Genomic DNA, 57,671 nt, shown 5'->3' on the forward strand with positions numbered 1-57,671 from the left:
CGGACGGGCTCGGCGCGGGCCACCTGGGTGGGCGCCGGCGTCGGAGCCGGGGTCTCCACGGGCGTCGCGGCGACCGGAGCCGGCATCGGCGCCGGGGGCGCGGTGGCCGGCAGCGGCGTGGCCTCGGCCACCTGGGCGGGCGGCGCGTCGGTGGTCGGGGTCTGGGCCGGTTGGCCCATCAGGCCCCAGGCCAGACCGCCTGCCGCGATGGCCAGCACCGGCAGGCCGATCAGCAGCGGCAGGTTCGACTTGCCCGAAGACTTGCTGGTGTTGGCGCGAGCATAGACCGGCGCGCTGGGAAACAGAGCCGAGGAATCGGCGCCGGCGGCGGGGGCGACATAAGGTTCAGCGTCGCTGAGGTTCAGAACAGCCATGATTTCCTCCATTGCGATAGTCGCATTCGGAGGAGTCAATGGTCTGGCTCGACGCCGGTTCCGCTCGGCGCGAAATGGTCCCGGTCCTGACAAGAAGTGGCCGTTTTTGGGGATTGCGAAAATCCACCGTTTCAGCGCCGTCTATCAAGGCGTCCCTCCCCCTTGTGGGGAGGGTGGCGGCGAAGCCGACGGGTGGGGCTTACGGCCTATGACAGTGAAACGAGCCAGGGCCTTTCGAAAGGTCATGAGCGTCCAGGAAGTTCGCCTTTGGGTCCGGCTGCGTCGCCTTAGGCCTTTGGGCTTCCATTTCCGACGACAAGCGCCCTTTCGCGCCTACATCCTCGATTTCGTCTGCTTTGATCGGCCTGTGGTGATCGAAGTGGATGGGCCTCACCACGAGGAGTATGAACAGGCCCTTCGCGACGATTTTCGCGACGAGGTTCTTCGCTACGAAGGCTTCCAAACCTTGCGCTTTTCGACCCGCAAGGTGCATGAGGAGATCGACGCCGTCATGGACGTGATTTGCCACGTCCTGGAGGCCGCAAGCCCCACCCGGCCGCTACGCGGCCACCCTCCCCATAAAGGGGAGGGACGACAACCTTCGCTTCACGGCGAAGGAGGAACCGAGACATGACCGAAACCGCCTCTTCCAAAGTGATCAAGGGTCGCACCGGCGACTGGGAAATCGTTCTGGGCCTGGAGGTCCACGCCCAGGTGGCCAGCGTGTCCAAGCTGTTCTCCGGCGCGGCCGTCGGCTTCGGCGCGGGTCCGAACCAGCAGGTCAGCCTGGTGGACGCGGCCATGCCCGGCATGCTGCCGGTGCTGAACGAATATTGCGTCGAGCAGGCGGTGAAGACGGGTCTCGGCCTGAAGGCCCAGATCAATCTGAAGAGCCGTTTCGACCGCAAGAACTACTTCTATCCCGACCTGCCGCAGGGCTATCAGATCAGCCAGTTCGACCAGCCGATCGTCGGCGAGGGCGTGGTGACCGTCGAGCGTGACGACGGCACGACCTTCGACGTGCGCATCGAGCGGCTGCACCTGGAACAGGACGCGGGCAAGTCGCTGCACGACCAGGACCCGAACGCCACCTATGTGGACCTGAACCGTGCGGGTACGGCGCTGATGGAGATCGTCTCCAAGCCCGACATGCGTACGTCCGAAGAGGCCGCCGCCTACGTCAAGAAGCTGCGCACGATCCTGGTCTATCTGGGCACCTGCGACGGAGACATGGACAAGGGCAACCTGCGCGCCGACGTCAACGTGTCGGTCTGCCGTCCGGGCGACTACGAGAAGTTCCGCGAGACCGGCAGCTTCAAGCATCTGGGCACGCGCTGCGAGATCAAGAACGTCAACAGCTACCGCTACATCCAGCAGGCCATCGAGTACGAGGCCCGTCGCCAGATCGAGATCCTGGAAGACGGCGGCAAGATCGACCAGGAGACCCGTCTGTTCGACCCGAACAAGCTGGAAACCCGCTCGATGCGGTCGAAGGAAGAGGCGCACGACTATCGCTACTTCCCCGATCCGGACCTGCTGCCGCTGGTCCTGGACCCGGCCTGGGTGAAGCAGATCGAAGACACCCTGCCGGAACTGCCGGACGCCAAGAAGGCCCGCCTGCAGAGCCAGTACGGCCTGTCGGCCTATGACGCCGGTGTGCTGATCATCGAGGCCGACCGCGCCGACTACTTCGAGGCCGCCGCCAAGGGCCGCGACGCCAAGCTGGTGTCCAACTGGGTGACCAACGAGCTGCTGTCGAAGCTGTCGTCGGGCGGCCACGAGATCGCCGCCTCGCCGCTGCCGGCTTCGGACATCGCCCAGCTGGTCGAGCTGATCGAGAACGGCACCATCTCGTCGAAGATCGCCAAGGAGGTCTTCGAGCACATGTGGGCCGGCGAAGGTCGTCCCGCCGAGATCGTCGAGAAGCGCGGCCTGGTGCAGATCAACGACACCGGGGCCATCGAAGCGGCCATCGACAAGCTGATCGCGGCCAATCCCGACAAGGCCGAGGCGGTGAAGGAAAAGCCCCAGGCCATCGGCTGGTTCGTGGGCCAGGTGATGAAGGAAACCGGCGGCAAGGCCAACCCGGCCACCGTCAACGAACTGCTGAAGAGCAAGCTGGGAATCTGAGGCCCGACGACGCCCCCTCCGTCGGCTTCGCCGACACCTCCCCCGTTGCACGGGGGAGGAGAGACGGGCGCCGCTCCTTCTCCTCACCCGCGAAGCGGGGGAGGTGGCGCGATGCGAAGCATCGTGACGGAGGAGGCGTCCTGTTCCGCACAACGACAAAGGGCCCGTCGCTCGCGCGACGGGCCCTTTTCACGTTCGGAGCGCGACGTTCCTACTTGGGCGTGTCCGAGCTGGTCTCCGGAGCAGGGGCGTCGGCGCCGGCCGGCTTCTTGTGCTTCTTGGTCTTCTTCTCGGGCTTGGCGTCGGCGGCCGGGGCGGCCGTGTCGCCCGCAGCCGGATCGGCGGCGGTGGCCGAGCTGGGCGTGCCGCTGGTGGTGGCGCTGTCTGCGGCGGGCGGGGTGGTGGTCGCGGGATCGGAGGCCGGCGGCAGCGTCGTCGAGGTCGTAGGAGCTTGCTGAGTGGTTTGCGCGGTCGGGTCGGTGGCCGGCGCGGTCTGCTGGGCCAGGGCCGATCCGGCGTAGCCGGCGGCGGTCAGGGCGAGGACGGCGGCCGAAATGCGGAGATTGATCATCGGAGCGTCTTGTTGCTGTCGCGTCGGAAAGTGACACGACCGGGACGCTGGCCCGTGAATGCGGTGGCAATAACCCCGCAATCAGGCGATGTCGCCGCATGAACGGCGCGGATAGGGCGAATGGCGACGCTTCCCCAATGTTCGGAAAGCGCCGCCAAGTCTTCGCGATTTACGCCATCTAGTTGTTGATGATGTCGAAGATCAGCCCGGTGGCGATGGCCGCCAGGACATAGTCGTTACCGGCCCGGTACCAGTAGTAGCCACGGGGCGGCGGACGCAGGCGGTAATAGCCGTAGTCGTGGATCACGTAGCCGTTGCCGCGATAGTAAGGCGGCAGGTAGCCGCCGCGACGCCAGGCGTTGTAGCCGGGGCGATAGCCCGGACGGCCGTAATAGGCCGGCGGGGGCGCGCCGTAGCTCCAGCGGTTGTTGTAGTAATAGCCGTTGTGACGGCCGCCATCCCAGCGGTTGTCGCCGCGATCCCAGCCGTTGTGGCGGCCGTTGTCATGGCGGCCGTCGTAGCCGCCTCGACCGCCGCGACCATCGCGGTCCCAGCCGCGGCCGTCATGGCGATCCCCGCCACGACCACCTCGGTCACCCCGGTCGCCGCCGCGATGATCCCAGCCGCCGCGATCCTGGGCGGACGCCTCGCTCGCGGCGACGGCCATCGGTCCGGCGACGGCGGCCACGGCGGCGATGGTGAGCAGAATACGCTTCATATCCGACGTCTCCTTACTTCGGTCCGGGGACCCGAAGATCCCCTAATCCCTCGACCTTGCAGGCAGTTTCCGCCCGCGTGGCTGAACCTGATCTGAACGGCGCCGTCAGGCTGGAGCGGAACGGCCTTGGCGGCCGGGTGCGACGCCACCATGTTGAGGCCAAGCAAAGAACGCCTTTGAACGCCTTTTGGGGGGAGCCTCGCCGATGAGCGGACCGATCGAACTCTACTATTGGCCCACCCCCAACGGTTGGAAGGTCTCCATCGCCCTGGAGGAGATGGGGCTGCCCTACGCGATGATCCCGGTGAACATCGGGGCGGGCGAGCAGTTCAAGCCCGACTTCCTGGCCATCAGCCCCAACAACCGCATGCCGGCCATCGTCGATCCCGACGGCCCGGACGGCCAGCCGATCTCGGTGTTCGAGTCCGGGGCCATCCTGCAGTACCTGGGCCGCAAGAGCGGCAAGTTTTATGGAACCAACGAGCGCGAGCGGGTCGAGATCGACCAGTGGGTGATGTGGCAGATGGGCGGCCTTGGTCCCATGGCCGGCCAGACCCACCATTTCCGCCAGTACGCCGGCTCGATCATCTCCGATCAGCGCCAGATCGCCTATGGCGCCATCCGCTACACAAACGAGACCCACCGCCTCTACGGGGTGCTGAACAAGCAGCTGGAGGGGAAGGATTTCATCTGCGGCCAATTGTCCATCGCCGACTTCATGAGCTGGCCGTGGGTTGTGCCGTGGAAAAATCAGGGCATCGTTCTGGAAGAATTTCCGCACCTGAAGGCGTGGTTCGAGCGCATGGCGGCCCGCGAGGGCGTCGATCGCGGCTTCAAGGTGGGGGCCGAATTGCGCCGTCCGGCCTTGCAAACCCCCGGAAAAGCGCAGGAAGAGGCCCGAAAGGTGCTGTTTGGCCAGCGCGCCCGTTAACCCGCTGTATACGGCGGTTTACATGCAGTAACAGGTGTTAGTGCGACGTAATGTCTCTAAAGACTTTGTGTATTCATTGCTTAGATTCATGATGTCATCGCCATTAACTGTATGTTCAGCGGCGGTGGACTTTCCTGTTCTCAGAGCCAAGCGGAGCCAGAACGGCGACCGAGGGCTGGGAAGGGAATTGAAGCCATGATGATGAGTATCGAACCGCCGGCCGCCATCCACGGGATTCCGCTGCCGACCGCCGACGCCTCGGGCGACGAACTGTTCCGCATGGGCATGCTGTACTCGACCGGTCAGGGCGGCGCGCCGCTGGACTACGTCTCGGCCCACATGCTGTTCAACCTGGCCGCCATGCGCGGTTCGGTCGAAGCCAAGGTCTATCGCAAGGAAATCTCGCAGGAGATGGCCAGCGAAGACGTCGCCGAAGCCCAGCGCCAGGCGCGCGAATGGCTGGCCCACGGCTGAACTTACGGGTTCAGCCGTCGACCTTCCTTGTAAGGGGCGACGGCTTCAGTTTCCGCTGAAGCCGTTGATCGCGTAGCTGAAATTGATCGGCAGCAGGTCGCGGAAGTACTGCTGCATGAACAGCCCCGCTTCGGACACCCCGCTGCGCGGCACATAGACCACGTCGAACCGGCGAAGCGGCACCAGATCCGTCCGCCCGTTGGTCATCCCCGTCAGCAGGTCGACCGTGCGCAGCATGGCCCGCCCGTTGGGGCCGCGACGAATGATCACCACCGACGTGCGCTTGGCCGAGGTCTTGAACCCGCCGGCCTGGATGATGGCCCGCAGCGCGTCGCTGTCGCCCGCCATGTCGTAGGCGCCGGGCGTGCCGACCTCTCCCCCCACGAACACCTTCAGAGGCGCGGTCGACTTGATCGACACCTGTGCCTGCGGTCGCAGCAGCTGGGTCGAATAGGCCTGGGTGATCGAGGCTTCCAGTTCGCCGATCGTACGGTCGGCGGCCATGACCGGACCGATCAGCGGCAAAGCGACGCGGCCGTCCGGTTGGACGATCGCGGTCTTGTTCAATTCGACCGCCGAGGGCACGGTGACCTCGACCTCGTCGCCCGGGAAGAACCGGTAGTCCGGCTCCTGATCGCTCCAGTCGGCATAGCCGATATTGGCGAAATTGGCCGTCGGACGGGCCGTGGGCGTGACCGGTTCGCGATCCACGTGGCCGCAGGCCGAAAGGCCCCCGGCCGCGAAGGGCAGGGCGAAGACCGCCGAGAGGATGGTGCGCCTGTGCATGCGACAAGTCTTAACAGGAATGGGTAACGACTCCTTAAGCGCGGTTCGCCCAGGGTGAGATCGAGATTGAACCCATCGGATTCGCATGTCGACGACGAGCGCCTGGACCAGCGTGCCGCACGACCCGCCGTCGCGTAGCGACTGGGCGGCGCGCGCCCGCTATGCGCCGACCGACTTCGTCACTTTGCTGTGGCGCGAGCGCTGGCTGATGCTGGTGGTCTTCCTGGTGCTGTTCGGCCTGGGCCTGGCCTTCTCGACCACGATGAAGAAGACCTACACCGCCAGCTCCAGCCTGTTCGTGCGCCTGGGCCAGGAATACGTCTATGAGCCCCGGGCCGGCGACGCCGCGCGGGGCGCGGTGCCGGACGTCGACCAGGTGATCCAGTCGGAATCCGAGATCCTGGGCAGCGGCGAGCTGCGCGAGCGGGTGATCCGCAAGGTCGGCTTCGGCAAGGTGTTCCCCGCCGCCGCCCACAAGTACGCGGTCGGCTCGCCCGAGCAGAAACGCAAGCTGATGGCCGAGGGGCGCGACAGTTTGGCGCGCAACCTGAAGATCGAGACCGCCCCGGACAACTCGATCATCCGTCTTTCGTATTCCAACGAGGATCCGGAAGTCGCCGAGAAGGTGCTCAACACCCTGCTCGAGGAGTACCTGATCTATCGCCGCAGCCTGCTGATCGGCGCCAGCGACAATGGGCTGGAGCGCCAGCGCGAACTGTTCACCCAGAAGCTGGCCCAGACCGACGCGGACTATCAGGCCTTCCTGTCGGGCAACGACATCGGCGACTTCACCGCCCAGAAGACCGCCTTGACCCAGCTGCAGGCCCAGGCCGAGTCCCAGAAGTACGCCACCGAGGCCCAGCTGCAGGACCGCATGGGCCGTCTGGCCGCCGTCCAGGCCGAGCTGGCCCGCACGCCGGCCGACATGGTGCTGTACCGCGACACCGACATGTCGGCCTCGACCAAGCTGGCCCAGCTGAAGCTGGATCGCGAGACCCTGCTGGCGCGCTATCGACCCGACGCCCAACCGGTCCGCGACATCGAGGCGCAGATCGCCCAGCTAGAGCAGGGCGTGGCGTCGGGTCGCACTAACGGCGAGGGCGCGCGCCGCAGCGGTCCCAACCCGATCTGGCAGACCCTGTCCTCGACCCGCAACGACCTGACCGCCGAGGTCGCGGCCCTGCAGCAGTCGCTGACCGCCTACACCCAGCAGACCCAGGACGTGAACCAGCGCCTGCTGCGTCTGGCCGAGCTGGAGCCGACCTTCAACCAGCTGTCGCGCGACCGCGACGTCTTGTCGTCCAACGTCCGCGACTTCACGGTCAAGGAACAGCAGGACCAGGCCCAGCGCCAGATGTCGGCCGAGGGCAGCGACAATATCCGCATCGTCCAGCGCGCCGTGGCGCCGTCGACGGGCAAGAGCCTGAAGAAGCCGATCATGGTGCTGGCCTTCCTGTTCGCGGCCTTCACCGCCGCCTGCGCGGGGTTGGTGCGGATGCTGCTGCGCCCCGGCCTGCAGACCCCGGCCTCGGCCTCGCGCACCCTGGGCCTGCCGGTGCTGGCCACGGCCAGCTACAAGCGGGCGGCGTAGATCGCCAACCAAACCACCCGTCATCCTCGGACTTGTTCCGAGGACCCGTGTGTCCACCTCAGCTGTCGCTGAAAGCAAAGCCGGGATCTCAACGCTCAACCGATCATCTTTCTTCGCGGTTGAAACAGGGGTCCTCGGAACAAGTCCGAGGATGACGGGGTGTAAGTGGATAAGCGCTCGGCCCAGGCCCCTGGGCGCTTTCGTCGCCTTTCACGCGAACGCGTTTGGGCCTTAAGGTAAACGGTCTTCAACGCGCGGCGATTCGGCGAATGGTGGATTTGAACGTCGAGATGGCGGAGCTGTGGGGGAGCCTTGGCGCCCCCGCGCCCGGCCGTGCGCACGTCGTCCAGTTCGTTTCCGCGCGGCGCGGGGAGGGGACCTCGACGGCCGCCCGCGAGTTCGCCCGCTTCGCCGCCAAGCGCGCCGGCCGCAAGACCTGGCTGATCGATCTGGATCTGGTCACCTCGCCGCAATACCAGGCCATCGCCGCCGATCCCGAGCGCTACGGGACGCTGGGCGCCGGCGCGCCGGCCTCGCCCGACGGTTCGGCCTTCTTCACCGTCCAGCCGCCGGCCCCCAAGCCGGGCGGCGGGGTGTGGCCCGACGCCAAGTACCTGGCCGCCCACAGCGTCGGCGGTCCGCGCTTCTGGGTGACGCGCTTCAACCGCGAGGCCCTGCGCGGCCAGCAGAAGGTGCACATCCTGCCCGGCGTCGAATACTGGGCCGCCCTGCGCCGCCACGCCGAGATCATCGTCGTCGACAGCCCGTCGGCCGACCGTTCCCAGGCCGCCCTGACCCTGGCCCAGCACATGGATCAGACGGTGCTGGTGGTCAGCGCCCAGCAGCCCGACGTGCGGCCGCCCGGCCTGCTGCGCGACGCCCTGGCCTCGGCCGGCGGTCGCACCGCCGGGGTGTTCTTCAACCAGGCCTCGGTCCAGCCGCCGAAGTTCCTGAAGGCCATTCTCCCTTGACGACGCCGAGCTACGGGGTGGCGAGCGCCGCGCCGGAACGGCTGACCTTCGTCCAGATCGCGCTGTTCGTCCTGCCAGTCCTGGCCCTGCTGATCTACAGCGCCGGCTGGGAACTGCCGCTGGTTGGCGAGAACGCCACCCCGGACGGCTCGGCCATCCTGCGGGTCGGATACCTGCCGGCCTATGCCGCCGGCTTCGCCCTGATCGCCCTGCGGCCCGGCTCGACCTTCCGGGTCGTGATCCGCCAACCGTTCCTGATGGCCCTGTTGATGATCGTGGCCGCCTCGGTGTTCTGGTCGGTCAATCCGGACCAGACGGCGCGGCGCGGTTTCGGCCTGATCTGCACCACCCTGGGCGGGCTGGCCCTGGCCGCCCGGTTCCGCTGGCCGCAACTGGCCGAGGTGGTGGCGGCGGCCTTCGCGGTGCTGATCGTGGCCTGTTTCGTGGTGTGCCTGGCCGTGCCGCGCATCGGGATCATGACCGAGCTCTTCCCCGGCGCCTGGCGCGGCCTGTGGCGCGAGAAGAACGGCCTGGGCGGCAACATGGCCTTCGGCTTCTGCATCCTGTCGGCGGCGGCCCTGCTCAATCCGAAACGGGCCCGCCTGTGGTGGACCTTCGCCGGCCTGGCCCTGGTGCTGGTGCTGATGTCCACCTCCAAGACCTCGCTGGTGTCGCTGATGCTGGGCGTGGCGGCGATCGGCTTCGTCTGGATCGCCCGGCGCGGACCGGCCCTGGGCGCGGCCGCCACCTGGACCGGCGTGACGGGCGTCGTCCTGCTGGGAGCATTCATCCTGTTCGCCTCGGACGTCTTCTTCGCGATCCTGGGCAAGGACGCCACCCTGACCGGCCGCACCAAGATCTGGGCGGCGGTGATGCGCGAGATCGAGGATCGCCCCTGGCTGGGCTACGGCTACAGCGCCGTCTGGGGCGACACCAGCGGCTGGGGGCCGTTCGCCTGGATCAGCAAGAACGCCGGCTTCCAGGCCCAGCACGCCCACAACAGCTGGCTGGAGCAGTGGCTGGGCCTGGGTCTGGTGGGGCTGGTGGCCTGGGGGCTGTTCTATCTGCAGACCATGGCCCTGGCGGTGGTCGCGGTGTTCCGCGACCGGGGTGCGCTGCTCGCCTTCCCGTTCCTGGTCGTCTACAGCCTGGTGGCGCTGACCGAGAGCATCGCGGTGGTCTACAACGACTTCCGCTGGGTGCTGTTCGTGGCCTTCGCCGCCAAGCTGGCCTTCCCGGACCGCGAGGTCGAGCGCTAAGCGTTGCTTTAAGCGACGAACCAGGTCTCACTTCCTCCGTCGGAGGAAATTCCATGCTGCTGGCCGCCCAGATCGTCACCGGGATCGTCGCCCTGATCCACATCTACATCGTCCTTCTGGAGACGGTGCTGTTCGACATGCGGGGCAAGAAGGTCTTCGGCCTGACCGACGAGGCGGCGGCCATCGTCAAGCCGGCCATGTCGAATCAAGGCTGCTACAACGGCTTCCTGGTCGCGGCCCTGGCGCTGGGGCTGTTCTGGCCCGATCCCGTGACGGCCAAGGCCTTCGCCTTCTTCGGCCTGGCCTGCGTGGCCGTGGCCGGCGTCTGGGGCGGGCTGACGGTCAAGCGCTCGATCCTGCTGATCCAGACCCTGCCGGCGGTGATCGCTTTGGCGCTGTGGTGGATCGCCTAGTCGCCCAGGATGCCGACGCGGGCGTTTCTCGGCGCCCGAAAATCGAGCAAGTCGAAAAGGCGGGGCGTACGGAGCAAGCTGCGGGATTGGCGACGGCGAGAGGCGGGGGATTCATCGGTTGGCCGCGCCGATTGAGGGATCGCGACGCGGCCTCGATTGCAGTGAGCTCGACTTGAGAGGGGAAGCCATGCGCTCCATCAGTCTTTTTGCCGTCGTCGCGGCGGCGGCGCTTTCCACCGCCGGCGCCGCCCTGGCCCAGGTCGCGCCCGAGCCGGCGCCCGTCGCTCCCCCCGCGGCTTCGGCGCCGCCCTTGAGTATCGACACGCCGATCGAGGTCCTGGTCTCGATCCCCACGGCCAAGGCGGTGCTGGACGCCGATATCCCGGGCCTGACCGAGCATCCGGCCTACGAGAAGTTCAAGGGCGAGAACCTGCGGACGCTGGCCCCCAAGTTCGGCGGCGCGATCTCGCCCAAGGACGTGGCCAAGGTGCAGGCTCACCTGGCGGCCCTGTCGCCGCCTCCCTAGGCGTCTATCCCTAGCAGATAGTGGATGGAGTTCAGTGATATCAATCACTTGAACTTTTTCGACCTAACTTATCCCCACGCTCCGGACCTCCCGTATCCTGATGTTACCTGAAAGCACGGGAAGGGCGTCCGGCCGGCGACCGAGCGGCTCTCAGGGGTGGTCGAGCGGGAAGCGCTCGTCGGTGGCCTTGAGTGGCGACTTCGCGGCGGTCCAGGGCGGGTTCCCCCAGAGGGCGAAGCCTTGGCGGCGGAGGGATCGGCGGGTTCAACAGGCAGGGGCTGAAATCGCCTCTGCGGTCCGGGACATGCCAATGTCCCGCCCGTCGGGGGCCTCCATCGGAGCGGGTTAAAAATCCGCGACCCGAAGGCTTCCGGATAACGGTCCACGCGAAGCGTCTGAACTTCGTCGAAACGGTATTCAAAACTGCAAATCATCCGGGCGAGGCCCGGGCGCTTCGCACCCTTCCCAACCAGCTCATGGCCTTTGGCGTGAGAGCATACCCACTTGCCCCCACCTGACCGCTTCGCGGTCTGTCCGCCCCCGTAGGGGGCGGAGGACGCCGCACTCACGCAGCTCTTCCCCCTATGGGGGAAGACGACCGCGAAGCGGTCCGTAGGGGGCAAGCGCGTCGCGCCGACGTCTGAAGCCGAAAAGGCTAAAGCCCGATCCGCCGCGCCCCTTCGGCGACGGTCACCACGTCGAACCCGGCCGTCAGCGCGCCGTCCACCAGACGCTCCAGCGCCGCGGTGGTGCAGCCCCATTGCGAGGGCTCCGGCGCGACGTCGTGAGTATAGAGGATCAGCCAGGCCTTGCGCCGGTGGGCCTTGTCCAGCCAATCCAGCGCCACCTGCTCGCCGTCCTCGCCCTCGATGCCGACGGCCGGGGCCTGGTTGAGATCGGCGCCGTTGGCGATCAGGCCGTGGTGCAGGGCGCGCAGGGTCTTGAAGCGGCCGGCCAGGGCCGTCTTGGCCGGTTGGCCGACGTCGCCATAGGGATAGGCGAAGCTGACCGGCTGGCCCGTGCCCCACTCGGCCAGATGCTCGGCGTTCAGCTCGATGTCGTCCAGCGTTTCCTGGCGCGAGGCCTGGCCGCAGTCGAGGTGGGAATAGGTGTGGCAGGCGATCTCGTGGCCGGCGGCATGCAGGCGGGCGGCGTCCTGGCCGGTGGCGAACCGGCCCATCGGCCCTTCGCGGCCCGTCAGGCCGGCGGCGAAATAGTAGGTGCCGCGCAGGCCCCGCGCCTCCAGCACCCGGGCTCCGGCCTCGCAGGCCGTGGCCGGAGCGTCGTCGAAGCTGAACGACACCATCGGCCGCTCCAGCTTCACCCGGGCCGGACGGCGATGGGCCAGTCGGATCAGCCGGCGACGGACCTTGCCCTTCAGGCTGCGGTCGGGCTCGTAGGCGTCGACTTTGTCGCCAATGTATTCTTGGGGGCTCGTTTGCATCAGACGGCGTCCGAATAGAGGGCGGCGCGGTAGAGCCGCAGGGCGAAGTCGCGAAGGGGAATAGGCACGGCTTCGTTGAGGGCGAAGGCCTTGAGCATCGGCCGCCAGGTCTTGCGCAGCGGCACGGACTTCAGCGCCTTGGCGACCTTGTAGCTGGGATAGGCGCTGACGACGTCGCGGTGGCCGGCCACCACGCGGGCGAAGTTGGCCGCCGACTGCTCGTACTTGGCCGCCAGGGTCGGCGCGGTGTCGAGACCCAGGTGGGTGGCCGTGTTGTCGATGTGCAGGATCGGATAGAGGCGGGCCACGCGCATGGCCCACTCCACGTCCTCCCAACCCCAGCCGGCGAAGCCCTCGTCGAAGGCCACGGTGTCGAACACGTCGCGGCGGACCAGCAGGTTGGAGGTGAAGACGTGCTTCTCGGGCTCCTTGGCCCGTTCAGGGGCCGGGGTGCAGTCGCTCTTCAGCGCCATGGCCCGGTGCAGTTCGTGCTCGGGGCGGCGCGGCGTCTGGTCCAGGGTGAACCCGCCGAAAGCCACCGGCGCGTCGTCGGCCGCCACGGCCGCCCAGCGGGCCAGGAAATCCTTGGGGTCGGGCAGCATGTCGCTGTCCAGGAACAGCAGGTGACCGCCCCGGGCGTGGCGGGCCAGGCGGTTGCGGCCCTTGGCGCGGCCCTCGTTGGGCGACAGCACGATCAGCCGGGCGGGCAGCTTCAGCTTCTCGATGCGGCCGGCCATGCGCCGGGTCAGGGCCGCGTCGCCGCCGCCGTCGTCCAGCAGCACGATCTCGGCGTCGACGCCGCGTTCGTCCAGGGCCTTGAGCAGGGCGCTGGGGTCGTCGCGCCAGGTGGGGATCAGCACCGACAGGCGCGGAGTGGCGTCCGCCCAGGCGGCGTTGTCGGTCAGGCTCTCGACGGCCGGGGCGCTCATGCGGGCTTCAACCGGCGCTGGAGGATTTGGTTCAGTCGGCCGCGCAGGCCGCCGGCGTCGAGGGCCAGCACCACCACGCCATAGACCACGGCGCCGACGCCGGCCTTGAGGATCAGCTCGACCAGGCCGCCGAAGGCCGGGATCGCCAGGACGGCGGCGGCCATCAACACGCAGGCCGCGCCGCACTTGGCCAGGCTGGCCCACGGCACGGGCAGGGGGCAGGCCCGGCGGCCCAGGATCGCGGCTCCTACGGCGCCGACGGCGTAGCTGGCGGCGGTCGACCACAGGGCGCCGTCCAAGCCGAAGCGCGGGATCAGAACCAGGTTCAGCACGACATTGGCGCCGGCCGGAATGGCCATGCAGGCGATCAGCATCATGGTCTTGCGGCCCAGGGTGAAGGCCTGCAGCAGATAGTAGGTCGTCACGCCCGACAGCCAGCCGGCCACGGCGATCCACGGCACCACCACGCTGGCCCCGGCGCTGAGCTCGGGCCCGATCATCACCTGGGCCAGGGGGCGGCCCACCAGGGCCAGGCCGACGGCGGCGGGCAGGGTCAGCAGCACCATGAAACCGGCCTGTTCCTGGGCGGCCTCTTCGAGGGCGGGCTGACCGCCGCGTTCAAACGCCGCCACCATCGCCGGCCCCCCGGCCATGCCCAGCCAGATGAACACCACGTCCAGGGTGCGCGAGCCCAGCGAATAGCCGGCGTGATAGACGCCCACCGACTGCTCGTTGAGAAAGGCGGCCAGCAGGAAGCGGTCGGTGGTCGACAGCACCAGGGCCAGGATCAGCGACAGGGCCACCGGCAGGCCGTAGGCGGCATAGGCCTTGGCCATGGTGGCGTCGTAGCGACCGCCCTTGGCGCGGCGCAGGTCGGCGGGCAGCACGAACACCAGGCACAGCAGCGAGATGGCTCCCGCGCCCAGGATCGGCGCGGCGCCGCCCAGTCCGACCAGAGTCAGGACCAGGCCCAAGGCGAAGCCGCCGACGGTCTGGACGATGTCCAGCAGGGCCGCGCCCGACACCTCGCCAGCGGCCCGGCGGCGTTCCTGCGACAGCTTGGCCAAGCTCTTGACCACCACCGTGGCCATGGCGGCCGCGATGGCCGCCTTCAGCGGCGCGGCCAGGGGCGCGAACCGCAGCACGGCCGCGGCGGCGAAGGGGACGACCAGGGCCAGGGCGATCCACAGGCGGTAGATCGTGGCGAAGTGGTCGGGCAGGCGTCCGTCGGCGTCCTGGCGGGCATGGAAGCGGGCCATCGCGGCTTCCGTCCAGGTCAGCAGGATCGTCTGGGTCAGGCTGAGGGCCGAGAAGGCCAGGGCGTAGACGCCGTACTGCTCGGGCGTCAGGACGCGGGTGAACAGCACGATGGTAAGCAGGCCCACCACGCCCTGGGCGATGTTGACCGGCAGATATCCGAGTACGCCACGCCAGAACATGTTGCGTCCCTAGCGCACCGCCGACCGGTCCCCGAGCAGGCAGGGGATGGTCATGGCGATGATGTAGAGATCCAGCCAGAACGACTGGCGCTCGATATAGTCGACGTCCAGGGCCACGCGCTCCTGCACCAGCTCGGCCGTGTCGACCGGGCCGCGCGAGCCGTTGATCGCCGCCCAGCCGGTGACGCCCGGCTTCATGCGGTGACGGTGGGCGTAGCGGGCGACCAGCTTCTCGGATTCGACGTCGCCGCTCTTCATGCCGATGGCGTGGGGGCGGGGGCCGACCATCGACATCTCGCCGCGCAGCACGTTGAACAGCTGGGGCAGCTCGTCCAGGCTGGTCTTGCGGATGAACTTGCCGACCTTGGTGACGCGGTCGTCGTCGGCGGTAACTTGGCGGGCGGCCTTGGCGTCGGCGGCCTCGTGCCGCATCGAGCGGAACTTCCAGACCAGGATCGCCTCGTTGTTGAAGCCGTGGCGGCGCTGGCGGAAGAACACCGGACCAGGGCTGTCCAGCTTGATGGCCAGGGCCACCAGCAGCATGACCGGCGCGGCGACGACCAGGCCCACGGTCCCGATGACCAGGTCCTGGGCGCGCTTGACGAAGGCCCGGCGGGCGTCGGTGGCCGCGCCCGACAGGTCGACGAAGCGAGCCAGCGAGGCGTTGCTCTGGGCCTCGCGGTTCAGGTCGACGAACAGGCTGACGGGATTGGGCAGCACCTCCAGCCGCTCGACCAGCTGGGCGACGCGGACCTGGGCGGTGGAGTTGACCGCGATGATCACGCGGTCGACGAAGGGCATGATGCGGTGGCTCAGCAGGGCGCCGGTGTCGCCCAGGACCGGCACGCCCAGCACCTGGGGCGGGGCGCGGTCGGCGCGGTCGTCGAACACGCCCAGCACGTTGACGTCGCCGGTCGCCAGGGCGGCGCGGATGAAGCGCTCGGCGTTGACCGTGGCGCCCACCACCACGACGTTGGGGGTCAGGCGGCCGTCGCGGCGGCCATGGTCGACGGCGCGCCACCAGGCGGTGTGCAGCAGCAGGGTGACGGCGGCCAGGGCCAGGCCCCAGCCGGCCAGTAGGCCGGGCTCGACCTGGGCGCGGCCGAAGATCAGCGTGGCCAGCACCACCACGATCCCGACCACCCCGAACGCGGCCAGCACCCGCAGGGCGTGACGGCCCAGGGTCTGGCGACGCGGAAAGACATAGGCTTCCAGCAGATAGAGAGCGGGCAGCAGGGCCAGGGCGCCCAGCACCATCGGCGCGAAGACGTCGGGCGTCGGGCGGGCGATCAGGACGGCGCCGGCGGTCACGGCCGCGAAGGCCAGGCCGTCCGCCACCCGGAACAGGCGGGAGAGGGCGCGGACCTGCATGCGGGCCCGGGCAGGCACCAGGCGGCCGGGGCGGAAGGGGCCGCGCCGGCCCACGCCGACGGCCTCGTCCTCCTCGATCACGCCACGCAACGCCGGCGGAGCTTCGATCTCGACGACGTCGTCGACTTGCGGCGGTTCTGCGATTGCGGACGACATGAAAGCCCCAAGCCCTTTGTAGAACAGGGTTCACAATACCGAGCCGGTCTGAGCTTCACGTTAACGCGGATTTTTCGAGACAACGCGTTGTCATCCTTCCGCGAACAGGCTATCGAACCGCTCCTCTCAGGAGGAGACGTGGCCGAGAGGCTGAAGGCACCGCTTTGCTAAAGCGGCATACTCCAAAAGGGTATCGAGGGTTCGAATCCCTCCGTCTCCGCCAATTTCCATAAACCATTGATTTTTATCAGAAATTTGATCAGGTTCGATTTCGGAGGTTCTCCGTGCGCACCAGGTAGTTGGCGTGTATTTCGAGGACCTATAACTATCTCATTTTAAAAGAAGATTTTATGATATCGCTGTTATGCAAGGTGGCGATCCGTAGGGGCTACAGCGCGATTTCTGAGAATTGAACGGCGCGTTTGGTCGTATAAAGGAATGTGGGTACGGCGCGCCTTGAGAGCGCCCTTCGTTTGAGTGCTGAAGACTTGGCATTCGCGTGGAGTGAATCTCGCGAGCTCTGTCGGTAGGCGGCTGGCCGAATTTGTCATCCCCCTTCCACAGGCGTCCGGCGTCGTCCTGGATGACCCATGAAAGCCTTAAAATATAAGGGAAAATCTCGGAAACGTGTTTGGAGGCGTCCGTCGCAATACGGCATGATCGGCGCCATGGTCGTATAAAGGAACGTAGAAATGGCGCGCGTCCTTGAGCGCCTTTCCCCCCTCCAGGTGCGCCGACTCACCGCGCCGGGGTGCTATGCCGATGGCGGTGGTTTGAGCCTGGTGATCACAGGCGAGGGCGGCCGCTCGTGGATCTTCCGCTATCAGGTCGGGGGAAAGGAGCGGCGCATGGGCCTGGGTTCGGTCCATGCCGTTTCACTATCGGCGGCGCGCGTTGCGGCCGAGGATGCGCGCCAGTTACGCGCGGCGGGTCTCGATCCCATTGATGAGCGCCGTAAGGCTGAGGCCAAGCAGATCCTGGCGAACGCCGAGAGCGTGACTTTCGATGATGCGGTGGACGGCTACATCGAGCTGAACAAGGCGGCTTGGCGCAGCGAAAAGCACCGACAGCAGTGGAAGAACACTCTGGCGACCTATGCGTCTCCGAAGATGGGCAAGCTGCCCGTCGGCGCGATCGAGACCAATCATGTGTTGTCGGTGGTGCAGCCCATCTGGTCGACCAAGGCCGAGACGGCTAGCCGGGTGCGTGGTCGTATCGAGAGCGTGTTGGACTGGGCGATCGTCCACGGCTACCGCCGGGGCGACAATCCTGCACGTTGGAAGGGTCACCTCGACAAGGTCCTCCCTGCCAAGGCCACGGTGACGACGGTTCGGCACCATGCCGCGCTGCCTTACACAGATTTGCCGAAGTTCATGAAGCGCCTGGCCGCGACCGACGGAATAGCGGCTCGGGCGCTGGAGTTCGCGATCCTGACCGCGGGGCGCACCAGCGAGATCCTGGGCGCGGATTGGAGCGAGATCGATCTGGCCAAGAAGGTGTGGATCGTGCCTGGCGAGCGGATGAAGGCCGGCCGCGAGCACCGTGTGCCCCTCAGCCCAGCCGCTATCGCCATCTTGGAGGGCATGCAGACACGCTGGCTCAAAATCCAGGCCCGACGCTGGAGGGGGAAGACGAAGACCCCCGAAGAGACCGAGCCTAGCGGACCAATTTTCTTCGGTGGGGCGGCCGGGAAACACCTTAGCAGCATGGCGCTGCTAAAGGTGGTCAAGGGTCTCGAAAGCGCGGGTCTCACAACTCACGGCTTTCGCAGCACCTTCAGCGATTGGGCAGCGGAGACTACCAACTATCCCGCCGAGATGATCGAAATGGCGCTAGCCCACACGATCACCAGCAAGGTCGAAGCCGCCTACCGGCGCGGCGACATGTTCGCCAAGCGCCATGCACTCATGGCTGACTGGGCCGCGGCCTGCGAGGCGCGAGCAGCCTAGTTGGTGGCGGAGAGGGCAAACGCTGGCGAGGGTGATGCTGGAGTTGCCGATTTTGACTTTCGCGGACCTCGGGAAGGTCCGCTTTCTGACGCCCTCGTGCGAAAGCCGATCTAAGCTCAGAACTGATTTCCGCAGATGCCCGGTAGGTTGGAGCATCCAGTGTGCATGTTAGCGAGCAATCGAGAATTCGATATCTTCAGAGGTCTGGGGCCTGGAGCTCGGGTTGCTTTAGGCCTTGGACAAAGCCGCCCCATAGCCGGCGGCGAAAAATAAAAGGAGGGGCGTCATGGCAGGAAAGCGCCAGCACTACGTGCCGCGGTTGTTGCAGCGCGGCTTCCTAACGCCTTCTCGGCCCAGCATCGAAATGACCTGGCTGCATCGTCGCGGCGCCAAGGCCAAGGATGTCAGCATTCGCGACGTTGGGGTCGGCGAGTACTTCTATTCCAGGCTTCGCGACGACGGGGTTGCGACGCTGGATGACCTGATCACCGAGCTGGAAGGCCCGCTGGACGTCGAGGTCAAGCAACTGCGCGACGGATCCGAGCGGGTCGTCGATGCGCAGGCCGCGACGCGCCTGGTGATGCACCTGACCTGGCGCACCGCCTTTTTGCGTTCAGTCTTTGCTCAAGGCGCGGGACAGATCGTCGACGCCATGGCCAATCTAATGGCGGACGCCGACGCGCTGCGCCAGCGACTGGGCGTGGACGCCGCCGAACCGGTCGACATGGTCGAGGAGGTTTTGGACGCGGCCTTGCAAAAGGCTCATATTGAGGCCCTCGGCCTGCCGCCGGCGCTGATGCGCCGGATGCTCGGCTTCATGCTGCGCGAAAACTACGAGACTTTTTACGAGCAGGTCGGTCCGTCGATGGTGGCGGAGTTACGCGCCATGCTAGCCGAAATGCCTAACCAGATGCGCGACGCGCACAACAGAGTCTTGGAAAAGGAGCAGACCGCCCCGGATCGGGAACGCGAGAACAAGTGGGAGGCGGATCTGGCGGCCATGACCTGGCGCGTCCAGGCTGTCACTGACGCCATTCTGCCTGACTGCGTGGTCCTGGCCCGTGAGGCGGGCGGCGACTTCGTGCCCTTGTTGCTGGCCGAGCGCGAGACGGTCGACCTCGTCGTCCTTCCGATCGCTCATGATCGACTGCTGGTAGGCGTGGTCGACGACGACGCGCCGGTGGATGTCGCCTTACTCAATCTGGCCAGCGCGGCCAGCAGCGACAGCTTCTTCATCACTCATCGTCCCGACGCGCACGAAGGGTTGGCGGATCTGATCGGACAGCGGTCGTCGCAGGTGGTGCGCACCCAGGTCGATCGCGCCTTGGCGGACCTTCGTTTCATGACGCCTGCGGCGATTGCAGAAAAGAAGACTGTGGCCCAGGTCCCGGAAACCGCCACCGCCGAAGCCTTCACCTACACGTTCAGCGCTAACGGCTTTGCCGACGAGGAAACGGCTCATGAGGTCAATGACGTCCTCAAGATCGTGGTCCAGGAAGTCGGACGCAGCCTGGCGCTCTCCACACTCGATGGCGTGACCTTCGCGGCGGATTTACCGGCGGCGGTGGAAGGCCTGGATCTCGGCGACCCTGATCTCGAGCCCATCAGAATCCAGCCGCGCGACTATGGCAGCGTGGTGGCCCGCACGATCGACGTCCTGCGCGACGGGCGACCCAAGACCCACATCGTTATCCACGCCGGCTTGGGGTGGCAGATGCTGTCTGAGGATCGCCACGAGCAAGTCATGGCCATCCATGTTCTGGTCTCGCAACTGGCGGACCTGGCCCATCGCGCAACGTTCGGCGCGCAGTTGGAAGGCAAATGGGCCACGCCCGCTGACGAGGTCCTGCGCTGCTTCTATCGCAGCGCCTCGGCCGCGCCGGGTCTGTACTATAGCGCTCGCGAAAGCGCGTTCATCGACCCCGCCGCCGGCGAGCGATATGCGGGCCTGGTGCGCGACAGCCTGGCGGCCGCGCGCACAGGCGTTGACCAAGCCAAGGCCGCGTTTCTGGAAGACCAAGACATGGACAAAATGTTGAGCGATATTCTGCCCAGGATTTCGCACGTTATCGGTCACGCCGCCGAGTGGCTAGGACATCGCGACGGCCTGCCAGAGCAGGACGACTTCCCCGGTTCGAGCCTGCGGGATCAGCTGCGATCCGAGGACCTTTTCGGTTGGATCGAGGTCCTTGGTCGCGATCTGCGAAATCTGCATGACGTGCAGGACCAGTTCACGCCGGCCAACATCTTCGCGCTAGGCCGCCATGTGGAGCGGCTGCTTTGGCCGATGCTGGTCTTCGCCTGGCCACTGGACGATGGATCGCCCTACATTTCAGTGTTCCGGCCGCCGTCCGAGACCACGCCGATCGCGATCGAGGTCGATGCCTAGCCCTAATGATGGCGGGCGGACTTGTGCCAGGCCACCGTCAGACCTCCCCAAAACGGGGCGGAGCTAGGCTTCGCCATAGTGTCTCTTACGCAGATTGAGCGCCTCGACCGCGCGTCGGCGCTCGCTGGCGATCTGCCGGTCGAGCGCAAGGATGTGGCCCTCGGCGTATTGGCGGACATTGGGGCGTTCGTCGGTCAGCCACGTTTGGAGCATGCCCTTCTTGACGGTGTCGGCCTCGACGAGGCCAAACTCGCCGGACAGGACTCCATGGCTATCGATCACCAGTTCGACGTCGCGCCAGACGTCTGAACCCGCTTCGGATCCGTCGACCAGCGCCCGGCAAACACGATCGATGCTCGGGTTGCCGTCATAGGCGCGCAGCGTTCGCAGGAGAAACTGGCGATCCTCGTCAGACCCGGCGGCGAAGGGGAGCAACAGAGCCTCGATCGGCGCGAGGTCAGGATAGACGTGATGAAGGAGGCGACCGCCGGAATATTCGAAATAGTCCTGGCCCTTGAACCAACCTCGGGCCTGATCGACGACGAGAACGGGATGGCCGGCAAGCGCCTCGTCGAGACGATCGATCGAAAAGGGGACGGCTTCGTAGCGCTGGCCGGCGATCCGCTGGCTCTCGGCGTCTATGCGCCGGCCCAGACAGTCCAGAGCCTTTTTGGGGTTTGCCGTCGCGATGGCCGCCAAGATCCATTCGGCATGGGTGCCCAACTTGGGGATGTCGACGAGCAAGCCGAGGATGTCGTCCGTTTCGGCGTTTGAGAGCTGCTCGGCGTAGGCGCCTTTCCACACGAACCAAGTCTGATCGACCCAGTGGACATTCGTTGGGCCCAGCCTGCGGATCGCGGGGATGAGCGCCGAGTGGATGACGCTCGGCTGCACGCCGCTGATCCTAGAGGCCGCGCTGATCAGTCGCCAGATCACCGCATCGTCCTCGCCGTCCAGAGCCTTGGCCGCACACGGCTCAAACAGGGCGATGTCATCCTTACGCTGCTCGCAGGCCGCCATAATCGGAATCAGATGGCGTCCTTCGGCGATCCAGGCGTGGACGAGTCTGTCGGCGTCGGCGGCGCGCGGACTTTCCGCCAGTCCATCGAGCAAGAAGGAAAGGAAGTCGGCCAGCTCGGCGTCGAAACTCGTCAGCAGCCGAAGCGCCAGATCGGGCTTGGCCTTGCCGACGCGTTTGAGAAAGTCCTGAAAGTGAAGAAACGTCGCACCGTCGTTGGTCGGAATGGCGGCGGCGCGCGTCAGATGCGGAACGAAGCCGTCAAAGGTCGCCTCCGAGAACCCCTCGACCAATGCTGCGATCGCCGCGTCGCTCTCGCCCTGTCGGGCCTCGAAATCGAAAGTTTGACGCGCCCAGTCCGCTGGTGTGATCGCGTCGAAGCCAACCAAGGTTTTGTGGATCGCGAAATCAGGGTCGGCGTCGGTCGCGGCGTGGAAGCGTTCAAGGCCGAGCATGAGCGCGTCGCGGGCCGCTAGCAGATCCGCATTGTCCTGGTCTCCGTCCAGGACGCCGCCTTTGTTACGGTAGATATCGAACATCGCCCGTTCGATCCGGGCGCGAAAAACGGGCTCGGCCGCGAGCGCCAGGCGCGTGGCGATGTCGACCACCTGCAAGGCGTTGCGGTCAATCAGTTCGACCAACGTTCGATCGTTGCTGCCGTGATAAGGAAATTGCGCCGCCTTCAACAGGGCGGAGAACGCCGCCGGCTGGTCGGTCGCGCCGTGCGTCAACAGCAACTGGTCCAGCGCGGCGATCGCGGTCGAACGGGCCGCGGCGAGTTGATCGCTGGGACGCACGGCGCCTTGATGAAGCGTCATCGTGTTCGAGGCGCTGGTCGTTCCTTCGACCTCCGGATCGAGGATGGCCTTGGCCGCCACGATCACGATCGGGCGCCGCCTCGGATCGGCCTGCGCTTCGGCGAGTAGCGCCGCCACCTGAGTCTGGATCCACGGCCCAACCTGGTTCCAGACATGAAGGTTGTGGTTGGCGAGCAGTTCGATCGACTTGAGCGCGCGCGCCCGACCGCCCTGCGTCTGGGCCAGGTCGAAAATCACGCCGACGAAACGCCAAGTGGCGCTGACGGCCTCCTCGCCTTGGAACCGCAAAGCGTCGATGAGCGACAGGCACGCGCCGGCGACGTCGTCTTGACTGCGCCCTGGACGTGAAAAGTCCCCGTAGACGATCGGCGTCTCCGGCGTGGCCTGCGCGACGTCGATGGCCGCGCGCAGCGCCGCGCGGATCTCCGGGGCCTGCGCTTCGATATCGTCCAGATAAGGCAGGACCTGCTCGCGAAAGCCCTCGATCAGATCGTAGCGGCGGTTGTTATCGATCGCGCCTTGGATTTGTTCGAGGGGGCGCTTGTCGAACAGGGCGCGGCCCTGCTCCATGCGGCGCACGTCGTCAGAGACCTTCTGGAAATCGTAACCCGCCGGCGCCAGGTGATCCTTCATGATCTTGGCCATGCGCGCGTTGACGCTTGCGATCACTGCCGTCCCGAAGCCACCTTCGGGCGGCTTGTAGCCGATGTCGTGATGCATTTCCGACCAGGCGTGGTCGAGCGTGGTCTGCACCTGGATCTCGCACCAGCGATCGGCGAGATCGGCGTATTCTGGCAGGGCAGTCCGGTCGGCCTTCAGTTTGACGACATAGTTGTAGGAGACGAACAGGCCCGTGTCGGCGTCATCGAGCGGATAGTGGAATTTGGTGCGGTCCCAATCGATCTCGAAATTGTCCCATATGACTTGGGCGCTTGCGAACCGGGCAACGTCGTCGTTGGTGTAGAAGAGCAGTCTGCAGCCCGCGACATCCTTGGCGTGGCGTTCGACGTCGTCGTCGAGCGCGCCGCCGCGGGCCAGGATTTTCTTTTTCAGCGAAGCGGGCGCCTTGGCCCGATGCTGGATTTGCTGAACGCGAACGTCTGGCAGCGCTGCTGTGATGACGTCCAAGATCGATGCGATCGTCGCGGCGAGCCTGGCGTAAGCCGCGTGGCCGCTTGTCTCGTAGGTCGCAAAATCCATAGCGCGACTATCGCGCGATCACGCTCGGGCTGTCTATCCAGCACACGATGACGATACCTATGGAGCGTCGGCGTTCCGCATCGCCACGATCCGGGCCTCGTCCGCCTTGAAGGTCATCAGCGGCAGTCGCTGGGAAACCCAGGCGGGTTCTGGAAACACCTCCTTGTCGAACCCTGCCCGCATGAGGTTGCGGCGATACATCAAGGCCTTCATCCAGACCATCGACTGCACCGGCTGATCCAAGGCCGCCGTCCAGATGCGCCCCAAAGCTTGCGCTGAGGCCTTCATTGCCTCGTATGCGTCGCTCATGCTTCCTGGGCCGGTGCGCGCCATGCCAGCGAGGTCTTCTAGGACGACAAAGAGATTTTGCTGGACCACGGAGTCGGTGGCGGCCAGAGCCAGAACGGCGTCCATGCCGCCTGGGGCGCCGGGAGCCCAGGCCGGCGAACGGGGATCGAACACCAACTGGGAAATCTTGGCCTCTTGGCCACGTCGGTAGTCGTCGAACGCGCCCGGCTTCTGAAAGACTGCCAGGATGTCTTGGGCGGGGCTGGTGTCAAGCTCGGCGAGTAGGTCGACCAGCCGTTTGGCGGGAGCGCGAATACTCGATGCGTCCTGGGTCTGGTCTGCCAAGAATGCGGCCATCGCCGCGTGCTCCGCAGGGAAACGAGCATAGAGTCGACGCATCAAGGCCAACTCGCGGTCGCGCGCGGCTTGGTCGCGGGGGTCCTGCTCCAGCGAGCTGTGTCGGGCTATGATCAACGCCAGTTGGCCAAAGGCTCTGCGCGCCTGCTCAGAGCCACCTTTGAGATCGGCGGCGTCCTGCAGGAGCGCGTCAATGAAGGCCAATTCCTTAGCTGCTCCGGCCAGCATCCGTTCCTGGTCCGGCGCTGTGAAGGTCATGCCTGCGCCTTTGAGGCTGGTCTCGTACTGACTGAAGGCGGCACGCAAAGTGATGGTCATCACCGACAACCGCGTGGCGCCGTCGCGCACCAAGGCGGCCAAGGCCGAACCCAAGGTTGCCTGGTCGGCGCTCCAGGCGGCGAGAACCTGATCATACTCCAGCCAGGTCACGCTCTCGGAGGTCGACAGGAGGTCCAGTGAGTAGCGCAGCTTCTCGACGGTGCTGGCCTTGACCCGTTCGCGCCAAGCCTTGCAGAGCCGTTCGACCCAGTCCTTGGACTTGGGCAAGGCGTCGATCAGCGAGCGTTCTTTGGCCTCGATCTCCGCCTTGCCGTGATCGGCGGAATTAGCGAAGGCCCAACCGGGGATCTCCTCCGTCCCAAACAGCAGGGTTAGGAAGTTCTCATAGAACGTCTCAGACTCCGCCCGTAGCAGCAGGGCGAAGATCAGCCCCATCCAGTCGATCTCGTCGCTCCGGTGACGCAGTGCCTCGCGCTGGAAAGCGCGCAGATTGCGCGCCACGGACTTGATGCGGCGGGGATTGGCGGGAAGGTATTCGGAGACCTCGGCGATCTTGTCCCGCGGCACGAAGGGACAGGCCGCCTTTAGCTCCGCCTCGAACAGGTTCCATCGCGCGACGCTGAGTGGCGGGCTCAGGCGGACTCGAAAGTCGAGAATCTTGTCAATGAAGGCCGCGCCGTCGCCCCATGCGGGGCTGTAGGCGGCCAGGGCCGCGGCCACGACCTGCTCGTCGAACGGCAGCAAGAAGGAGAAGCGCGGCAGGTCGAGAAGGTCGCGCAACGCCAGCAAGGATCTGGGCAGCACGGCCGGATCGGTGCGATCCAAGTCGTCGATGATGACGATCACCCGCCGGTCGCCCAACGTCTTGGCGATGGCCGTCAGATCCTTCTGGCTGATGCGGAGTAGGTCAAAGCTGTTGGCCGCGCCTTCGATTGCCCCAAACAAAGCCTTGGCCTTGCTGTCGATCCCAGAAAGGGCCTGAAGCGGCGAGGTGAACTTCTGGACGGCGCGCGCGGCCTTGATCTTGCCAGCCAGCTCAAGGGTGACGCCGCGTTTGCGGCAGGCTCCTTCCAGGGCCTCGGCGAAACTCAGCCACAGTTCACCCATGCTGGTCGAGGTCCATGGGCGCAGCTGGCAGATGATGTGGCCGTCTTGGTCGGCCTGCCTGATCACCCACTCGGCGATAGTGCTCTTGCCGCTCCCCCATTCGCCCAAAAGGCCGACCCGAACCGACCAGGTTGGTGGAAGCTCAGTGAGCAGGCTGTAGGTCTGGGCCGCCAGCTGAGCTCGATCCAACAGATCGATCTGAGCCAGGGCGTCAAAGCCCGTGGTCTCGCGGGGCGCGGCGGGAGCGGCGGGCTTTGACATTATGCGGGCCTTGCGGAAAACAGGCGTCAGCTTAACCGTCGACGTAGCCCAGGCAACGCGCGTGTAGCGCTTGAGCCTGTTGGCCATGGGGAACGATCCGGAACGTCTGGTTCTTGAAGGCGAGCCTGTTGGCGCTGCGGCGATCCTCAACGTCCCGGCGATCTTTGCAGTTAGTTCCGAAGCCTGTCAGGCCACGTTGGCAGTTACGTGGGGGGGCAACCGCGGTTAGCGATCCTTCTTCGGCGACCAAGCGTCCAGAAGGAGGCCGTGTCGGGCGACCTCCAGGAACGGTTCGACGGAGAGGGGGTCGTGGCGGCGCGAAACGACCTTGTCCGTGTTGGCCGTCAAGCTGATCGCTAGCAACCGGCGTTGCTCGCCGGGGTCAACAGAGACGACAAGGCGGCGATTGACGGCCTCCAGGAAGCCGATGCGATCGGACCGTTCCAAGGCCGAGCGGGCCGCCTGGGCCAATTTGCCATGGCTGGTCCTAGCGACCACGCGCTGCAGTTCGATGTCGAGTGCCGGCAACGATAGCCAGCCGGATAGTTCCGCCGCCATGATGGCCTCATCGCCGGCCACGCCAGACAGACGTTCGGCCAGACGAGCGATCAGGGCGGTCGGGTTGGGATGGGCGCGCAGCGCCCGGCCGATATCGTCGCGGAGCTTCTGCGCGTCGATGGCGACCAAATGCTCCAACATGATCGCGAACGCCCGATCAGCGTCCGCCTGCACCGCTGCGGTGATCATGCCCTCCATGGTCCGACCGCCTCGCCGCAATCCCTCCTCGAACGCCTCGAAAGCGATCTCGCGATGGATTTGCCAGAGTTGACGAAGTCCGCTTCTCGGTGTGCCCAGATACACCGCCTCCAGCTCGTATGCCGATCGAACAGCATGGGCTTGGGCGAGCGGATGGGCCATCACGCACGGTGCCTCGAGCTCCATCAACACGTGACGCAGGAAACCGTTTTCAGCTTGGTCGAACAGCGCCATCAATTCAGCGGCCGTTTCCTTCATCTCCAGGAGGAAGCCGAGGCTCTGGCTGTCATAGCCATCGGCGCCTTTGAAGATGCCTGGAACCAGAGCGTGCTTGACGCGCGCGGCCAACGCTGTGTCATCCAGCTCACACGCCACCCAGGCGGCCTGGGCCCGCGCGTCGCTCTCGCCCAGCGCCAGCAGCTTGTCGGCGATCGCCGCGCGGTCGCGCCGAGGATGGGCAAAACGCGAACCGATCAAGGCCGCATGGATCAGGTCGTCCTTGCGGGTGAGATCCAGAGCCCCGTAGGCCCGCTCGGCAAGCGTCGCACTGTTGGTCAACAACGCGGTGTTCGCCGCCATCACCGCCGCCGGCTCGCCTTGTCCCAGGCGCGCGGACGCCAGGTCGTTGGCGGACGCAGGATCGATGGCCGCCAGCACGGCTAACGGATCGGGTGACGCGGAAGACTCGCCGCTCTCAATCGTGCGCTCCGCGAGCGCGATCAGCGCCGGCAAAAATACATGCTCGTCGCCGACGAGAGCATGCGCGAGCCCCTTCCTGACCACACGAGGGTCGGGGTCGAGCAGTTGAACGGCCGCCACGCGCGACAATACCGACCAACCCAATCGGGGCAGCAGACGAGCGGCGTGTGAAGCCGTGTCCGCGTCCTTCGACGCCTCACCATCCAGCAGGTACTGCTCGAGCCTTGCCCCAAACGCCCCCGCCCCGTGGACTTCCAGTCGCTGCAAAACCTCCCTGTTCGGCGCGTCCGCCAGCAAAGACAGCCGTTTGGACGCATCGCCAAATTCGTCAATGCTATTTACGATGGTCTCGATCAGGTCGCCGCCAATACGGCTCGACCAAGAGCGAACGGACCGCGCGACCGCTTCGGGGGCAAGCAAACCCTGATCGAGCAACTGGACGATCCTAGATTCGGCCGGCTGTAGCCCGGACCTCACACCGTCCAGGTAAGAAATCGCTTGTCCAAGGACCGGCACATCCAGGGTCAGGAACAGGATGACCGCGTCCTGGGGGCGTATCTCGGCCAGTCGCCCAAAGCTTGCCAACCCCAACGCAGCATCAGCTGCAACGACAGCTTCGCTGTCGCCGCCAGCCAAGCCCGCATACTGGCGATCCAGCGCCAATCGGTCTTCATCCGCGACCCGCGCTCGCAAACTGAGCCATGCCTTCCGGGCGACAGTCGGCGGCAGTTCGGCGGCGATCCAGGCCGCGGCCGCAGCCTGACGCGGATCTTCCAAGTCTGAAATCGTCTGCGCAAAACCGTCCGGCCAGGCCTTCGCCACCGCCGCGAGCGCCGCGCAGGTCGCCTCGCGTTGGCGATACCAGGTATTGAAATCGCCACCATCCGACCGCGCGAATAGCGAGCCAGCCCTCTCAAGCAAGGTCGGCAGGTGGACCGGATCAGGCAGCTGGGCGATGGCTGCCAGGGCGACAGAACGGCGCCAGACATCCTGGGCGCCCAGCAGGGCGGCGATGCGGGCTTGATCGGTCGCACTCAAACTAGGTCTCGCGACCTCCGCGACCGCTTTGCCCAGCGGGGTTGCAAAGAGACCGTTGTCGCCGCCTTCGGCAATCGCCAGGAGCAGGGGTAGGGCGCGTGGCCCAAGGGTCGCCCACATCGGCCAACCGATCTTGCGATCGCCATGTCCGCTCAGCGCCTTGGCGGCACCGACGAGGCCAGGCGAGAGCACGTTCGCGGCGTCTAGAAGCCGCCAGAAAACGTCCATCGCCACATAGCCCAGGGCGTGACCGGGCAGGATCGCGTTGTCGTTCGCCAAGCAGAGCTGGAGAACGTGCGTCAGCGGGCCGTCAGCCAACTTGCCGTCGTGACGACGTCGCGCGATCGCTTCAGCCAAACCCCAGGCCAAGAAACGGTCGTGGTCTAATCGCAGGGTGTCGGAGCCCGCCCAACGAAGAAGGCCGCGCTCTTCAAGCAGTTGGATGTGCTCTTCCGTCCAGGTCGGTTGCGCGTCAAGCGCCCAGGGATAGGCGGCAGGCCGGGCGGCGAGGAGGTCATCGACAAGGAGATCAAGCTTGGCGCCGAGCACCGAACGGGCGTGACGCCAAGTCCCCAGATGTCCGCCCCGTCGCGACGGCGCGCGCCAGGCCTGGTCGAACAGCTCGTATTCTGTGTGGGGCGCAAACACCGCATCATCGCGCGATAGTTCTGCATAGAGCCTAGCCAGGACAGGTCGTTCCAGCAGAGCGCGGATATCGCTGGGCAAGGTGGTCCAGGCCCGAAGGCGGTGGCGAAAGAGCGCCCGAACCTCGAAGGGCGTGAAGTTGGGGGTCTCGACGACCGTGGCGTTGGGCAGGTCGACAGCCGACGGATCGGACGCCGGAAAAGCCGCCAGCAAGCGAACGCCCTGTTTGCGCCACCAACCGTCATCGATGATCTGGCGAGCCTCCTGGAAAGACCCGAACCGGTCAAGACATACGGTGACCCGGATTGGACCAGTGAGCGCTCGCAACCGATCGATCAGCGGCCCCAAGGCGTCCGAGTTGGTCTTTCGCGCGCCGATGTTTCGAGCCTTCTGCAAGGCATCGGTGATCCGTTCACGGATCATGCCGGGTGCATGGGGGCCTTCCAACCAGATCACGCGGTCGCCCTGATCGTGAGCCGCACGGGCGGCGCGCGCCATGATCCAGGTCTTGCCCACCCCGCTAGGGCCGCAGAACACGGTCGGGGTTTCCCCTGGCGCATAGGGCGCCGACTCGCGACAGTCCTTCTCGGCCTCGTAGCCGGCCAAATCCAGTTGGCGCTCCAGCGCCTGGGACAAATTGCGGGTCCAGGCGGCCAGGCCGCCCAACGTCAGGGGAGACAGGCCTGCGCCCTCCAGAAGCTGGACGACCTCAATGTGATGGTTGCCGCGGCTGGCCCGAAGCGCCAGATCCCCGATCAGTTTCAAGAGCAGGTCGGGCGCTTCGGCTGGATCAAGAGCAGCCTCCGCCAGTCGCGCCAGCACCCGATCCTGCATCTGATCGTCGGTGAGCGGCGGGTCGATGACGAACCGTCGCAACAGATCGGCGAAGCGTTCTCGCGCCTGCGCATCGGCTTTGAAGATTTTGCTCTGCTGCTTGCTGACGGTGGCGCCAGCACGCTGGAAAAACGTCGGCGCGTCGCAGGGCTTGCTCTTGCGTAGACGAAACTGCAGGCCAGCGCGCTTTGCCTGGCGCAAGGCCTCGTCGGTCGGATGCTTTTTGAGCAGTTCGATCAATGCTGGCAGACCGCCCAGCCGGCCCACCGGCAGGTCGCTTTGCAGGACAAGCTCCTGTTCCGCTGCGCCGGGCGTCACCGCCAGAAGAAGATCGGGCAAAACCTTGTCGACGATCGCCGTGAGGGCCAGCGGTCGCGCGGAGGATTTGAACTGAATGGTCCGCGATCGCGATGCCGTCGCATGGACGACGTCACCGCCCCGGGGCGGCTCGAGCCTTATCGAAGCCAGGGTCACTTGATCGACGCCCGGCTGGATCATCAACCCGGTCGCCCAATCGGCCGAACTGAAGAACTGATAGAGAAAGCCCCGCAAGGCGGCCGGGCCGCCGGGAGGAGATTTTCGTCTTTGAGCTCGGATGGGTTGTTTTAAAGCCACGCTCAGCCCTAACGGCAAGCCACGCCAAGTTCAATCGCGCATCGAATGGAAAAATCCGCTGATGAATGACCCCTCGCGCCGTATTTCAGCGTCCGGCTACGAGAAGGCCAAACATTCTACCTGTCGCCGCTCGACAGTGCGCTAATTGAGCGACTCCGAGCGCTCCAATAGCCGGGCTCTATCAGCGCACGTTAACGTCCGGAGATAGGAGCGCTTCTAACTTCCGCTCATGGCGCGACGCCGCCGGCAACCTTGCCCAGCTATCTCTTCGTTGCTGAAGGCAAAAGTCGGTGATGAACGGTCGACACCGTCCACGACACCGTGGACTGGTCGATGGCGGCATGGACCGGAGAGGCCGCCAGCTCGTCCATCAGCCGGGCCGCGGCGGTCTCGCCGTCCCGGACGCTGACCCAGATCAGCAGGTCGATCACCACGCCGTCGTCACGTTGGGCGATACGTCGTGAGATGAAGCCTGGCTGCCTGAGCAGCCAGGCGTCGACATCGGCGTTGGCGGCGACGAAGTCGTCGATGGTCAGGCCGGGCGTGAGTTTGAAGGTCGTGACCTCAATGGCGTCCATGGCGTCTGCTCCAACTACAGATCGATGATCTGGGTGCCAGGGATCGACGTGGCGAAGTCGGGTCCAAACACGGTCGCCGGCGTCTGGAAGCCGGGGTGGTGCTCGCCCGCGAGGACGCGGCGTGCGGCTTCGGCGGCGGCGAGCGGCGTGTAGGAATAGCCGTTGACGGTCTCGATCATGGCGCTAGCCAGCGACCCGTCTGCGCCCAGGACCTCGACGACGACCTTGGCTCGGTTCTCGTCCCGCTCCTGTACGGTCGGGCCATCGGGCAGGGTTGAGAGATCGCCCTGCGGGAACGCCGCGCCGGTGACGTGGACGAACATCTCAATGTTGGGCACGCCGGTCGAGCGCCAAGCCGTCACCAGGTCGCCGAACGACAGCGGAAAGCACTCGACATAGCCTTCGCCGAAATTGAATTCCGCGCTCGCGGCGTCCGGCTTGGCGACGATCTTGCCATCCTGGCGCACCAGCAGGCCCACCGCGATGATCTCGCCGGCGCTGATGGCCGAGCCGCGCGACATCGAGCCGGCCACCTGCAGGGCGATGCGCAGGCGCTGGGGATCGGCGACCTGGGCGACGGTGCGGACGGCCAGGGCGTCGCTGGGCACCACGTCCCAGCCGACACCCGGCAGCAGCATCACGCCGGCCTTGGCGGCGGCGTCCGACAAGGACTCGGCCAGGGCGTAGACGTTGAACTCGGCGGTGATGTCCAGGTAGTGCGCGCCAGTGGCCAGGCAGGCTTCGATGATCGGCTTGGCGGTCGCCGCGAACGGGCCCGCGCAGTTGAGCACCGCGGCGCAGTCGCCGAGCGCGGCGTGCAGGGCGGGCATGTCATCGACGGCGAAGGCGCGATACGGCGCGTCGAGCTTGAGGGCCAGTTTAGCGAGTTTGTTCGCGTCGCGGCCGGCCAGCACGATGTCGAGGCCAGCGTCCTTGGCCGCCCGCGCCACCATCTGGCCGGTATAGCCCGTCGCGCCATAGATCAGCAGTCGCCCGTTCATGGGATGTCCTTGCAAAGTCGATTGTGGGGAGAAGAGGCGAGGCTTAGCGCGCCGGGTGCTGCCAGCTCTTGTAGACGGCCTCGAGGGTGTAGCCGTCCGGATCGGTGACGCCGGCGGCGTAGTAGCGCGGGTCGTAATAGAACCGCGCGCCGGGCGGGCCGTTGTCGCCGGCCCCAGCGGCGATGGCCGCCGCGTAGAAGGCGTCGACCTCCGCCTGGTCATCGGCGACGAAGCCGACATGGGCGGCGCGGGCGTCGGCCCGGCCGGCCCGCAGCCAGAAGAACACCCGGCCGCCGCGCCCGAAGCCCTTGAGATCGGGGTGGCCCTCGGGGCCGTCCTTGCCGTCATAGTCGACGGCGTGAGCGATCCCGAGCGGGGCCAAGGCCTGCTCATAGAAGGCGATCGAGCGTTCGATGTCGCTGACGGTGATGAAGACGTGGTCGAGCATGGTGTTCTCCTGAAGCGGGGCGCGCGGCTAGATGAGGTAACCGCCGGCGACCTCGATCGACTGGGCGTTGACCCAGGCGGTGTCGTCCGACAGCAGGCTCGCGATCACCTTGCCAACATCGTCCGGATCGCCCACCCGGCCCAGCGCCGTCTGGGCGGCCAGCATGTCGGCGAATTCGTCGGGCAGGCCGCCGCCCAGATCGGTTCGGATGGCGCCGGGCGAGACCGAATTGGCGCGGATGCCCCGGCCGCCGAATTCCTTGGCCATGTAGCGGGTCAGTACTTCCAGCCCGCCCTTGAAGGCGGCGTAGGGCGCGACGCCGGCCGTGGCGACGCGGGTGGTGGCGCTGGTCAGATTCACGATCGCGCCGCCGTCGGCCATCAGGGGCAGCAACGCCTGGGTCAGGAAGAACGGTCCCTTCAGATGCACGCCCAGCAGGCCGTCGAACTGCGCCTCGGTCACCGTCTCGATCGGATTGAACAGGCCATAGCCGGCGTTGTTGACCAGGTAGTCGAAGGTCGACCGGCCGAAGACGGCCTGCAGGCGATCGGCGACCAGGTCGCGGAACGCGGGGAAGGTCGAGACCTGGCCGACATCCAGCTTGGCGGCCAGGGCCTTGCCGCCGGCCTGCTCGATCCTGGCGACCACGGCGTTCGCGCCCTCGGGATGGCTGTTGTAGGTGACGATGACGCCCAGGCCGCGCTGGGCGCATTGCAGGGCGGCGCTGGCGCCCAGGCCCCGGCTGCCGCCGGTGATGATGACGATCTTCATGCTGTTCTCCGCCGTGTTGACGAGAACAGACCTACGGATTTCGATCGGGCCGGGCTGCGGGTGATCCTGGCTTAATCCTGCCTGATCCTGCTTTGGCATTGCCCCGCGCGCTGGATCGGCTCAGTAGTCCCTGCATGGAAACCGCGCTTGAAGAGCTGCGCCGCCTGGCGTCCCACGCCGAAAACCGCCGCACCGAGACCGGAATCCCGCGCGTGGCCATAGTTCAGGGCGAGATCCCCGAGCACCAGCTGGCGGCGCTCTACGATCCGATGATCAACCTGATCCTGCAGGGCTCCAAGTCGATGACCATCGGCGACCAGACCCTGCACTACGATCCGGCCAGCTATTTCGTGATGTCGGTTGACCTGCCGGCCGTCGGCTCGGTCCATCCGGCCACGACGGGCGAGCCGTACCTGGCCATCAGCCTGACGCTCGATCCGCAGGTGATCGCCGGGGTTCTCGAGCAGGCGCCCGCCTCGGCGGGACGCGCGGTGGGGCAGGGGTTTTCGGTGGCCACGGTCACGCCCGAGCTGCTCGACGCCTGGGTGCGGATGCTGCGCCTCATCGAGCGGCCAGACGACATCCCCGTCCTGGCCCCGGCCTATGAGCGCGAGATCCTCTATCGGGTGCTGCAGGGACCGCACGGCTGGCTGCTGCGCGACATCGCCACGCCGGACACGGCCCTGTCGCGGATCCACGCGGCCATCACCTGGATCCGCGAGAACTTCGCCAAGCCGCTGCGGGTGGAGACCCTGGCGGCGATGGTGGCGATGAGCGCTTCGGCGTTTCACCGCCACTTCAAGGCCGTCACCAACATGAGCCCGCTGCAGTACCAGAAGACCATTCGCCTGATGCACGCGCGCCAGCGGATGATCACCCAGGCCCTAACGGTAGGGTCGGCCGCGCTCGAAGTCGGCTACGAGAGCGCCACCCAGTTCAGCCGCGAATACGGCCGGCTGTTTGGTCAGCCGCCAGGCCGGGACGTCAGCCGGGCTCTGAGCCAGCTTCGCGCCGGCGCCTAGGCGACCGCTGAAGGCGACCGGAACCGCGCCATGTCACGCATCGGCGGCAGACCGAACAGGCGCGCGTACTCCCGACTGAACTGGGACGGGCTCTCATAACCGACGGAATAGGCGATCGTCGACGCGTCGCGCGGCTCGAACAGCAGCATCCGTCGGGCCTTCAGCAGCCGAAGCCGCTTCTGGTACTGGATCGGCGTCATCGCCGTCAGGGCCTTGAAGTGGCGATAGAAGGCCGCCTGGCTCATGCCCGTCATCGCCGCCAGCGGCCCGACGCGAATGGGCTTGGCATAGTGGAGGCCAAGCCACTCGAGCGCACGACGGACCTGGGAGAGCCGGCTGTCGGGCCGCGCGATCTGTCGAAGGACGTCACCTTGTGGGCCTTGCAGCACGCGGAACAGGATCTCTCGTTCGATCATCGGCGCCAGCATGGCTGCTTCGCCGGGGCGATCGGCCAGCCGCATCAGTCGAAGCCAGGCGTCGATCAGTTCTGGCGTAGCGGCGGTGATCTGGAAGTCCAGGCCGCCACCCGGCAGGGCGGTGTCGCCCAGGCCGTCCAGCACATCGGCGATGACCGTCGGCTCCAGCGCCAGGCTGAGCGCCAGATAAGGACTGCCGGGGCGCTCGGCGGCGATCTGGCCCAGGGCGGGAACCTCGACCGGCACGATGAAATAGCTCGCCGGCGCGAAGTTCAGCACCTGCTCGCCGATCGACAGGCTCTTGCTCCCCTGCAGCACCAGATGCAGCATCGGCCCATACACTTGGTCGGAGCAGGCTTCGGCCCGGACCATCGCCACGCGCGGCAACTCGGTCTTCGTCCACCGGTCGCCGGCGCGCATGGCGATGGCGCGCAACTCATCCAGGGCCTTGATCATGTCTCAGGATATGGCCTCGCGCGTGAGCGCGGCAAGCCGGTGAGAAGAATAGGCAATCATCAGCGAGGATCAGGCGCGCGGGGACTGCCTGAAGCCCTCACATCCTCAGCATCGGCGCGGCCACGGTCGCCAGCCATCGCCATGAGGAAGACCTGATGAAACTGTATGGAAAAGTCGCCGTCGTGACCGGCGCCTCGAGCGGCATAGGGGCCGGCATCGCCAAGGGTCTTGGGGCCGAAGGCGCGAGCGTCGTGGTCAACTATTCCAAGAACCAGGCCGGCGCGGAGGCCGTGGTCGCCGCGATCCTGGCGGCGGGCTGGACGGCCATGGCCGTGCAGGCCGACATGAGCAAGGCCGCCGACGTCGCGCGCCTGTTCGACACGGTGAAGGCCGAGCACGGTCGGCTGGACGTGTTGGTCAACAATGCCGGCTTCGCCATCTTCGAGATGGTCGCCGACATGACCGAAGAGGCCTTTCACAAGCAGTTCAACGTCAATGTACTGGGCTACTTCCTGGCCATCCGCGAGGCTGTGAAGCACTTCGACGCGGCTGGCGGCAGCATCATCAACATCAGCTCGATCCTCAGCACCGACCCCTACCTAGCCTCCAGCGTCTATGCGGCGACAAAGGGCGGGGTCGACACCCTGACCTTCGCCCTGGCCCGTGAACTCGGACCGCGCGGCATCCGCGTCAATGCGGTCTTGCCGGGCCACACCAACACGCCGGCCACCGACGGCAATTTCGCCGGCGAGTTGGGTGAGAAGCTGCTGGCCGGCACGCCGCTCGGCCGGTTCGGCGAGCCCGAGGACATCGCCCCGGTCGCCGTCTTCCTGGCGTCCGAGGACGCCCACTGGGTGACGGGGGAATCGCTTCGAGCCGCTGGCGGCGTGCGCGGCGTCGGCTACTGAGGCAAGGCCGCTGGCGTCCCCTTGGGCAGCCGGCGGCCAGCCATCCCTAGACCCCGGCCAGAACGGCCGGGTCGCCGGTCCGCCAGACATTGTCGATGGTGACGCGCTGGATGACCCAGTCCTGGCCCTGGCGGGTCAGTTCGACGTCGTAGCGGTTCTTCATCAGGTAGTGGCGCGTGGGATCGCTGGACGGCACATGCTGGGCTTCCACCAGGGCGTCCAAGCGGGCGTGGTCGCCCTCGACGGTGACGCGCGGATTGCTGATGGAGTGGGTGGTGTCGATCGCGCCAAGCGAGGTCGCCAGGGCCGACACGATCGTGTCCCGGCCTTCCAGCACGGGATACTCGAAGCCCGCCTTGGCGGCGGCGGGGCGGAAGTCGGACACCGCGTCCGGCGCGAACGCCGAAGCCAACAGCTCTGTGTCGCGCAGGTCGATGCCGGCGGCGAAGCGGTAGAGGGCTTCAACCACGGCCAGCTTGTCGGCGGGGCTGGCGGGCGGCGGGGTTGTGGGGCTTGTCGACATGATGCGTCTCGATCGAACCGCCTTCAGGATGGAAGGCCCGGGGTTTTAGGCGCGGAGGCACCGGGCTCAGAAGACGATCGTTTCGCATACCAGCCATTCCTCATCGGAATGACGGGCTAGAGGCGCAGGCTCGGTACTCCGGCGAAGGTCGCCGCTAGGAAGTCCATGAACACCCGCACGCGCTTGGGCGTGTTGCGTCCGCTGGAATGGACCGCATGGATCGGGACCGCCTCGGGGGAGAAGTCCTGCAGCACGCGCACGAGCCTGCCGGCTTGGAGATCCGTCTGGAAGAGGGCGCTGGGGCCATGCAGGACCCCCAATCCGGCAAGCGCCGCGGCGCGCAAATCCTCCCCGTCATTGGAGCGGATCGGTCCGGACGGATTGATTGATACCGGGCCGTCCGAGGTTTGGAAATGCCAGGGCAGGGCGGCGCCATCGGTCTGGCCGACGATGAGGCGGTGACCTGCGAGCGCATCGAGATCGGCGGGCGCGCCATGGTCGGTCAAGTATTTCGGCGCTGCGACCGTGATCGTCCGTAAGCTGCCGATCCGGCGCGCCACCAGGGTCGAGGATTTCAGGGCGCCGACGCGCAGCGCCACGTCGATGCCGTCCTTGACGAAATCGACCACCCGTTCGGTGACCGAAAATTCCACGGTGACACCGGGATATTGCGCCAGGAACGCGGGCAGCTTCGGGATGATGTAGCGGCGGCCCAGGGCCGGTGGGGTGGCAACGCGGACCTGACCCGCCGGGCCATGGCCAGACCCGCGGACGCGGCCTTCAGTCTCCTCCAGGTCGGCGAGGAGCTTCACCGCCGACTGGTAGAGATCCAGGCCCGCCGCCGTTGGTCGAAGGCCCCGCGACGTGCGGTCGAGCAATTGCGTGGCCAGGTGGGTTTCCAGCGCGGTGATCTGCTTGCTGACCGCAGGCTGGCGAAGGCCAAGCTCGTGGGCCGCCCGCGTGAAGCTGCTCAGTTCGAGAACGCGAACGAACAGCTGCAAGGTCGAGAAACGATCGATGGCGGGGGACTCCGAGGCGGCATGTCCATCTGAACTTCGACCGTCCATCGTGCAAGTCGTTGAGCCGGGGCGGATCCCGCGGAGGCCGTTAAAGGGGCGATCTGGCCCGATCGGGCGGCGACCTGAATGTCGGGTTTCTGGAAGCATTCCAATGGCCGCTATTGGCGCTAGGCGGCTCCAGCCTGGGTCGTATAAATTCAGTTCCCCTGGCTTGAAACGATGTGTGCGATCGGTCTGTTTTCGGCACATGGAGGCTCGCAAAGCCGACACATCGCGCAGGCCAGCCCGCCAATGTTGAGCGGGTGGTCAGGATAGCCGTTCATCGTGGACGTTCCGATACGCGCGCTGCGCGGCCTCCTTGCATGCAATGCCAAGGGCGACGATCGACGCTCGTAATCGCGACCAGTTGGTCGAGTAGAGCGTCTTCGAATTGGTCCATGGCCGTCCGTCGGCGTCCATCTAAAGCCAAGTGGAAATCGTATAAAGGAACGTATAAAGAGATTGTCGATTATCAGATAAATATTTGATATTTTTCTACTATTGATAATTTTTCAAATTGACTCCGTCTCCGCCATCACCCCATCCATCCTAATCCATCGGCGTCCACGCGGGGCCGCTAAATTCCTTGTTCTACAAGGGAAAATCGCGAACTCGTGTTTGGACGCGTCCGGCCAGATCCAGCATAGTCGGCGTCAGGTGAGTGGGTAGGAGTGTGGGTAGTGGCCCGGCTTCTTGAACGTCTGAACGCCCTTCAGGTCCGTCGACTCGATGCGCCGGGGCTCCAGCCGATGGCGGCGGTCTGTACCTCCAGATCATGGGGGACGGCGGGCGCTCGTGGATTTTTCGCTACAGGGTCCCGGGGCGGCAGCGGCAAATGGGCCTGGGGCCAGCCCATACCGTTTCGCTCGCCCAGGCGCGCGCTGCGGCCAGGGACGCACGCCAGCTTCGCCTTCAGGGCCTCGATCAAATCGAGGAGCGCCGCAAGGCCGAGGCCGACCAGAAGCTCGAACTGGGCAGGGGCGTCACCTTCGACGACGCAGTGGACGCCTATATCGAGGCCAATAAGGCCGCCTGGCGCAACGAAAAGCACGTCAAGCAGTGGAAGAGCACGCTGACGACCTACGCCACGCCCAGCATGGGAAAGCTGCCGGTCGGCGAGGTGGAAACGCGCCACGTCCTGGCCGTGCTCGAGCCCATTTGGACGGCCAAGACCGAGACGGCCAGCCGTGTGCGCGGCCGCATCGAGAACGTGCTCGACTGGGCCACGGTCTATGGCCACCGGTCCGGCGACAACCCTGCCCGCTGGAAAGGGCATCTGGACAAGATCCTGCCGGCCAAGGCCAAGGTGCAGAAGGTGCAGCACCATGCGGCCTTGCCGTTCCCGGAGCTTCCGCAGTTCATGACGCGACTGGCCAGGGTCGACGGCGTGGCCGCGCGAGCGCTGGAATTTGCGATCCTGACGGTGGCGCGCACCAGCGAGATCCTCCAAGCCGATTGGAGCGAGTTCGACCTGGTCAAGAAGGTCTGGATCGTACCGGCCGAACGCATGAAAGCCGACAGAGAGCATCGGATCCCCTTGAGCGCCCCGGCCATCGCTATCCTGGAAGACATGCGCGTGCGCTGGCTCGACGCTCAGGCCAGGCGGTGGCAGGGCAAGGTCGCGCCCGGCGCGCCGAGCCTCCCGAACGGGCCGGTGTTCTTTGGCCTGCGTGCGGGCAAGGGCTTGAGCAACATGAGCCTGCTCAAAGTCCTCAAGGCGCTAAAGCGCGCCGACCTGACGACTCATGGCTTTCGCAGCACCTTCAGTGACTGGGCCGCGGAGATCACCAACTATCCGAGCGAAATGGTCGAGATGGCCTTGGCGCACAAGGTCGCCAACAAGGTCGAGGCCGCCTATCGGCGCGGCGATCAGTTCGCCAAGCGCCACGCCCTCATGGCCGATTGGGCGAAGGCCTGCGCGGTCTAAGGCTGATCCGTCTCGTCCACGGACAGTTATGGTTGGCGGAATTTCTCCGGGCGCCAGGCCCGGCTTCATGTCGACGTAGAACGCCGTGACGTCAGACGGTGGCCCGCTTCCAGCGCTTGGGTGGAATTGAACTTCATTGGGAAAATATGCCGTCGCTCGCCCTCCGGGGCAAGGATGAGGCTCGCGGGGGCGGGCGCGACCGCATGGGCCGCCTTGCACAAGCGGCGCTGTGCGGTCCTGATGGCGCTGTAACAACTTGCAGGTGCGCGATTCGCGCCGGGCGTCGGGTATGGCGAGAACTTTCAGCGGATCGACGATCAAGTCCTGGTTCCAGTACCGCTGCGAGCGCAAGACCCGGTACGAGTTGTTCACTGACGCCGAACTGGACGCCGTGCCGGTCGTGAAGATCGTCAAGGAAAACACCTGGGCGGTGCTGGGCAACGAGTTCGAAGCGCGCGTCGTCGGCAAGCTCGATCGCACCGATGGCGTGCTCCTGCCGTCCTCGCCCAAGCGCCCGTTGGACGAGCGCCTGACCGCCTCCTTTCTGCAAGGCCAGCAGACCAAGCCCTATGCCGCTCAAGCCAATCTGACGCCGCGCTCTCAGCCCAGGTTCCTGGAGGGCACGGATCTGGCGTTGAAGCGCAATTTGCCCGACCTGATCCGCCTGGCCGCGCCGGCGGGACACGCCGAGCGCGTCTTCACCGTCATCGACGTCAAGGCCACGCGACGCGCCACCCCGTTTCACAAGACGCAGGTGGCCTTCTACGTGCGGGTTCTGGAGGAATTGCTGCGAGAAATGGGCCTGTCGACTCAGGCCCGGCTCGATGACCATGGGGAAATTTGGCGCATCCCCGATCATGGCGTCGCCACCGGCGAAGATCACCAGATCGAGCGCTTTGCCTTGGCGCCCTACCTTCGCATGGTCGACGATTTTTGCCGCAACATCCTGCCCGGCATCGCCAAGAAGAAGGTGCTGCCCACCTTCGATGAGACCTTCTTTCACCTCTATTTCAAATGCGAGCAGTGCGAGTTCATCGATCACTGCGCGCGCAGCATCGATCCGCAATTGCCGCCGGAAAAACGGGACGTTTCGGCTGTCGCAGGCCTGACTCATGAAGCCAAACGCTCCTTGCTTCGACTGGACGTGCGTTCGGTCGCCGATCTTTCCAAGGCCGCGGGATTGGCCAAACAGCCGGGAATTGGCTGGTCTTTGGGACGCCGGGCCGAGACCCTGAAGGCGCGCGCCCAAGCCCTGACGACCAATCAGATCGTGCGCACTATCGATGAACACACGTTCCTGATGCCGCCGCGGGCCGATGTCGTTCTGCTGCTGTCGGTCGATCACGACCCGGTCGACGACCGCATCGCCGCCATAGGCTATCGACGGGTCGAGGCCGGCAAGGTCGTCAGTCAGAAGATCGAAATTCCCAAGAGCGGCGAGGCCGAGGATGAGGCCTCGGCGATGATCACCGTCTTGGCCGCTCTGATCGACGACCTGACCGCGATTGATCAGGCCAACGCCAATGCGCCGGCCGGGCAGGGGGTCTTCGCCCATATTTTCTTCTATGAGCCGACCGAAGCCACGGCGCTGCAGAACGCCCTTGGCCGCCACCTGGACAATGATCAGATCCGAGGCGGTTTGCTGCACCTGGTGCGCTTGTTTCCGCCCGATGAGGTTGTGCCTGAGCCTGAGTTCAAGGGCGTTCACCACCTGCCGGCCACCGCCGTCCGCAGTGTCGTGGAACAGCTCTACGCTCTGCCCGTCATGGTCGCCTATGACCTGCGGCAGGTCAGCAAGGCGCTCGAGGCCGCCGGCGGTGGTCCGGCCTATCAACCCGCGCCAGGTTTCCAGCGACAGTTTTCGTCGTTGTTGTCGATCGACGTGATCCGGCCGCTGCGCGAGCACAAGCTCGACGCCAAGCCGGTCAGCGCCATAGCGGCCGACGTCGCCGCGCGGCTGGACGCGCTGCAAGGCGTCATCGCTTGGCTCTACGCACAAAATCAGGCCTCCACGGCCAAGGGCGCGCCGTTGCTGCGGCTGGCCAAGAAGCCGTTCCGCTTTCACGCCAGCTTCGATCCGCTCAACGCCATCGATCTCGATATCCTGGTGGCGTGCGAGCTCTTGGAAAATCGCGCTGGCCTGCTGGAGGCATTGGTGGCTCTGGCTCAGCCGGTCGATCGCCGACGTGACGCCGGACGGTGCATGGCGGGCCTGACGCTGATCAACCATGCGATCTACGGCCGCTCGGCGATCCTGACCTTCAGCGTGCCCGAGGCGAGCCGCGCCAGTGATTTAGGCCCTGGTTCCTTCAACCTCATCCTGACCGATGACGATCCCGATTTGCGTCTCAACCTTGGAAATTGGCGCTCGGTCAGCTGCTCGATCATGACGCCGTCGGCCGACTATCAGGACCGGCCCGATCGTGTCTCCGTGCGCATGGACCCGGCGATCTACAGGGCTCCGGAATTTGACGCCCTGCTGCGCCGCACCGCCTCGAACGGATGGTGCATCGATCAGGCCTTCGGCGACGTCAACAGCGTGCGCGCCGCGCAATTCCTGACCAATCTCGCGAGCGCCCAACCATGAGCGGCCCCGGTCAACTCGTCAGATTTCTGCGCGATCCCAAGGACTTCGCTTCGGGCGCGGCCGATCCGGAGGTTTGGCGCGCGGCGCTGGAGACGTTCGTCGCCCCGCAGTTGCAAGCCAAGAAGGACTACCCCTTGCGGCCGGCTCAGGTCGCGGCCTGGGAGGGCTTGGCCACCACGCGAGCCGGCCTCGTCCTCGGGCCGCCGGGCACGGGCAAGACCCATCTGCTGGCCTGGCTCGTGGTCGGCTATATCCAGGCGCGCGCGGCCGCGGGCCTGTCGACGCGGGTCTTTGTCAGCGCCTTCACTCGCAACGCGATCGGCAACCTGCTGGACGCCGTGGCCAAGCGCGCCGCCGATCACGCCCCGGGCCTCTTTGACGTGCGCTATATTGGCACCGGCCCCCCGGCGGGGTTGTCGTCGCTGGTCGAACATCGTGAGCGCCTGGGCGCCGCCGAGGCCGACGCGGCCTTGGCCGATCTGCAGGCTCCTCATGTCGTGGTTGGCGGATCGATCTGGTCGCTGGCGCGCCTGACCGCTCGCAAAGCGGCGGGAGGCGACGGCTTCACGGCCGATCTCTTCGACCTGGTCTGCATCGACGAAGCCTCGCAGATGGTGGTCAGCCACGGGTTGATGGCACTCGCGGGACTGAAGGCGAGCGGCCGGGTGGTCGTCGCCGGCGATGACCAGCAACTGCCGCCGATCCGTTCGGCCCGCGATATTCGCGTCGACACCCGCGACCTGGGCGGCTCGCTCTACACGTTCCTGAAGTCCGGGCAGGTGCCCGAATTTGCCCTGGATGAAACCTTCAGGCTGAACGCGCCCCTGTCGGAGTTTCCCGAACGGGTCTTCTACAAGGATAACTATCGCTCGGTGGACGAGGTGGCGCAGGCGCGTCTGGCCTTGGTTGATACCTGGCGTGAAGGGCTCGAGCCTTGGGAAGTCGATCTGCTCGATCCCGAGTGGCCGGTCGCCGTCCTGCTTCATGACGGTCCGCCCGCGGCCAGCCAGAACGAGTTCGAAGCCGGCCTGGCGGCAAGACTGGCCGAGCGGCTCGCCGAGCGGATGACCGACGCCAAGGTCGGGAGCGGCTTGGCGCCGGGGTTCTGGAAAGAGGGCTTGGCGATCGTCAGCCCGCACCGCGCGCAGAACAACGCCATTCGCTCGGTCCTGCCAGCCGCCCTGGCCAAGGACGCCTTCGTGGAGACCGTCGATCGAATCCAGGGCAAGGAGCGCGACGCGGTCATCATGTCCTATTGCGTGGCCGACGCGGAGTTCGCGGTCGCCGAGGCTGCTTTCATCTTCGCGCCCGAGCGGCTGAACGTGGCCGTGACGCGCGCCAAGACCAAGTTGATCATCCTGATCAGCCGACGACTGCTCGACGCCGCGCCGGGCGATCAGGAGGCCATGGACAAGGCCGAGCTTCTTCGTGAGTTCGTCTTCAGCGCCAAGCCTCGACGAGTCTGCAATCTTCCCAATGGCGCGGGCGGTCAGGTCGCCGCGCAAATCCTGCTTCGTGGCTTTGACGCCGCGCCACTCTTTGACGACAGCCCACAGGCAGCGCCCCAGCCAGCCGCGGCGGATGAAGACCTCACTCAGGATCAAGAGCGGCTGCTGGCGGCGGTGCGTGTTTGCGTCACCCAGTCCGCCAACGGCGCGGCCAAGATCAAGGACCTGCAGGCCAAGCTGGCGACCCAACGTGATCTCTTGCCCGACCTTGCTCGGCTTCACGCCTTGGGCTGGATCAACCTCACCGAATCCACCCGCTATGGCAGCTTCTGGCAGGCCCGCATCGTTGATCCGCGCCGTCAGGTTTTCGCCGTCGACCTGGAGACGGTTCGGACAAGGCTCGAAGGCGTCATCAGCCAGACCCGATCGGGGCGTGCGCCGCCGTTTTACGACAAGGTGCGCCAGCGCTTTGCCTGGATGAACGGCAAGGGCGTGGACGTGCTCAAGCCGACCTTGGAGATCCTCAAGGCCGAGGGACTGATCGTCTTTGGGACCGCCAACAATTCCCTGACGGTCGATTGGGTGCAAGTCGCGGTCGCCGACGAGCGCGAGCCGCCGCCCCAGGCGGCCGATCTGTCGGATCAGGATTTCGTCGTCCTCAACGCCCTTGAGACCCTCGAGGCCGCGACGATCAATTTCGGGGTCTACGAAGCTTGGACATCGATCGCGACCCTGGCCGATCAAGCCGGTCTGGACCGCGAAGCTGTCGCCGGCGTCGTCGGCCGCCTGGCCGCGCAAGGCTGGTTGATGCTTGCCGATGAAGGCCGTGTTCGCAGTCGTATGGCCGAGATGGCGCGCGAACTGCGCTATGTGAAGCAGCGCTTCAAACACGACGACGCTGATACGCGGCCCTATCTCGCGCGCAGCCTGAAGATCGAGTTGCGAGATCGCGACAAGCCCGAACGCCGCGACGCCATCGCCGATACCGTCGAGCGTGCGGCGGAAGGTTTGCCTCAAGCGCACCAACGCGCGCTCGGCGCTTTGCGCGACATGCTTCAAAAGCGTTGGGGCGACAAGGCGGCAGTCGCGGGCTTTCAGGCTCGCAGCCTGATCGCCATCAGCCAGGCGTGGGCCGGCCGAGGCAAGAACGCCTACGTCATCGCCGCCGATACCGGGTCGGGCAAGACCGAGGCGGCGATCTTCCCCCTGATCGCCGGGGCAGCCGCCGACCGCTTGAACGGGATCCGCGGCGTGAGGGCCATTTTGGCCTATCCGCGCATCCGTCTGGCCACCAATCAGGCTCAGCGTCTGGCTGGCTATCTGGCCGATTTCGCTCGCGAGCCGGGCATGCCGACCGTGACGGTGGGGCTGCAGGTCGGCGCAGTGCCCCAAAGCTTTGGTCAGTTGCAGAAGTGGGATGAAGACGCCGGCTGGCGACGGGTGAGCGATCGCGCCTACACCTTCCCCTTCTTTGCCTGCCCGGCGTGTGAGCAGGAACTCTTGCTCAACGATGGCCAGGGCGCCGACGGGGCCGACCAGCTTGCCTGCACCCAATGTGCTTGGACGTTTGCAGGATGGGTGGGGTCAAAGCAGGGGCTGCGCGACAACCCGCCGGCGATGTTCCTGCCCACGACGGACTCGCTGCACCAGTGGATGCACCACGTCGACTACGGACGACTGTTTGGGGACGATGACGGGTTTGCGCCGCCACGCGCTGTGCTCGCCGATGAGATCCACCTCTATTCCCACGTGCATGGCGCTCAGGTCGGGTATGCGTTGCGTCGTCTTGTGGCGCGCGCCGCCGTCAACGATGGCGCTGCGCTTCCCCTCTTGGCGATTGGCATGAGCGCCACCCTGGGCGACCCGGCAAAAGCCTGGGAGCGTCTGGTGGGTCATCCGGCCCAACTGATCACGCCGCTCGCGGGCGAGAAGACGATCAATCCGCGCGGCCGCGAATACTTCTACTTCGTCCAGCCCGAGGTGGAGTCTCGCGGCAAGGATATCGCGGGCGCCTCCACGACCATTCAGAGCCTGATGTGCCTGGCCCACGGCATGCGACGGCGTACAGGCTCGCAAGGCGGCTTCCGCAGCCTGGTGTTCCTGGACTCGATCGACAAGGTTCGCCGCCTGCACGCCGCTTATGCCGACGCCGAGACCTACAAGAAGCTCGCGGCGCTGCGGACCCGGGATTATCCCGATGATCCCCTGACTGGTCAGGCGCGCCAGGGCTGCTGCGGGCAGCCCCATGGCTGCGACGCCTTCCAGGAGGGCGAGTGCTGGTGGTTCGCCGCGCAAGACAGCGCTCAGACTGGCGCTTCAGGTCGCCGTCGTCCGGGTACGGCCCTTACGGTCGCCGAACAACCGGTGTTCTCGGGCACGTCCGGCCGTGTCGAAGACATGATCAAGCGCTCGGACATCATTTTCGCGACCTCGTCCCTGGAGGTCGGATACGACGATCCGGACATCAACCTCGTCTATCAGCACTATGCGCCGCGGGATCTGGCCAGCTTCATTCAGCGCAAGGGGCGAGGTGGACGCGGGGTTGATGATCGGCCGATCACCGGCGTGACCCTGTCGCTCTATTCGAGCCGCGACACCTGGTGGTTCCGCAAGCCCCACGAGATGATCTCTCCAGCGGGGTTCGACAGTCCTCTCAATCCGGACAACTTCTTCGTGCGCCGCGGGCAGTTGCTTTCGGCGGTGCTCGATGCGTTCGCGCGTCGTGGTCGGCGTGGCGCGAGCGTCAATCTTGAAGCGCCGGATCAGGATGCCTGGAACCAGGCCCAAGTCTTTGTCGAGATGCTGTTTGGGTCTCGCGCATGGGAGGCGTTCGACCAAGCCGGCTTGCCAGACTTGTGGACCAAGGCCTTGAAGGCGCGCGCCAAGAACGAGGTGCTGACCACGACGCCGAGGGCGCGGGAAGTCCTGAATTGGATCCCCGGGACCTTGTTTGAAAGCATCAATCTTCCCCACCTGACCGTCAGGTCCGAAGAGGCCAAGGACGCCGACGAAGACATCTCCCTGGCCTTGGCTACCACGGCGCCGGGCAACGCCACACGCCGCTACGATGGCATCAATGTCTATTGGCGTCCGCCGGTCGATGGCCGCGGGCCCTGGTTGGCTCCGGAGGACTACCAACAGGGGCGCAGGCATCCCGTGGGCGAGGGCGCTCAGGCCTGGCTGGAGCAGTTGCCGGACGAGGCGCGGCCTTTGTTGGCCGACCTGCACGACACCTATTTCCGTCCCGCCCAACTGACCCTCGAGGTCCTAGGGCGCATGCATGGCGCGGGCTGGCAATCGGACTGGGAGGCGGGGTCTGGTACAAGCGCGACGGTCGCCAGGGTCGGCGATCCGGCGGACCTGACCCGGCAGATCAGGCATGACAGCCGAGGGTTCTTGCGAGGCTTTCCGGTCATCAAGCCGGTGGAGGAGCTTGCCCGCCCCTTGCCCGTCGCAGGTCTAGAGCCCTGGTTGTCGCGCGTCGACCTTTTCCGGGGCGATGGGGTTGGCGGCAAGACAACCGGTCTTGGCATGGCCCGGGTCTTTTGGGGTGCTGATGCGGAGGCGCCGCTCAACGGCCCGCCGGCCAGTACGGAGACCTTTACCCAGATCTTCACCGCGCCCGGTGATGACCGACCGCTCCTGCATGGTTTTCACGTCCAGACCGAAGGCGTGCGCTTCGTGCTCGATAGCGAGCGGCTGGCCAGCTTCGTCGATCGCGAGGCGGCGCGTCTCGAAACTTCGGACGCCGAACGGGCGTGGCATGAGGGGCAACTCTTCCGATACGTGCTGGAGTCCGGCGCCATCGCGGCGGGAGTCAACGGCTTTGAAGCACGCCGCGCCGCCGAACTGCTGGCCACGGCCATTGCTGACGCAACGCTGCGCGGTCGGCTGAAGCAAATCCTTCGGTTCTGGGACAAGGCCAAGGTGGCTAGCCTCTTTGAAGACACGCGCGCGGCCTATCTTTCTCACCATCCGATGCTGAGCTTAACGCGCGTGTCTCGCGTGGCGGAGATCTTCGGCGGTTCGGCGATGAAGTCTGTTCTACAGGCGGGGTTGGACAGCCTGTTGAACCCGCAAAGCCTGCGATGCTATTTGTGGACGGCGGTGGTTCATGCGCTCGGCGTGCGTCTGAAAGAATCTTTTGTTCAGACTGCAAGCGGCGATGAGCGTCAGGTGGTCATGCACGCGCGTCTGCCGTTGCAGTTTGAAGGGATCGAGGAAGCGGTGATCACTATCTGTGAAGCCGGCTCCTACGGCGACGGAACCACGCGCGCCTATGTTCAGCGGTTTGCTCTGTCCAAAGAGCACTGGCGCGACGGCTTCATCACCGACTGTCCCAACGCGTTGGAAGATGCGGCCCTGGCGCGCTTGTTCGAAGCAAGCGATCAGCATGACGCCTGGCGGGCTCTGGATCCCGACAATCCCTCGACATTGCGCACCTTGATCGAAGCGCTCGACTTGCCAGCGGGCGTCCCGGCGCCGCCAGCGGTCCTTCGCGTTCTCTATGGACGTGAGCAGATCGGCGTCGAGCGCTTCGACCTCTATGACTTGGCGATCGAGTTGCGCGCCGCCGAGGCGACGTTGCAGGCCAAGCTCAAACGCGAACCATCGGCGTGGGAACTGATCAGCGCGTGCGTAGAGCAGGCCAAGGTCGGCGCCAGCGCCGTGGCCGCGCGCTTGCTCGCCGCCTACGGCCATGTCGAAGACGCCGCGCTCGACGACAGCCTCAGCCCGGAAAACCGGCTTGCCGACCAACTCTTCAGGCTGCACGGCCGGCTCTGCGTCGACGGGTGTTTGGCGTGCGTGCATCAGCCCAGCGACTTGATGTCCGAGGGTCTGGCGCAGGCCTCGACGAGCCGGGGCCTGTTGCGTCGCTTCGTTTGCGACGCCGACCCGACCTAATTGGCGGCGCGCACGGCGAAGACGTCCAGCGCGCCGCACTGTTTGAGCCAGGCCAGGACCGAGGGCTTCAAGTGACGCGCCGTGGCCTGGTTGGCCACCATCGCGCGCAAGAAGGCGGTCACGTCCGGATCGTCGTCGCCGACATGGGCCAACTCCTCGCGCAACGCCGTCGCGAGCGGGCGCAAACGCTCCACCGCGATCTTCAGGTCACCGAGCGAGGGGCGGTTTTCAAGAAGGCCGCGCGCCTCCTGTCCGACCTTGATGAGCCGACGGCCCAGGTCCTCAGTGGCCTCGATCCGCTCGAGCAATTCACCCATGCCGCGCAGGGGATCGAATTCGACATGGACTTGGTCGCGCCAAGCGTTGCGCACGGCGTTCTCGAGATCGGCGAGCGATGAGCCAAAGCCATCATAGGCGCTCTCGGCATCCTGAATGCCTTCGGAGTCGCTAGCCTCCTGGAGCGCCTTGCCAATCCGCCGGGCCTTGCCGGACGCCTTGGTCAGCGCCTCGCGCGTCGCCGCCTCCTTGGCGCGCCCGAGAGTTTTCAGCACCGCGACGGACGCCGAGAACCGATCGGCCTGCCCGGTGGCCGAGCGCAAGGTCGTGAGCGCGCGCTTGGCCGTGTCGTCGAGGCGCACGGTCTCCACCGCGCTGCGAAGCTTTGGCACGACCGCGTTCAGTTCGGCGAGTAGGTCCTGGGTCATGACTTCTCCGAAAGCAGCGCTTCGGCCTCCAGGGCCGCCGCTTCGAGACGCTGGCCGGCCGATTGCAATCCGCTCAGATCAACGCCCCCCTCGGCCTTGTCGATGTGCTCGCGCGCGACGGTCAGCAAGCCCGTCAGGACGGCATCGCCTTTGGGCGAAAGGAGTTCGCGCACATCGCGAAGTCGAGCTGCAGGTGCGGCGGCAAGCCATGTGATGAGCGCTGCCCCAGCCGGAATTTCGTCGGGATCGGACAGAACGCCCACCAACTCCTCGACCTCGCCGACGGCGGCCGCATCGGCGAAGAAGGTCGCAAGTTCCGCGTAGCCCTGCTTCCAATCTCGCAAAACCGAGGCCGGCACATTGGGTACAATCCTGGTCACTTCGTTCACGGCCTCGTCGATCTCGCGAGCCCGATGCGCCAACCCGTCGCCATGGCGTTTGTCGTCGAGATCTTCGGCGCGCCCTTTCAGCAGCTTAAGCTCCTCGCGTGCGGCTGTCGGAGCCCGCGCGGAAAGCCTTTCAAAGACATCCAGGATGTCGTCGATCGTCGAGATGGAGAATTTCGCCGGACGTAAAGCAAGTTTCGAGAATTGCTGGCGCTGAATGAGCGCTGCCGTCAGCGCCGCGGCGATCGGTGCGGCGTCGAGGAAATCGCTGGACTCGGTCCCGGCCTGGGGTGTGTCGAGCATCGCCAGGAGATGTTCGCGAAATTGGCGATGCCATGGGTCGGTGGCGGTCAGGCAGGCTTGCCAGTCGGCGTGCCGCGCCTTGGCGTCGGCCGCGCCCACACGCTCTTCGTTGAGGAGGTCGCGAAATTGGTCGTGCAGCGCGGTCGTGGGCTGAGCGGCGTTGCGCAGCCAGGCACGCACGGCCAGGATTTGGCCCAGGCCGGCTGCGACGCTCCAGCGCTCCCCTGAGGCGGTCTTGGGCAGTCTGGCGTTGGCGTGTGCACGCACCCTTCCTTCCAAGGCGCGAATGAGACGGGCCAAGCAGCGACGGTAGTAGTCGAGGGTCGCGTCGTCGGCGTCGTCGCTCAGCTTAAGTTCGGCATAGGCTTCTAGACCGTCGAACAAGACGTCGTCCTTGGGGACGAAGAAGTGTCTTCCCCCACGGTCTGCGCCGGTGCCTTCGACCTTGATGAGTTCGGGCGTGAACAGGCGCGTGAACGTCCAGCGATCGATTCCGAGCCGCTTGGGGCGCAAGGACTTGACCAGACCACCGACGGTCTCGTTCCAGAGGCTGGGCTCGGCGATGGGCGAGCCTGTCCTCACCTTGGCGATCTGGTCGCGCAGGCGTGCAAGACCCGCATCGGTTACCGTGCGAGCCTTGGCGGTGATCGTGGCGGTACGCGCCCGTCCGGCCGCAGGCGTGGGCGTAACGCGGCCTTGCTCGGGTGGCGCGGCCGGTGCGGGGGATGGCGAGAAGATGATCTGAGCGGGTTCAAGATCCGCGACCGTGGGCGCAAGGGTGGGCGCTTGCGCCTCGGCTGAGGCGGGCGCGACCGGATCGGTCGGGGAGGGCAAGCGCTCCGGCGCGCGGAGGCCGGCTTGAGTCGTCTCGTCGCCCAACCATGGTAGGCCAAACGCTTCGATGACGCCCTTGTTGACGTCGGCGAAGTAATAGTCGCCGCCTTGAAGGCTCGTTACGGGGCGGGTCTTGTCGCCCCAGATGGCCAAGGTCCTTCTCAGACGATCGGCAGTTGCCCCGTCGCTGACCTGATTGGCCACCAGGCTCTTCAAAGCTCCCGGGAGCACGAAGCTTTCCGGCTCCAGCGCCAGGACTTCTATTTCTTGAGACGGGTATTGCTGCTGCTCGAGAGGGCCGGGGAACAGCAAAGTCGGCGCCAGCACATGCTGGAGCAGACCCCGCGGCGTGCGGTGGGTCTGACCGTCGTCGTCGAGCTTAAGCGCGAAGAAGAGCGCGTCGATGGCGTTGGCGGTGAAGGGGTAGAGACCCATGCTGTCGACCGCGCCGAAGGCGCGATGGCATCCAGCGGTGAGCTCGCAACGGTCGCAACGGTTGGGAAGCGGCTCGTCCCGGTCACGCTGATAGCGGTCGCGCCAGGCGTCCAGTGAGTCCAGGCCGGCCCGGGCCGCGTTCAGATACCGCGCGACAAACGCGCGCCGGTCTTCTGAATCGCGCATGCTCGCGACGTCCTGAAGCCCGCCATCATCGTCGCCAAGTCGAACCTCGTGCGTTGCGCGCTGGCGGAAGTTGCCTTGGAGATCGCGATAATACTTGGGTGTCACACCGACGACAGAGAGGATCGGGCACAGGTCGTCGCGGGTTTCCGCGTCGGTGATCAGGGCCTCGATCAGCCGATCGTCCAACCCCTCCCAGGAGGTGATGTCTTCCAAAAGCAGGACAAGACGGGCGCCCGTGGACTTCAGACCCGCGCGCACCCCTTCGAAGAGCTTTTGCAGGTCGGACGCGGAAATCCCGATCACGCTTTGAACCGCGTCGTTGCGGCGGCGATTGAGGGCCGCGCAAACCTTCAGACTAACCTTCAGGTCCGCCGGCGCCTGGTCGCCCATATCCGCCCAGGCCACGCCATCCCGGCTGAGCAGATCGATGGTCTCGGCTTCCTGACGCAAGCGATTGGCCAGCTTCTGGGACGCCACGGAATCTTCGACGCGAATGCATTGGCGCGCGAGATCACGAACATCGCGCAGGTCAAAGCTGGCGGACTCCGAATTTCGGTCGCCTGCCTTGCCGTTCATGATGTCGAGAAGACGCCGTGGCCCAGACCACCGCGTTCGAACATTGCTGTTGTAGAGCAGGATCCCAAGATCGACCTGCTCGCACCACTCCGCGTCTTCTGGGGCTTTGCCGTCGTAGTAACGGCGCTGCATGCGGTTGGCCAAACCGTTGTGGAAGTCGGCCGCCCGTCCATCCGCCGAAATCGATTGCCGTTGCCCCAATCCTTCGAACAGGCCGGAGAACTCCTCGGGCAATTCCTTTTTCAGTTGGGTCAGAGCGCCATCGAGGCTGCCGTCAGCCCGCTGAAGGAGCAGCACTACATCGGTGTTTTCCGGCTCTTCCTTGGTGCGCTTGTGGGGCCAATTGACCTCCAGCCAGCGGATCAGGTGTGATTTACCAGAACCAGGCTCGCCCTGAACTATGCAGAAGACGTGGTTACGGGCGGGGTCGCTCAAGGCGGCGAGCAGTGCGTGCTCGGTGCTGTCGACAATGTCGGTGGCGCGCATGCCCGAGCGATTGAAGCCACGCACAGGCGTGTGGGTCGCCAAGAACAGCGCGTCCCGGCCGGCCAGAGCCTCGGTTTTCAAGATGGCGTCAGCAGCGCTGGCGTCCCAGCAAGCCTTGCGGGGAAGCTCAAGCATCTGGCTCTCCGGCACGAATGACCACCGCGCCGATCGATTGGACACGATGGCGCGGGTCGCGCGAAAGAAGTGTCAGGCCTGTATCATCGCCCAGGCCCTTGAGTTCGATCTTTCCTTCATCGTGAAGGTCGCGCAGCGCCACGCTCAGAACGCGCGACAGCCGCGGCGGCGGCGTAAAGCCCATGCGCGCGGCGGTGGCGGTCCAGATCCGGCCGCCGTCCAGATAGGGCATGGCCTGTGCGATCGTGGCGACGACGTCGGAACTGGGGACCTCGACGTCCTTGGGCAACTGGGAGGCATTGAGCACTCGCCACAGACGCTCGGCGATGTACGGATAGAGCTCCCGGCGACCCAGATCGTTCGTCAGGTCGAGCGCCTGCAGCCATCGACGCCAGTGCGGCGGCTTGACCTCATTGAAACGCCGCTCGTCGCTTTCACCGCCACGGGGGGGGAGGGCCGCGTTGATCTGGTCGGCCAGCGCCTTGTTGCCGAGCGCCGAGAGCGCGCCGAACGCACTGTCCTGCTCCACCTTCAGGACCGCCCATGCAAAGCCCTCGAGGATCAGGGCGTTGGCTTCTTCGCCCGGCAAGCGCGAAAGGTAGGCGTGCACGACGTCCATAAAGTTGTCGTAGTCGGCCATCGGCGGGACGTTGAGCACATAGCGGTCGCGTCCGTCGATCAGGCCAAGACCTTGGGCGGCGGTAATAGACTGCTCTACAGCCGTGACCTGCGACTGCGCCGTGGTGCCGCTTGCATTGGAAAACCGCGGATTGAGCCAGCCGGCGATTTCGTCGCGTGTCAGGCCATCGGGGAATTGCGCCAAAAGGCTGGTCAGCGCCCAGACCCGGTCTGGTGTGCCTTGTGTGGCCGCGAGCAAAGTCATGCGCTCACCGTCCTTGCAATTTGCTGGGCCAGACCCGCCCGAGGCAGGGCGGCCTCGGCGTAAGCCAGGAGGAAGTGCTGAGACAGTTGGCGCTGCTCGAGCCGTTCGTGAGGATCGGCCACGACGTAGATCACCCTCGACTCTCCGTCCGCCAAGAACCCGCGAGCCAGGGCCATGCATTCGGCGATGGGCGGACCTTGCCGCGTGTGTATCATCGCGGTCGTCAGGCCGGGCAGTCGCCAACCCTGGTCCAGACAGTCTTCCAACGTCAGAACCAAGCCCAGTTCGGCGCCGTGGGCTAGTGCCGACTTCGCCGCCCTTTGAGCGAGATGCTCAGGCACGAGAAACTGTTCAACGCCGGCCTCGAGCAAGCGATGGACCAGGCGGTCGAACTCGTCGTTCAGGGCGAGGTGGTCGGGCGCGACGAGGATCTGGCGACCATTTTTTCCGTCATCCTCCCAAGGATCCCAGTACCGATCGACGCCCTCGGGACGAGCCGTGGTCGGTGGCGCGATGTTGCGGGCTCGACAATGGGGGCAGCGCCCGCAGGGTGGCGCCTGAACCACGTCAGGCTCGATCTGCAAGAACACGCCCGTGAGCAGGCAGGTGTCAGCGCCGCCGAGCATCAGGGTGCGAAATCCGTTGTACTCGGCGATTGACGCACGTTGCTCCTGATCACGCGACCAGAAGATCCGCGTCATGGCGGTGTCAGCGTCGGCGCCGTTCTCGAGCAGCTCCAGTTGATGCAGCTCGACTTCACACCGCACGGGCGTTTCGCCCTCATCGGTCAGCAAGGTCACGGTCAGCGCGCCGGCCCTTTGCATGAGATTGAGCAACGACAGGTTCCATCGTCGATTGGGCGCACCAGTCGGCCCGCGCAGGTCATGGTGAGCCGCGTCCAAATCCAGCGCCATGCGGCGTGCGCCGGTCTGCGTCCAGGACAGACTGGCGGCGTCACGAAGCGCGCGCCACCGCGCGACGCCCAACTTGCGCGTCAGCCATGAACTGGAGGAGAAGCGAAAGGCGTCGCGCTCGTCCGCCCGGCGGCCTATGGCGCGTGTGGTCCAGAGGCAGACGCCCAGACCCTGGTGACCATCGCGTGACGCGCGTCCGACCTCCTGATACCAGCGGGCGGCGTTCTCGGGCAGGCAGGCGTGGACAACCGCGCGGACGTCAGCCTTGTCGACGCCCAGGCCGAACGCGGATGTCGCGACGATCAGATCAAATTCGTCGTCCGCCCAGCCTTGGACGATTTCCCGGCGCACCTGACCATCGGAGATCTCGCCTGTGAACAACGACAGGCGCTCATAGCCCCGTGATTTGAGCGTGGCGTGAAGCGAGGTGGCCGCCTCCACCCGGGTGGTGTAGAGGATGGCGGGCCGAGGCAGCCGGTCGACAAGGTGCAGCAGGGCCTCATCCCTCAAGGCGGTGTCGTCGAACGCCCTGGTCAGAAGGTCGATCTCGTAGCGCGGCGTGCTGGCGTGAATCTCAAGCCAAGGACCGGCGCCATATTCCCGTCTCAGCTCCAGGCGCGAGGACGGATTGAGCGTAGCCGACAGCAGGACCACGCGCAGGGCGGGATGGGCCTGGCGCAACTGCCGGACCAGCGCGGGAAGTCGCTGGAAATCCGGACGGAAGGTGCGTCCCCATTGCTCGACGAGGTGGGCCTCATCGACGAAGATAGCCATAAGGCGCGCGGCGAGACCAAACTTCTCGTCCGCCGGTTTGGCCGCGTCGATGAGCGCGGCCTTGACCTCTCCGTTGAGAGCCGCTTCCGGCGACAGAAACAGAACCGGCACCTTGCCCTGACGAAAGTCGTCGAGGATCGTTTGCCGGGCGACGCCTCGCGTTGCGCCGGTGAGGGCGCAAGACTGCTCCAGCCCGGGCATCTTGCGCAGAGTTCTCTGATGGTCCTCGGCGAGCGCCACCGTTGGGGTGATCACCACCACGCAGGCGCCCGGCTCCTTCTCGCGCCAAAAACGCGGGCCGATCTGGAAGAGCAGGCTTTTCCCCGAGCCGGTCGGCATCGAAACCATCAACGCCGAGGCGTCGGGCATGGTCAGAAGGGCGCGCACGGCGGCTTTCTGGGTGGCGCTCTGATAGGCGTTATGGGCGGAAAGGCGCAGAAGGACGGCGTCGGCGACGACGGGCGCGAACAGGCGACGATTTCCGGTGTCCAAGGGCAAGGAGCGGGAAAGCCCGGTGACGAGATCGGTCTCGATCTCAAGCAACCGCACCCACGATCCCGAGCCCGTCCTAGCCATCCCAAACCGGGCGAGATTGGCCTCTTCCTGCGAGGTCAGGCGCACGCCTTCAGCATCCAGATCAAGACGGTCTTCCGAAAGGCGGGCAAGTTCTCGGATGAGCGCCAGACGGTCGCCAAACGACTGCGCGGCGCCCAGAGCGCGGCGGGTCCGGCCCTTAAACTCGTCGAGCCAAGTCGCGTCGCTTTGAGAAGAGTCCTCGGAAGAGGGGGCGCTCACACGGCCTTCCCCAATTGAATCATCTGACTATGCACGTTTCACCCCCTGCCCAGCTTTGCGCGGTTGGCGTGTGTCCGCAAGCCCGCCGACCTTAAAACGGGAGATGCGTCAGAACCGGACGCCTAGCCTTCGCGCCAAGCCTTGAAGCCGGCGGCCCGCAGATCGCAGGCCGGGCAGGTTCCGCAGCCATAGCCCCAGGGGTGGCGGTGCTCGCGGTCGCCCAGATAGCAGGTGTGGGTGTGCTCGATGACGAGATCCACGAGCATCTCGCCACCAAGGTCGTTGGCCAACTGCCAAGTCTGGGTCTTGTCGATCCACATCAGGGGCGTGTCGATGACGAAGCGGCTTTCGGTGCCCAGGTTCAAGGTCACCTGCAGCGACTTCATTGTGTCGTCGCGGCAGTCGGGATAGCCCGAGAAGTCGGTCTCGCAGACGCCGGTGATCAGGTGCTTGAGACCCCGGCGATAGGCGACGGCGGCCGCATAGGTCAGGAACAGAAGGTTGCGGCCTGGGACGAAGGTGTTGGGCAGGCCCGTCTTGCTGAAAGCGATCTCGCGGTCGCTGGTCAGGGCCGTGTCGCTGATCGCCGCCAGGGAGGGCAGGGCCAGCATGTGGTCGGGGCCCAGGCGCTCTGACCATTGCGGAAACTTGGCGCTCAACTCGGCGCGGAAGGCCTCGCGGACGTCAAGCTCGACCCTGTGGCGCTGGCCGTAGTCAAACCCGATGGTCTCCACGTGCTCGTGGCGTTGCAGCGCCCAGGCAAGGCAGGTGGCCGAGTCCTGGCCGCCGGAAAAGACAACGAGCGCCCCGCCCGACATCAGGCGTCCGGCCCGAAATAGGTGACGCGATCGGACGTGCTGTCGCGCAGCACGGCCACGCTATGGAGGCTGGTCACCTGGTCCTCGAGCTTGCGCCAGATGTAGGCACACAGGTTCTCCATCGTGCCGGGGCCAAGATCGTTGATCTCGTCCAGGAAGCGGTGGTCCAGCGCGTCGCGCGCCTCCTCCAGCTTCAGCTCCAGCAGGCTGGTGTCGATGATCATGCCCGACACCGGGTCAGGGCGACCGCGCAAGGTCACCTGTGCCCGATAGGAGTGGCCGTGGATGCGACGGCTACCCTCGGCATTGATTGCCCGCTCCAGCGTGTGGGCGGCGTCGAAGCGAAACTCTTTGGTCAGTTCGTACATGGCGCAGTGGGCTCTAACGGGCGCGCGAGTTGAGACTCGCACTCAAGAAGATCATGAGTCGGTCGTTTCCAGGAGCGCGCCTTGATCGGCCTCAGCCACGGCGCTCGCGCGGCGCTTGATGTCGGCCCGGGCGATCGAGGTCAGGTAGTGCGTCAGAGCCAGGATGTCGCGGTTGACGTTCTGGATCAGGTTCCAGCGGCGAACGTCGCCGTCGCCGAAATCCCAGGACCCCGCCGACCAGGCGGTCTTGCCTTGCAGGCATTTGAGGCCGGCGGCGAACTCCGTCCAGGAGCGGGCGCCGTCGGCGGCCAGAAGCTCCATGACATAGCCCATCGCCTGGATCCCTGCGCTGTGCACCAGGCGCGAGGTCTTGGGGGTATGGGCGATCCAGTCGTCCTTGAACTCGTGAGCCACGGCTCGGAAGAATTCGCTCGCCAGGATCATGCATTTGCGCTGGCCGTTGTCCTCTTGGATCAGATCTCGCATGACGCCGTCGCTCAGCGAGGCCATCAGGGCGCGCTGCACTGCGGTGTCGATGATCATGCCAGCGGGGTTGGTGTGCTGGCGGATCATCCCCCTCAGTGAAGAGATGTCGGAGTAATTCAGGCGCGCGGTGAGGGAGGCTGCGGCCGAGCGCACCTCCATGCGGTTGGGCAGGCCCTTCACCGTCGGCAACAGCTCATAGATCAG

40 protein-coding genes, 1 tRNA gene and 1 pseudogene (1 of these 42 running past the window's edge) are annotated in these 57,671 nt (G+C 65.8%); 17 read left to right on the forward strand and 25 right to left on the reverse strand.

All coding sequences use genetic code 11. The features are described from left to right. A pseudogene (locus AC07OA_RS15220) lies at positions 1 to 374 on the reverse strand (hypothetical protein); the annotation flags it as partial. Between the two features lie 208 nt (positions 375 to 582). Between AC07OA_RS15220 and AC07OA_RS15225 the strand changes: the two are divergent. Continuing rightward, entirely contained in the window at positions 583 to 1,008 is a 426-nt protein-coding gene (locus AC07OA_RS15225; RefSeq protein WP_494664982.1) for an endonuclease domain-containing protein, read from the forward strand. Further along, complete coding sequence (gatB, locus tag AC07OA_RS15230; protein WP_494664666.1) at positions 1,005 to 2,504, forward strand: Asp-tRNA(Asn)/Glu-tRNA(Gln) amidotransferase subunit GatB; 1,500 nt, start codon at positions 1,005 to 1,007, stop codon at positions 2,502 to 2,504. Before AC07OA_RS15225 ends, gatB begins: the two co-directional genes overlap by 4 nt. 211 nt (positions 2,505 to 2,715) lie before the next feature. Here gatB and AC07OA_RS15235 read toward each other — a convergent pair whose 3' ends face one another. Beyond that, a complete protein-coding gene (locus AC07OA_RS15235) occupies positions 2,716 to 3,075 on the reverse strand; it encodes a proteophosphoglycan 5 (RefSeq protein WP_494664667.1) in 360 nt (119 codons plus the stop codon). 178 nt (positions 3,076 to 3,253) lie between these two features. Further along, positions 3,254 to 3,793 (reverse strand): RcnB family protein, encoded by a 540-nt coding sequence (locus tag AC07OA_RS15240; protein WP_494664668.1) that lies wholly within the window; start codon positions 3,791 to 3,793, stop codon positions 3,254 to 3,256. Positions 3,794 to 3,998: 205 nt separating this feature from the next. On the opposite strand from AC07OA_RS15240, the gene AC07OA_RS15245 reads away from it, so the two are divergent. Together AC07OA_RS15245 and AC07OA_RS15250 are read left to right on the forward strand one after the other, a co-directional pair. Then, positions 3,999 to 4,724 carry a glutathione S-transferase N-terminal domain-containing protein gene (locus AC07OA_RS15245; RefSeq protein ID WP_494664669.1) on the forward strand — a complete coding sequence of 242 codons (726 nt, stop codon included), beginning with the start codon at positions 3,999 to 4,001 and terminating at the stop codon, positions 4,722 to 4,724. Positions 4,725 to 4,919: 195 nt separating this feature from the next. Continuing rightward, the gene (locus AC07OA_RS15250) at positions 4,920 to 5,198 is read left to right on the forward strand and encodes a sel1 repeat family protein (RefSeq protein WP_035081619.1); all 279 of its coding nucleotides are present in this window, start codon (positions 4,920 to 4,922) and stop codon (positions 5,196 to 5,198) included. 45 nt (positions 5,199 to 5,243) lie between these two features. Here AC07OA_RS15250 and AC07OA_RS15255 read toward each other — a convergent pair whose 3' ends face one another. Then, positions 5,244 to 5,984 carry a polysaccharide biosynthesis/export family protein gene (locus tag AC07OA_RS15255; RefSeq protein ID WP_494664670.1) on the reverse strand — a complete coding sequence of 247 codons (741 nt, stop codon included), beginning with the start codon at positions 5,982 to 5,984 and terminating at the stop codon, positions 5,244 to 5,246. Positions 5,985 to 6,069: 85 nt separating this feature from the next. Between AC07OA_RS15255 and AC07OA_RS15260 the strand changes: the two genes are divergently transcribed. From AC07OA_RS15260 to AC07OA_RS15280, 5 genes are all read left to right on the forward strand, one after another. Next, the gene (locus tag AC07OA_RS15260) at positions 6,070 to 7,575 is read left to right on the forward strand and encodes a GumC family protein (protein WP_494664671.1); all 1,506 of its coding nucleotides are present in this window, start codon (positions 6,070 to 6,072) and stop codon (positions 7,573 to 7,575) included. Between the two features lie 269 nt (positions 7,576 to 7,844). Further along, positions 7,845 to 8,546, forward strand: coding sequence for a P-loop NTPase family protein (locus tag AC07OA_RS15265; RefSeq protein ID WP_494664672.1), 702 nt, complete (start codon positions 7,845 to 7,847; stop codon positions 8,544 to 8,546). 17 nt (positions 8,547 to 8,563) lie between these two features. Next, positions 8,564 to 9,805, forward strand: coding sequence for an O-antigen ligase family protein (locus AC07OA_RS15270; protein ID WP_494664983.1), 1,242 nt, complete (start codon positions 8,564 to 8,566; stop codon positions 9,803 to 9,805). 53 nt (positions 9,806 to 9,858) lie between these two features. Then, the gene (locus AC07OA_RS15275) at positions 9,859 to 10,218 is read left to right on the forward strand and encodes a DUF1304 domain-containing protein (RefSeq protein WP_494664673.1); all 360 of its coding nucleotides are present in this window, start codon (positions 9,859 to 9,861) and stop codon (positions 10,216 to 10,218) included. Between the two features lie 187 nt (positions 10,219 to 10,405). Further along, the gene (locus AC07OA_RS15280) at positions 10,406 to 10,744 is read left to right on the forward strand and encodes a hypothetical protein (RefSeq protein ID WP_494664674.1); all 339 of its coding nucleotides are present in this window, start codon (positions 10,406 to 10,408) and stop codon (positions 10,742 to 10,744) included. Positions 10,745 to 11,399: 655 nt separating this feature from the next. On the opposite strand, the gene hfsH is transcribed toward AC07OA_RS15280, so the two are convergent. From hfsH to hfsE, 4 genes are read right to left on the reverse strand one after another with little or no spacing between them, the layout of a single operon-like run. Further along, positions 11,400 to 12,188, reverse strand: a complete 789-nt coding sequence (gene hfsH, locus AC07OA_RS15285; RefSeq protein WP_494664675.1) for an oligosaccharide deacetylase HfsH — start codon at positions 12,186 to 12,188, stop codon at positions 11,400 to 11,402. After that, positions 12,188 to 13,117, reverse strand: a complete 930-nt coding sequence (gene hfsG, locus AC07OA_RS15290) for a polysaccharide biosynthesis protein HfsG (protein WP_494664676.1) — start codon at positions 13,115 to 13,117, stop codon at positions 12,188 to 12,190. Before hfsG ends, hfsH begins: the two co-directional genes overlap by 1 nt. After that, positions 13,114 to 14,556: a polysaccharide biosynthesis protein HfsF gene (gene hfsF, locus AC07OA_RS15295; protein ID WP_494664677.1), complete on the reverse strand. Its 1,443-nt coding sequence runs from the start codon at positions 14,554 to 14,556 to the stop codon at positions 13,114 to 13,116. The genes hfsG and hfsF overlap by 4 nt, the downstream gene beginning before the upstream one ends. A 9-nt stretch (positions 14,557 to 14,565) precedes the next feature. After that, entirely contained in the window at positions 14,566 to 16,083 is a 1,518-nt protein-coding gene (gene hfsE, locus AC07OA_RS15300) for a polysaccharide biosynthesis protein HfsE (RefSeq protein ID WP_494664678.1), read from the reverse strand. A gap of 132 nt (positions 16,084 to 16,215) precedes the next feature. Between hfsE and AC07OA_RS15305 the strand changes: the two genes are divergently transcribed. From AC07OA_RS15305 to AC07OA_RS15315, 3 genes are all read left to right on the forward strand, one after another. Further along, positions 16,216 to 16,306: transfer RNA gene (locus AC07OA_RS15305), tRNA-Ser, on the forward strand. A 469-nt stretch (positions 16,307 to 16,775) separates the two neighbouring features. Further along, positions 16,776 to 18,032: a tyrosine-type recombinase/integrase gene (locus tag AC07OA_RS15310; RefSeq protein WP_494664679.1), complete on the forward strand. Its 1,257-nt coding sequence runs from the start codon at positions 16,776 to 16,778 to the stop codon at positions 18,030 to 18,032. Between the two features lie 286 nt (positions 18,033 to 18,318). Continuing rightward, entirely contained in the window at positions 18,319 to 20,421 is a 2,103-nt protein-coding gene (locus AC07OA_RS15315) for a DUF4238 domain-containing protein (protein WP_494664680.1), read from the forward strand. Between the two features lie 63 nt (positions 20,422 to 20,484). Here AC07OA_RS15315 and AC07OA_RS15320 read toward each other — a convergent pair whose 3' ends face one another. From AC07OA_RS15320 to AC07OA_RS15350, 7 genes are all read right to left on the reverse strand, one after another. Then, positions 20,485 to 23,457: a RelA/SpoT-related domain-containing protein gene (locus AC07OA_RS15320; RefSeq protein ID WP_494664681.1), complete on the reverse strand. Its 2,973-nt coding sequence runs from the start codon at positions 23,455 to 23,457 to the stop codon at positions 20,485 to 20,487. Positions 23,458 to 23,514: 57 nt separating this feature from the next. Beyond that, positions 23,515 to 25,836 carry a KAP family P-loop NTPase fold protein gene (locus tag AC07OA_RS15325; protein ID WP_494664682.1) on the reverse strand — a complete coding sequence of 774 codons (2,322 nt, stop codon included), beginning with the start codon at positions 25,834 to 25,836 and terminating at the stop codon, positions 23,515 to 23,517. A gap of 138 nt (positions 25,837 to 25,974) precedes the next feature. Further along, entirely contained in the window at positions 25,975 to 30,273 is a 4,299-nt protein-coding gene (locus tag AC07OA_RS15330) for a hypothetical protein (RefSeq protein ID WP_494664683.1), read from the reverse strand. A 323-nt stretch (positions 30,274 to 30,596) separates the two neighbouring features. Beyond that, positions 30,597 to 30,914, reverse strand: a complete 318-nt coding sequence (locus AC07OA_RS15335; RefSeq protein ID WP_494664684.1) for a hypothetical protein — start codon at positions 30,912 to 30,914, stop codon at positions 30,597 to 30,599. Positions 30,915 to 30,928: 14 nt separating this feature from the next. Further along, positions 30,929 to 31,915 carry a saccharopine dehydrogenase family protein gene (locus tag AC07OA_RS15340; protein WP_494664685.1) on the reverse strand — a complete coding sequence of 329 codons (987 nt, stop codon included), beginning with the start codon at positions 31,913 to 31,915 and terminating at the stop codon, positions 30,929 to 30,931. 43 nt (positions 31,916 to 31,958) lie between these two features. After that, positions 31,959 to 32,363, reverse strand: coding sequence for a VOC family protein (locus tag AC07OA_RS15345; protein ID WP_494664686.1), 405 nt, complete (start codon positions 32,361 to 32,363; stop codon positions 31,959 to 31,961). 27 nt (positions 32,364 to 32,390) lie between these two features. Then, positions 32,391 to 33,134 carry an SDR family NAD(P)-dependent oxidoreductase gene (locus tag AC07OA_RS15350; RefSeq protein WP_494664687.1) on the reverse strand — a complete coding sequence of 248 codons (744 nt, stop codon included), beginning with the start codon at positions 33,132 to 33,134 and terminating at the stop codon, positions 32,391 to 32,393. Between the two features lie 134 nt (positions 33,135 to 33,268). On the opposite strand from AC07OA_RS15350, the gene AC07OA_RS15355 reads away from it, so the two are divergent. Beyond that, complete coding sequence (locus tag AC07OA_RS15355; protein WP_494664688.1) at positions 33,269 to 34,156, forward strand: AraC family transcriptional regulator; 888 nt, start codon at positions 33,269 to 33,271, stop codon at positions 34,154 to 34,156. Here AC07OA_RS15355 and AC07OA_RS15360 read toward each other — a convergent pair. Then, positions 34,153 to 35,028 (reverse strand): AraC family transcriptional regulator, encoded by an 876-nt coding sequence (locus AC07OA_RS15360; protein WP_494664689.1) that lies wholly within the window; start codon positions 35,026 to 35,028, stop codon positions 34,153 to 34,155. The genes AC07OA_RS15355 and AC07OA_RS15360 overlap by 4 nt on opposite strands. 155 nt (positions 35,029 to 35,183) lie before the next feature. On the opposite strand from AC07OA_RS15360, the gene AC07OA_RS15365 reads away from it, so the two are divergent. Further along, positions 35,184 to 35,936 carry an SDR family NAD(P)-dependent oxidoreductase gene (locus tag AC07OA_RS15365; protein ID WP_494664690.1) on the forward strand — a complete coding sequence of 251 codons (753 nt, stop codon included), beginning with the start codon at positions 35,184 to 35,186 and terminating at the stop codon, positions 35,934 to 35,936. Positions 35,937 to 35,982: 46 nt separating this feature from the next. Here the strand turns inward: AC07OA_RS15365 and AC07OA_RS15370 are convergent, their stop codons facing one another. Further along, positions 35,983 to 36,459, reverse strand: coding sequence for a nuclear transport factor 2 family protein (locus tag AC07OA_RS15370; protein WP_494664691.1), 477 nt, complete (start codon positions 36,457 to 36,459; stop codon positions 35,983 to 35,985). Positions 36,460 to 36,575: 116 nt separating this feature from the next. Beyond that, complete coding sequence (locus AC07OA_RS15375) at positions 36,576 to 37,460, reverse strand: LysR family transcriptional regulator (protein ID WP_494664692.1); 885 nt, start codon at positions 37,458 to 37,460, stop codon at positions 36,576 to 36,578. Between the two features lie 832 nt (positions 37,461 to 38,292). On the opposite strand from AC07OA_RS15375, the gene AC07OA_RS15380 reads away from it, so the two are divergent. The 3 genes from AC07OA_RS15380 (at position 38,293) to AC07OA_RS15390 (ending at position 48,384) form a co-directional block, all read left to right on the forward strand. Further along, positions 38,293 to 39,444 carry a tyrosine-type recombinase/integrase gene (locus AC07OA_RS15380; RefSeq protein ID WP_494664693.1) on the forward strand — a complete coding sequence of 384 codons (1,152 nt, stop codon included), beginning with the start codon at positions 38,293 to 38,295 and terminating at the stop codon, positions 39,442 to 39,444. A gap of 256 nt (positions 39,445 to 39,700) precedes the next feature. Continuing rightward, positions 39,701 to 42,031, forward strand: a complete 2,331-nt coding sequence (locus tag AC07OA_RS15385) for a hypothetical protein (protein WP_494664694.1) — start codon at positions 39,701 to 39,703, stop codon at positions 42,029 to 42,031. Then, on the forward strand, positions 42,028 to 48,384 hold the full coding sequence (locus tag AC07OA_RS15390) for an AAA domain-containing protein (protein ID WP_494664695.1): 6,357 nt from the start codon (positions 42,028 to 42,030) through the stop codon (positions 48,382 to 48,384). Before AC07OA_RS15385 ends, AC07OA_RS15390 begins: the two co-directional genes overlap by 4 nt. On the opposite strand, the gene AC07OA_RS15395 is transcribed toward AC07OA_RS15390, so the two are convergent. The 7 genes from AC07OA_RS15395 to dbpB all read right to left on the reverse strand — a co-directional run. Beyond that, positions 48,381 to 49,088: a hypothetical protein gene (locus AC07OA_RS15395; protein WP_494664696.1), complete on the reverse strand. Its 708-nt coding sequence runs from the start codon at positions 49,086 to 49,088 to the stop codon at positions 48,381 to 48,383. The genes AC07OA_RS15390 and AC07OA_RS15395 overlap by 4 nt on opposite strands. Then, positions 49,085 to 52,429, reverse strand: a complete 3,345-nt coding sequence (locus tag AC07OA_RS15400; RefSeq protein ID WP_494664697.1) for a hypothetical protein — start codon at positions 52,427 to 52,429, stop codon at positions 49,085 to 49,087. The genes AC07OA_RS15395 and AC07OA_RS15400 overlap by 4 nt, the downstream gene beginning before the upstream one ends. Beyond that, on the reverse strand, positions 52,422 to 53,312 hold the full coding sequence (locus AC07OA_RS15405) for a hypothetical protein (RefSeq protein WP_494664698.1): 891 nt from the start codon (positions 53,310 to 53,312) through the stop codon (positions 52,422 to 52,424). Before AC07OA_RS15405 ends, AC07OA_RS15400 begins: the two co-directional genes overlap by 8 nt. Beyond that, positions 53,309 to 55,795 (reverse strand): DEAD/DEAH box helicase, encoded by a 2,487-nt coding sequence (locus AC07OA_RS15410; protein WP_494664699.1) that lies wholly within the window; start codon positions 55,793 to 55,795, stop codon positions 53,309 to 53,311. The genes AC07OA_RS15405 and AC07OA_RS15410 overlap by 4 nt, the downstream gene beginning before the upstream one ends. A 122-nt stretch (positions 55,796 to 55,917) precedes the next feature. After that, positions 55,918 to 56,613, reverse strand: a complete 696-nt coding sequence (gene queC / locus AC07OA_RS15415; RefSeq protein WP_494664700.1) for a 7-cyano-7-deazaguanine synthase QueC — start codon at positions 56,611 to 56,613, stop codon at positions 55,918 to 55,920. Further along, a complete protein-coding gene (locus AC07OA_RS15420; RefSeq protein ID WP_494664701.1) occupies positions 56,613 to 56,981 on the reverse strand; it encodes a 6-pyruvoyl trahydropterin synthase family protein in 369 nt (122 codons plus the stop codon). The genes queC and AC07OA_RS15420 overlap by 1 nt, the downstream gene beginning before the upstream one ends. 51 nt (positions 56,982 to 57,032) lie before the next feature. Next, positions 57,033 to 57,671: the 3' portion of a DGQHR domain-containing protein DpdB gene (dbpB, locus tag AC07OA_RS15425; protein WP_494664702.1), read on the reverse strand. 471 nt of this gene lie beyond the right edge of the window; the window shows 639 of its 1,110 coding nt (coding positions 472-1,110); its start codon lies off the right edge, out of view — the gene reads right to left on this strand; it ends in the stop codon at positions 57,033 to 57,035.

Source organism: Caulobacter sp. GW821-FHT09B08 (assembly GCF_059418225.1).

Excerpts from the sequence above, each read along its gene's own strand:
- AC07OA_RS15280 (WP_494664674.1), top strand. The coding sequence starts at position 10,406 with ATGCGCTCCATCAGTCTTTTTGCCGTCGTCGCGGCGGCGGCGCTTTCC.
- AC07OA_RS15400 (WP_494664697.1), bottom strand. The coding sequence starts at position 52,429 with ATGCTTGAGCTTCCCCGCAAGGCTTGCTGGGACGCCAGCGCTGCTGAC.
- AC07OA_RS15260 (WP_494664671.1), top strand. The coding sequence starts at position 6,070 with ATGTCGACGACGAGCGCCTGGACCAGCGTGCCGCACGACCCGCCGTCG.
- AC07OA_RS15355 (WP_494664688.1), top strand. The coding sequence starts at position 33,269 with ATGGAAACCGCGCTTGAAGAGCTGCGCCGCCTGGCGTCCCACGCCGAA.
- AC07OA_RS15255 (WP_494664670.1), bottom strand. The coding sequence starts at position 5,984 with ATGCACAGGCGCACCATCCTCTCGGCGGTCTTCGCCCTGCCCTTCGCG.
- AC07OA_RS15360 (WP_494664689.1), bottom strand. The coding sequence starts at position 35,028 with ATGATCAAGGCCCTGGATGAGTTGCGCGCCATCGCCATGCGCGCCGGC.
- hfsH (WP_494664675.1), bottom strand. The coding sequence starts at position 12,188 with ATGCAAACGAGCCCCCAAGAATACATTGGCGACAAAGTCGACGCCTAC.
- AC07OA_RS15350 (WP_494664687.1), bottom strand. The coding sequence starts at position 33,134 with ATGAAGATCGTCATCATCACCGGCGGCAGCCGGGGCCTGGGCGCCAGC.
- gatB (WP_494664666.1), top strand. The coding sequence starts at position 1,005 with ATGACCGAAACCGCCTCTTCCAAAGTGATCAAGGGTCGCACCGGCGAC.
- AC07OA_RS15325 (WP_494664682.1), bottom strand. The coding sequence starts at position 25,836 with ATGGCCAACAGGCTCAAGCGCTACACGCGCGTTGCCTGGGCTACGTCG.
- AC07OA_RS15320 (WP_494664681.1), bottom strand. The coding sequence starts at position 23,457 with ATGGATTTTGCGACCTACGAGACAAGCGGCCACGCGGCTTACGCCAGG.
- hfsE (WP_494664678.1), bottom strand. The coding sequence starts at position 16,083 with ATGTCGTCCGCAATCGCAGAACCGCCGCAAGTCGACGACGTCGTCGAG.
- AC07OA_RS15370 (WP_494664691.1), bottom strand. The coding sequence starts at position 36,459 with ATGTCGACAAGCCCCACAACCCCGCCGCCCGCCAGCCCCGCCGACAAG.
- AC07OA_RS15395 (WP_494664696.1), bottom strand. The coding sequence starts at position 49,088 with ATGACCCAGGACCTACTCGCCGAACTGAACGCGGTCGTGCCAAAGCTT.
- AC07OA_RS15275 (WP_494664673.1), top strand. The coding sequence starts at position 9,859 with ATGCTGCTGGCCGCCCAGATCGTCACCGGGATCGTCGCCCTGATCCAC.
- AC07OA_RS15380 (WP_494664693.1), top strand. The coding sequence starts at position 38,293 with ATGGGGGACGGCGGGCGCTCGTGGATTTTTCGCTACAGGGTCCCGGGG.
- AC07OA_RS15235 (WP_494664667.1), bottom strand. The coding sequence starts at position 3,075 with ATGATCAATCTCCGCATTTCGGCCGCCGTCCTCGCCCTGACCGCCGCC.
- AC07OA_RS15245 (WP_494664669.1), top strand. The coding sequence starts at position 3,999 with ATGAGCGGACCGATCGAACTCTACTATTGGCCCACCCCCAACGGTTGG.
- AC07OA_RS15405 (WP_494664698.1), bottom strand. The coding sequence starts at position 53,312 with ATGACTTTGCTCGCGGCCACACAAGGCACACCAGACCGGGTCTGGGCG.
- AC07OA_RS15225 (WP_494664982.1), top strand. The coding sequence starts at position 583 with ATGACAGTGAAACGAGCCAGGGCCTTTCGAAAGGTCATGAGCGTCCAG.
- queC (WP_494664700.1), bottom strand. The coding sequence starts at position 56,613 with ATGTCGGGCGGGGCGCTCGTTGTCTTTTCCGGCGGCCAGGACTCGGCC.
- AC07OA_RS15250 (WP_035081619.1), top strand. The coding sequence starts at position 4,920 with ATGATGATGAGTATCGAACCGCCGGCCGCCATCCACGGGATTCCGCTG.
- AC07OA_RS15315 (WP_494664680.1), top strand. The coding sequence starts at position 18,319 with ATGGCAGGAAAGCGCCAGCACTACGTGCCGCGGTTGTTGCAGCGCGGC.
- AC07OA_RS15240 (WP_494664668.1), bottom strand. The coding sequence starts at position 3,793 with ATGAAGCGTATTCTGCTCACCATCGCCGCCGTGGCCGCCGTCGCCGGA.
- AC07OA_RS15390 (WP_494664695.1), top strand. The coding sequence starts at position 42,028 with ATGAGCGGCCCCGGTCAACTCGTCAGATTTCTGCGCGATCCCAAGGAC.
- AC07OA_RS15310 (WP_494664679.1), top strand. The coding sequence starts at position 16,776 with ATGGCGCGCGTCCTTGAGCGCCTTTCCCCCCTCCAGGTGCGCCGACTC.
- AC07OA_RS15365 (WP_494664690.1), top strand. The coding sequence starts at position 35,184 with ATGAAACTGTATGGAAAAGTCGCCGTCGTGACCGGCGCCTCGAGCGGC.
- AC07OA_RS15335 (WP_494664684.1), bottom strand. The coding sequence starts at position 30,914 with ATGGACGCCATTGAGGTCACGACCTTCAAACTCACGCCCGGCCTGACC.
- AC07OA_RS15340 (WP_494664685.1), bottom strand. The coding sequence starts at position 31,915 with ATGAACGGGCGACTGCTGATCTATGGCGCGACGGGCTATACCGGCCAG.
- AC07OA_RS15420 (WP_494664701.1), bottom strand. The coding sequence starts at position 56,981 with ATGTACGAACTGACCAAAGAGTTTCGCTTCGACGCCGCCCACACGCTG.
- hfsF (WP_494664677.1), bottom strand. The coding sequence starts at position 14,556 with ATGTTCTGGCGTGGCGTACTCGGATATCTGCCGGTCAACATCGCCCAG.
- AC07OA_RS15265 (WP_494664672.1), top strand. The coding sequence starts at position 7,845 with ATGGTGGATTTGAACGTCGAGATGGCGGAGCTGTGGGGGAGCCTTGGC.
- AC07OA_RS15345 (WP_494664686.1), bottom strand. The coding sequence starts at position 32,363 with ATGCTCGACCACGTCTTCATCACCGTCAGCGACATCGAACGCTCGATC.
- hfsG (WP_494664676.1), bottom strand. The coding sequence starts at position 13,117 with ATGAGCGCCCCGGCCGTCGAGAGCCTGACCGACAACGCCGCCTGGGCG.